Here is a 57,671-nt window from a genome sequence, read left to right on the forward strand (position 1 = left end):
CGATATATAAATAGTATAGATTAGTAGAATTTGGAATGGGGGACCTTTCGTACGTAAAATCTCTACAAATACACGTATACTTCGCATATTTCCTAGCGAAACGTGAAGTTTCCGGGGAAATTACGTCACGTTTCTTAAAAAGAAAACATAATGTACGTTCATTCGCACATGTGATCTTCCCCTTGTACAGTAGAGATACCGGCGGAATACAGCAAAAACGCGTTTTTGAAAAAGGAATGCCACATGCAAAAAAGCTCGTTTGATCAAATCGCTTCATCTTTTCATCCATTAATTGTATCGATGATTAAAAAATTTCATATTTACAAAGACTACGACGAATATTATCAAATTGCGTTGATTGGTTTATGGAGAGCGTATCAAAAATTTGACGAAAGCAAAGGATCTTTTTCTGCTTATGCCTACACAACCGTGCGTGGTACGATCCTTTCTCATTTAAAAGGCACCATTTTATACGAAGAACGTGAAACACCGGCTGAGCAGAACCTGCTTTCACTAAATGAATATCCCGCTCTTCCCGTTCCGCTAGAAAGTGAAATCATTAAGCAGCATATCGAACATTTAACGGGAAGAGAAAAAATCTATGTAATCGAACATCTACTAGAAGGCTACTCGTATAAAGATATTGCCTGTAAATACGGAGTCTCCACGGGAGCCGTTAAAAACTGGGGAAAAGCAGCTCGCAAAAAGCTAAAGGCCTCACTTCTTCAGGAGTAAGAAAAGGAGGAAGCTTATCATAAGCTTCCTCCTTCCGTTCATATGTGTAGTCCAAACGATTGTTCATATGTAGGACAAGTTTATTCGATAAATCGAACGCATTATGCCAAGACAAGCGGACTTTCTAAACAGTAATTACGAATAACAGCCGCTCTGGCCAGCTTTTTTTCTAAACTATAATAAGAAAGCTTCACTGGGATGAACGTTCCGTCTTTGAAGTGAATCAGCATAGAGGGTGAATGAACTGTAGCAAGCGTATGTGAAGTATGAACATGAGAGGAGAAAATCCAAGCGCAGCTGTAGTCATTGGGCGAAGATGTAGGAAACGCAATAATCGCTTGTGAACGACTAATGACAAGAGGTGTAAGCTGTTTATAGGGAAATAGTTTTCGAACAGCGGCAATGGATCCTTTAAATGTACTTAACTCTCGAATACACGCCTCTTCTAATAATTGCTTACATGTCTTTCTTAGCATGTATTCTCCTGCTGCATCCAGCACCTTTGTGCGGTGAATAGGGTCATTCACTGGAATCAATGCTTTTGTCGTCAAACCAATTTGATAATTTTCAACATTTGTCATACATCTACCCCCTTTTGCTACTTTATAACTATTCTATACTATCGAAAAGGGGAAAATCTAGTCTTTTTTCTCATTATTTGAAATATTTTGAATTTATTTTATATCCAAAGAAAAAAGCGCTGAAGCCAGCGCTTTTCTTTTAAATAAAAATGTCTAAAATAAGAACCATTGCAAACGCTGCAAATGATAGAATCGTTTCCATCACTGTCCACGTTTTTAACGTTTGAGCCACTGACATATTGAAGAATTCTTTGATTAACCAGAAGCCAGAATCATTTACGTGCGATAGCATCACAGAACCTGCGCCTGTTGCTAGTACTAACAGCTCCGGGCTTACGTTTGGCATTGTTGCTGCAATTGGTGCTACAATACCTGCTGCTGTTGTCATTGCTACTGTTGCTGAACCAACTGCTGCACGAATTAACCCGGCAATCACAAATGCAAGCACGATAGGAGAAAGGTGTGCATCTTGAGCAAATCCTGCAATTGCGTCACCTACACCGCTTGCTGTTAAAATTTTATTAAAACCGCCGCCTGCACCGATGATTAAAATGATTGAAGCAACGGGTCCAAGACATTCGTTTGTAAATTTTAACAAATCATCTTTGTTGTACCCTCTTGCAAAACCGAACGAATAAAAAGCAAACACTAGCGAAATCAATAGCGCAACGATTGGACTTCCGATAAAGTTTGTTACGTAGCGAATCGTACTTGTTTCTGGATAAACAAACCCAGTAATTGTTGCTAAAAGCATTAATAGTACCGGTAGTAAAATAGTGAATAACGTAATTCCGAAGCCAGGAAGATCTTTATGCTTCGACTCTGTGAACTGCTCCATAATTTCACCCGTTGGCTCTACGTGAACACGGCGTGAAATGAACGATCCGTAAATAGGACCTGCCACCGCTGCAGCTGGGAATGCCACAACTAATGAATACAAAATCGTTTTACCTAAATCTGCTTTAAAGATATCTACCGCTAGCATCGCTGCTGGATGTGGAGGTACTAAACTGTGAACAACGGCTAAGCCGGCAATTAATGATAAACCAATTTTAATAAGTGACGTACCCGTATGCTTGGCAATTACAAATACAAGCGGAATTAATAGTACAACACCAACTTGGAAAAAGACTGGGATACCGCAAATAACGGCTACAACCATCATTGCCCAATGTACGTTCTTTTCACCGAATACTTTAATTAACGTGCGGGCAATACGCTCGGCTCCGCCTGACTCTGCCATCATTTTACCTAACATCGTTCCAAGACCAAGAACAATCGCGATAAATCCTAAGACGCTCGCTACTCCTTCTTGGAAAGCCGTTACGATATCAGGCAGCTTCATTCCTGAAATAAGACCCATAAACAAAGCCGCGACAATTAGCGCTACGAACGGATTTGTTTTAAACTTAGCAATTAAAAAGATAAGTCCAACAATCGATACAATTGCATACAGCAAAAGACTTGCTTCATGACTTAATCCGAATACTGAATTCATATGTTCATCCCCTTAGTGTGACCATTTTTCATGTACGTACATCCAAATAATGTATACGCTTTCAAATATTTTCTAAAGTGAACGCACCTCGTACGTTCACTTCTTTCTATTTACTTAGTAATTCAACCGTTTCACGAAGCGTTGTTTTGGCTCCGACGTTTCCAGGGAAAATGATGTACGCAATGCCTGGAAACTTGCTTTCCTCTCCCGTTACCCATACCGGAATGCCGGGTTTGATTTGTCCAGCAACCGTCGCGCGCTTTACCGATAAGCCGTTTACGCCAATATCACTTGACGTAATGCCGCCTTTTGCGACGATAAAGTTTGGACGAACGTTTAAGCGGCGAACAATGCTTGTAACCGCGTCTGAAATTTTTACCGATAATTTAAGCTCTTCTTCTTTTTTGCCTTCACCAAGATCTAAGCGCTCGCGTCTTGTATACACAGCTACCGTTTGACCTTTGGAAATAAGCTTTTCTGCTTCAGTGATAATACGGTTCACTTCTGCTTCAAACTTTTCAGGTTCTAAGACAAGATGACAATCAAATTCAATAAATTCAATGAAGCTGCATTTCTTTAATTCTTCCAGCTGCTCTGTTGTTTTTTTAACATGCGAGCCAACCATAATTAATCCGCCGTTTGACGACTTTTCTTTGATGAGCTCTTCTTTTGTTAAAAGGTCTTTGTCGCTCACGCCGCCCATTACTTTTGTTAAAGCCGCAGCGCTTCGATACATAAAGTGCTTTCCAAGCTTCATCGCGCGAAGAAGTGCAATCGTCACAACTTTTACGTCCACATAATCCACTGCGTTCACAACTACTTTGTTAAAGTCTTTCACTTCCATTAACTGATTTGTGATCGTCACTAAATCAAGTGCACGGATGCTTCCGAGCGAAATATATGTCGTATGACTTGCTTTAAATTTTCCTTCTGACTTTTCTTCCACCCACTCGCCTAAATGAGACTTACTGTAGCCAAACGTACGATCTTTTGCAAACTCCGTTTCTCCTGCCGGCACTAAGTAGTCTTCATCTTGCACATAGTGAATGTTATCAACTGTGAATCGTCCGCCTTCTTTAAAGAAAGGAAAGATCACTTCACCGTCAAGCACTTGATTTGAGTGCTGTTCAACGGTTTTCTTTAATACTTCTGTTTCTAACGGATAGTGACCGCGAAGAGTTGAATCACCTCTGCTGATAATTAAAAACTCTTTATTTACTTCAGCCGCTACCTCTGTAATAACGGCGGCAATGTCCGCGTGCGCTTTTTCCGTTTCAGAAGCGGTAAATCCGCGTGAATTCGTTAGAATAAAAAACATGGAGTTTTCTTCTGAAAATCCTTGCTTAATGCTGTCTTTGCTCCAGTCTGTATAAACGGAAATGCCGTTAACGGTTTGAACACCCGTTGGATCATCATCCAGTACGATGATTTTTTGATTAAACGTCAGCAGCTCATCATCGAGCATTTTTTGTACAAGTGCCTCATCGACCGCTGGAATGTTTTTAAACACATCGCTTACAAGTCGTTTTTCATCTTGTTTAATCATGCTTCCACCTTCTTTTTCACTTCAACGTTTGCTAACTTTTCATAGTACTGTACAATTCCGCCGTGATCATCGCTTGCTTTTCCGTCTACTTTTAACGCATGGAAAATTTCCACAAGCTGACTTGAAAGCGGAAGCGGTACGCCGATGTCATGAGCCGTTTCCATCACGTTTGTCATATCTTTTAAGTTAATATCAATGCGTCCGCCTGCTACAAAGTTGCGGTCTAAAATAAGCGGTACTTTTGCATCTAATACAGCGCTTCCTGCTAATCCGCCGCGAATCGCTTGATACATTTTTTCAACGTCAATGCCTGCTTTGGCTGCTAGTACAAGTGCTTCAGACATCGCTGCGATATTTAAATTTACAATCACTTGGTTTGCAAGCTTCGCCGTTACGCCGCTTCCGTTGTCTCCAACAAGCGTTATTTCTGCTCCCATCGCATGAAGAATAGGTGAAACGCTTTCAAAGATGTGCTCATTTCCCCCGACCATAATCGCAAGCGTGCCGTCAATTGCTTTTGGCTCTCCGCCGCTAACCGGAGCGTCTAGCATGTGAATTCCTTTTTGTGCAAGTTCGGCCGCAATTTCTTTTGATGCTACCGGTGAAATGGAACTCATATCGATGATAACGCTTCCTTCTTTTGCGCTATGAATCAACCCTTCTTCTCCAAGAACTACGCTTTTTACATGATGTGAAGCCGGAAGCATCGTGATCATCACGTCGCTGTTCACTGCAACTTCAGCAAGGCTTTCTGCTCCAAATCCTCCTGCTGCTTTCACTTCTTCTACTGCTGCTTTATTAATATCGTAAACCGCTACCTCAAAACCTGCTTTTAATAAATTGAGTGTCATCGGTTTTCCCATAATTCCAAGTCCAATAAATCCAACGCGTTTTGTCATTTTCGTTTCCTCCCCTTGTTGTATACGTTTTCAAATATGTTTTAAAAAATAATGTATACGTTAAAATATTTTTTGTATACATTTCTGATGATTTTGTATACACTCATCATATTCGCATTTTATTTATTTGTCTAGCCTTTTTTTAAATGAAATTTATTTCTAAAAGCGAAACTTTCAGTCCCACCTTTTCACAAGTTATAGTATGATTTGGGTATACGCGTACAAAATGATAAAAAATAAAGAGAGAAAGAGACGAGATTTCCTCGTGTCGAATGCTAGAGGTGAAGTAGAGTATGTTAAGAAATCAAGGTTCTCGTTCGTCTCATCACCCTTCTTATGAGATGATTCGAGACAAAATTTTAAACGGTGAGCTTGAAGGCGGTACAAAAATTGTCGAAGAAAAATTAGCGAGCGAGCTTGGATTCAGCCGAACGCCGATTCGTGACTCCATTAGACGCTTAGAATACGAAGGACTGATTGTTCGAAAAAAAGTCGTGTCGCCGACAGAAAAAGACTTACGCAACTTGTTTGAAGTGCGAATGCTGCTAGAAGGCTCAGCTTCTAAAGCTGCCGCAACTTTTTTGTCTGATAACGAATTAGAAGAATTAAAGGAATGCGTAGACATTGGAAGAAACGGCTCATTTGAAGACATTATGAGCGCGAATGAGCGTTTTCACGCCATCATTGTGAACGCAAGCAACAATGACGTCATGATTAACATCATCGACCGCATGCAGTCGATCATTTACTTGTTCCGTCATACCGTGGTTTTTTACAACCGCCCATTTTTAATTGACGAACACGAAGACATTTATAACGCGATTAAAGAACGCAATGCTGAAAAAGCGGAAGCATTAATGCAAGAGCACCTTCAAAAAGACTTAGAGTTTTGCCTGCATTTGCTTCAAAGAAGACAATAAAAAAGCTGCCGATTGGCAGCTTTTTATACATACATCTTTTTTTTTACAGAAATATCAGCTAACTGTCCGCTGCTGTTTTTGAACACCACGTGTTTCTTTGAAAACTTCGTTGGCGAATCAATACCGGCTGCTGCGGCTAAATTAAACAACCCTTCACGTAATGACAGCACGTAGTTGCACACGCGGTATGACTTTTCTTCAATAATAAGCGCTTTTTGCAGCTTTGGATCCGTTGTCGCTACTCCTACCGGACAACGGTTATTGTGACAAACCTGCGCTTGAATACAGCCAACAGAAAACATAAAGCCTCTTGCAATATTTACGCAGTCGGCACCCAGTGATAAAGCCGTCGCAATTTTATCTGCCGTTAACAGCTTGCCCGATGCAAAGAGCTTTACTTCATCACGAACGCCATACTTTTTAAGCAGTTCATCCACAAAAGGAAGTCCTGAAAACAGAGGTACGCCCGCTCCGTCCGCTAATTCCTGAAACGATGCGCCTGTTCCGCCTTCTGCTCCGTCGATCGTAATAAAATCAGGACCGCTTCCCGTCTCTTTCATATACGCCGCCATTTCTTCAAGATCATTTGTGTTTCCGACAACCATTTTAATGCCTACCGGCTTGCCGCCTACGTCTCGAAGTTTTTCAATAAACTGAAACATTTCAGGATACGACGCGAACTCTTTAAAGCGGTTTGGGCTGTCTACCGATTCTCCTGGCTTTAAGTTGCGGATTTCAGCGATTTCTTCCGTTACTTTTGAACCGTCTACGTGACCGCCTCGCGTTTTAGCTCCTTGGGCCAGCTTAATTTCAAACGCTTTAATTTGCTTCATTTCACTTTTCTTTTTAAATTCTTCCCATGAAAATTCGCCTTCTTTTGTCCGAACGCCAAAAAGCCCTGGACCAATTTGAAAAATGATATCCACGTTTCCTTTTAAATGATAGGGTGACAGTCCGCCTTCTCCCGTGTTCATCCACGTGCCGCCTGCTCGTCCTAAACCTAGTGACAAAGCCGTAATCGCGTGGTCACCAAGCGCTCCAAAGCTCATACCTGATTGACCGATTAATCCTTTTACAACAAACGGCTTTTTGCATGAAGGACCTATAACGACCGCCTCTTCATCCCGCAAATAAAACGGATCCGCTTCTTTTTCTTCTCGGTGCTCTCTTCGGCTGAATAAGTTATCGGCGTCCATTTTATATACTTTCGTTTTAATTTTTTGCGTATTATCCGCTTTCATTTCGTCGCGCTGCTTTGGAAATACCGCATTACGAATGTAGTAGCCCGGTTCGTTAAAATCACGCTCTGAGCCAAATCCCATCATTCGGTTGAGGTATTTACCCGACTTAACGGTTTGCTCGTATTGATTTCTAGAAAACGGCTTGCCTTCGTTATTATTTAAAAATAAATACTGACGCAGTTCAGGCCCCATTTTCTCAAAAATATAGCGCATTTTCCCGAGCAGCGGATAGTTTCTCAAAACCGAATGCTCTTCTTGTTTTTCATCTTTCGTCCAAAGAATAATAGCCATAATAACAGGCACTATAATCACAAGCATCATGACCGCACCAAAAACAAGTAAAATGATTTCAAACACTCCCATGATATCCCTCCTAAAAAGACTCTCCTATACGGAGAGTCACTGATTAAAGCATTCTGCTTAGTCCTTTTCGAAGCGGCGGCATTTCGAGCTCATGTTCTTTGAAGAACTTTTTCATAATATGCTTCGAATAATTGGCTGCTTGTCCGAATGAAATTTTGCCTGGAAGCGGCGGTTCATCTGCGACAACGACATCAATCACTACAGGAACATTCGCAAGCGCTGCTTGTTCAAACGCTGTTTCGAGCTCCTCGTGTTTTTCAACGCGGTAGCCAATTCCTCCGCACGATTCAGCGAACTTCGCAAAGTTCATTTCACCAAGCTGCGTTTGGTAATCCAAGTGACCTTGAATGGCTTGTTCATATTTAATCATCCCGATTTCACTGTTATTAAGGACGACTACAACAATTGGCAGCTTGTACTTCACAGCCGTCACAAAGTCTTGCATGACCATCGTAAAGCCTCCGTCACCGCACACGGCTACCGATTGTTTTTCAGGATGAGCAAGCTTTCCTGCAATCGCAGCCGGAAGTCCGCAGCCCATTGTTGCCAGCCAGCTTGAAATCACAAATTTTTGATTCGTCATACGGAAATGTCTTGCCATCCATACCGTCACGTTCCCAACATCAACAGATACAATCGCATCATCATCAACGATTTTTTGCAGCTTAGGAATGACTTGCTGCGGCTTGATTGGCGTACTCACTTCGTTTTCTTCTTTTTCTACGTGTTTCCACCAGTTTTCCATATTAACTTGACACTCTTCTAAGAAACGGCGGTTTTCTTGGTAATCTAAATTATGCGCAAGCTGTGACAGCGTCGTTTTAGAGTCTCCGACTAATCCGATAGATACAGGATAGCGTCTGCCGATTTGTGTGGCGTCAGAATCCAGCTGTATTGCTTCGACTCCATCTGGTAAAAACTCACGATATGGAAACGAAGTTCCAATCATAATCAGCAAATCGGTTTCTTCCATCGCTTCATACGCCGGCTTTGTCCCAATTTGACCGAGCTGACCTAGATTATAAGGGTGATGATCAGGCAGTATTCCTTTACCCGGAAGCGTAAAGATAATCGGCGCCGCTATTTTCTCTGCAAACTGCGCTAATTCAAGCTTGGCGTGCTTGGCACCTGTTCCTGCTAAAATAACCGGTTTTTTTGCATATTTAATCGCTAGAAGCGCTTTAGCTACATCTTCTGGATCACTGTGAGAAATGGTTTTTGATACATTCGCAACTGGCGTTTTTTCATCAATTTTAATCGTTGAAGACGGAATATCATCTGGAATAACTAAGACCGCGACGCCTTTTTTCGCATAAGCCGTTCGAATCGCTTGCTGAAGCAGATGCGGAAACGATTCCGGCGAATCTACTCGGTGATTAAACACCGACACATCGTCAAAAACACGTTCTAAGTTCACTTCTTGAAACGATTCATTACCAAGCTTCGCGCGAGGCACCTGTCCAGCTAGCACTAGCACCGGTGCACCGTCTGCTTTGGCATCATATAAGCCGTTTAATAAGTGAATTGCACCCGGCCCTCCAATCGACAGACATACGCCGATTTTGCCTGTAATCTTAGCGTAAGAAGATGCCGCAAGTGCTCCTACTTCCTCATGACGGACTTGAATAAACTCAATTTCATCTTTTTCACTTCGCAGATTGTCCATAAAATGATTGATTGAATCTCCCGGCATACCGAAAATGTGATCAATATTCCATTCTTTTAATACCGACATAGCTGCTTTTCCAGCTGTAGTTTTTATCATATTCAGCCTTCCTTTCTTTAACTTTGTTTCTATTCCATACCACAATGAAAGAAAGACAAAACAAGGAACTTTCCCATTTTTATGGAAAAGTCCCTTGTTTTCAGCTAAATAATTTAAATAAACTAAATTTTTTCATCGGCTCAGGGTCTAATTGATGCACCGGACGACCGTCGATAATCGCTTCTGCATTTTCGATAAAAAAATAAAGTTCTGACGCACCGTACATATCGGAAATATAATCATACGCTTTTGAAAGTGAATAGTCGTGGTAATTGCGAGCATGAACGCCAGAGGCAATCACGTGGGCTAAGCGGTACTTAATAAACGTACACGCCGCTTTTCTTTCTTTTTTTCCGTTTAAACCAAGAATACTAGCGGCGCTTAGCTGAATGAGCACACCTTTTTTAACAAGCTCATACAAACGCTCGGGGTGATCGCGGAAAATCGGATGACATTCTGGTGAACGAAGAATCGGCACAACGCCTTTTGTAAGAAGATTAGACAGTATCTTTTCAAAATAAGGTGAGACATCATAGTCAGGCAGTGAAAGAAACAAATATTTATCGGTGTGATTAAGCGTAAGAAGCTGATTTCGCTCATAGTTTCGCAGAAGTTGAGGTGATAAAGGGACAAGCTGACCTGGTAATACTTGAAGAGGAATACATGAATTCGTGAGCCATTCATTAGCTGCGTTCACATAGAGAAATAAATGGTGTTTCATAAACTCTTGATCGCTATCATAAAGCGGCGTCGCCACGACGGACTGAACGCCTTGGTCCGCTAAGGAGCGTGCCATCTTCAAAAAGCCGTCTACTTCCTCAGGTCCGCTATCGATATTGGGCAATATGTACGTATGAATATCAATCACTTTATTTCCCTCCCTGCGCTTTGTATAGCTCTATTCTACGACGATTTCTAGTGTGAAACTATGTATTCTTCTCGACATTTACCACCATGAACCCCGGAAAACCGCGTACTTTCCTGTCATCTACTTAACTAACAATATTTTACTATTACTCTTTGTGAAAACGCAAACAAAATTTGTAAAATAACTCCAAATAATGATGAGAAAAGAAGGGACTGGAATAGGTCTTTGTATGCAAATACCCTGATTAAACAGAAGTTAATCAGGGTACAAAGGGAAAATTTAAAAGATTCCTAGGAATTTTGTTTTTTTGATGCGTTCAGGCTCTTGTTTATAAACAGCCTTCCCGCTCGCAATAGCCTCTGCATTTTCCATAAAATGATAAAGCTTGCTGTTGCCGTATTTTTTGGACACGGCAGAATAAGCTTTTTGCAGACCGTACTGCTGGTAATTTTCACGATTCACGCCTGATGCAATAACGTGTGCTAATCCGTGATCAATGAACTGATAAGCTGCTTTTTTAGCTTTACTGCCGTTGCCTCCAAGCACACTTTGTGCAGACAGCTGAACGACTGCTCCATTTTTTACGAGCTTGTACAAATGCGGAGGATTCTCCACAAATAATGAATGGCACTCAGGCTCATTTAAAACCGGTACAATACCTTTTAGCTGAAGCTCGTAAGCAATATTTTCTAACACTTCAATTTCCACGTCTTGTGGAATGTGTAAAAACATATATTTTTCATTTTCATTTATTGTCATCGTGTAATACTCTTCATTTGATACAATCATATTGGTAGAGGCAATTACTTTTTGACCTGGTAAAACGCTTAACGAAATAGAAGATTTTCTTAACCATTCATTTGCAAGATCAACACTTTCTCTACAGCTGGAATCTTTTCCGTCATAAAGAGGTGCTGCTACGACTTCTGTTACTCCTTGTTTCACTAATACATTTGCCATTTCTAAAAATTCTTCTACACTTTTGGGACCACTGTTCACATTTGGCAAGATATTGGTATATATATCTATCATTTTTTTCTCCTCTTTCTATGCCTCAGATCATGGATAGTATTCCATGAGTTATATTATAGCACACTACTTTTTTTCTTTCTTCCAATATAAGTATAAATCTTCCTTTATGCTTTGTTTAAGTAGCGATAGACCTTTGTTTTGTACTGAAATGTCTCAGGTAATTTTTTGTTCTCGATTAAGGGAGTAAATAACAATGATTTTCCACGCTTTCATTCTAGTAAAAAGGAAATAGAGGAATGAAAATATACCTATTTTACATTGACATCTTTATCCTTATTCGTATATATTTTTTATATGTGTTTAAAAATAGGACAGATTTACACTGAATAGGAGCTGTTAATTGATTTGAATAAAAAGATAGATATTCTAGGAAGCTGTGTTTCTAGAGATCCGTTTGCTATGTTTGATCATGAATATGAAATAAATAGTTATTTTGCTAGAACCAATATTATATCTCTAGCATCAAATTCCATGAACATATCCATACATCGCATTTCTCTAGAGTCAAACTTTCAAAAAAGATGTGTGTATAACGATTTAAATAAATTGTTTTTTAAAAACGTAAGAGAAACCGAAGCACAAGTCTTAATCATCGACTTGCTATCTGAACGTTTAAGAATTATGAAACGCGGAGAAAGTTATTTTACTTATTCTGACGAATTTACTAGATCAAATTTAGTAACAGACTTAAAAGGAAAACAATTTGCAGATAAAACAGATGAACTGTGGAAAAGCTCAGCTGACAGATTTATCGAAGAAATTAACAACAGTAGCATCGAACAAGTTATTATACATAAAGCTCTATGGCAAGAAAAATATGTGGATAAAGACGGCATCATTCAATCTTTTGATAATATTGAAGAAATTCATTCTAATAATGAAAAGCTTGAATACATGTATTCTTATTTAGCTGATAACATTCATAATGCTTGTTATTTAGAAATTAAAGGTGAAGTGTTGGCTGATGAAAATCATAAGTGGGGTTTATCTCCTAGACATTATGAATCTTCCTATTACCAAAAGTTTCTTCATGAACTAAATAACCTTACTCAAAAAGACAAGATCTTTTCATAAAAGATCTTGTTTTTTCATTACTTGTATTTAATTATTGGTAAAGTAATGGATTAAAAAGCCTGCCCATACTTGTTCACCTTTTTCATTAGGCTGACCTGGTACATCGGTTAAGTATTCTGTAATTTCCTTTGAATTGTAATCCGGCCAAGATTTCCAATGGTTAATAAATTCGTACCCGTTTTCTTTTGAAAAATCCTCTAGAGCTTTTACATCATTGGGGTAATTTTTTGCCTGATAAACTGGTGCTGAAGGCTGAAAAATCGTTACTAAGTTTTTGTTTCCAGCTTCAATGTGCTTCATAACAACATCTAAATTCTCAAGCGTGTTGTCGATTCCTACTACTCCATTATCATTTAATAAAAATGGTTCAAAGAGCAAGATATCAGGCTTTGCTTTTGTAATATCTTCATACTTTTTTGATTTCACAAATTGTAATGTATTCATTTGTTTGTATTCATACAACTCTACATTTATTAAATCCGTCCCATATGTATCTTCTACTTTATCTTTCAATAAAGTTCCCCACGTCTTGACGTCTTTCTCAGGAGCGGACCCGACAATTACAAGTTTTACGGGATTTCCTGTTTTCTTTGCATTCTCTAATTTTTTTACAATTGATTCCGGCAGATTCTTAGTCTCGGTTTGTAGATCCTTTTTTGTTTCTGCTGCGCTTACTCTCGTAGGCTTTGTTTCGAACTGTTTGTCCAATTGATGATTCCAATACATCTTTCCTGCTACCAAAGATGAGATAAAGATGAGAATAGCAAATACGTTAATTAAAATTTTCATAAAATGTCTCCCTTACTATATCTTTCTTTTTTTCTTTTATTATAATATAATTTTAAAGTACATGAAGATTTTTGATTAAATTTGTCATTTTTTTAATCATTTTGACGTGTTTCTTAATGAAAAAGATAAGAATAATGGCTTACATAGAAGACATTTATTTTATCAATATACAAAGAAAAGAAAGAGAGGCCCCACATGGAAGAACAAGTACAATCTTCAAATGCGCGCAGACGCAAACGAAAAAAACCGAAAAAGAAACGCGCGTTTAAAATTATTCTTGGTATTATTTTAGTATTAATTCTAGGTGTAGCAGGCTATGCATATAGCATATGGCATTCCGTTGAAAAGACATTTACACAAACTCACGAACCGTTAAAACGTGATGTATCTGAAAAACGTTCAAGCAAAGTGAGCCTGGCAAATGGAGATCCTATTTCTATTTTACTATTAGGAGTAGATCAGCGTGCGGGTGACCGAGGACGTTCAGATTCTACTATTTTAATGACGGTAAACCCAAAGACACAGTCTATGAAAATGGTGAGTATTCCACGTGATACGCGAACTGAAATTGTAGGAAAAGGAACACAAGATAAAATCAACCATGCTTATGCTTTTGGAGGCGTAGACATGTCCGTAAACACGGTAGAAAAATTCTTAGACGTTCCTGTAGACTACTACGTTCAAGTGAATATGGAAAGCTTTAAAGACATTGTAGACGCTGTTGGCGGCGTAACTGTAAACAATAACCTTGCATTTAATTACGACGGCTACAGCTTCCAAAAAGGGCCTTTAAAATTAGATGGTAAAGAAGCATTGGCTTTCACACGTATGCGTAAACAAGATCCTCGTGGTGACTTCGGACGTCAGCAGCGTCAGCGTCAAGTGATTGAAGGCGTTATTGACGAAGGAGCTAGCGTTCAGTCTTTAACAAACTACGGTACGATTTTAGATGCGATTGGTCAAAATGTAAAAACAAACCTTACGTTTGATGATATGAAACAGATTCAATCAAACTATAAAGACGCACGTAAAAATTCAGAGCAGCTTCAAATAGATGGAAAAGGCGAAAAAATTAATGGTATCTACTATTATGCCGTGTCTGATGACACTCGCAATCAGCTGTCTACTGAATTAAAAGAAAGTTTAAATCTAAAATAAATAAAAAAGTGTAGCAAAAGCTACACTTTTTTTATTTACTTATCTTTTTTATCTTTATCATCTACTACTACATTAACAGAATTCGTACTTTTAACTACTTTTTTATCGTCAGAGCCTTTTGCAAATACACGTACCTTGTAACGACCAGACTCTTTTAAAGGATACTTCAAAGAACTGTCTTTAGAGTAGGAAATCTTTTTAAATAACTTATTATCTTTATGAATATAATAAGCATATTTTACATCAGTTCCCTTAGCTTTTGTTGTTACCTCTAAACGTTTATTACCGAAGTTTTTAAGTGAAACCGCTGTAAGCTCTGTTTTAACTTCTGATTGTTCTGATGCTTTCTTAGGAGATGAAGCTTCTTCTTTATTGCTGCAACCTGCAAATAATAACATACCCGCTACAACAGGAATAAATAACTTTGCTTTCATTTTTAGTCACCTCGTATTTTTTAGTGAAACTTACACACTTCCCTGTTTTATAACGCTTTTATAAAAACATAAAAACAGCTAGTAAAACAGAAAGGGTACATAATAAACTTAGCTGAATCCTTAATTGAATTCTTCTCTTCTTATGCATTTTTTGATTCTGATGTCTTTGAAAACGCTGATCAGCAGTCGTCAAAATAGGTTCTCTATGTTCTTTCACATGAAAAATTGCAGCTTGCTGCTGATTTAGCATTTTCGTTTTGTATAACTTTTTATCTTCATCACTCAGCTTATTAAACCATTCTATAAATTTCTTATAGCTGGCAAGCACAGCTCTTGTACGGCCAAATTTTCGTAATTGACCAAAATGCATCCAAATTACTTTATCACAAATATTTCTAATTTGAGATACGGAATGACTAATGAAAAAAATAGTTTTTCCATCTTCTTTAAATTCATTAATTTTTGTTAAACATTTATCATAAAATGTTTGATCTCCAACGGACAAGGCCTCATCAACTACTAAAATATCAGGGTTTGTATGAACGGATATTGCAAAGCCCAGTCTGGATTTCATTCCACTAGAATAATTTTTAACAGGCTGATTAATAAATTTACCTATATCCGCAAATTCAATAATTTTCGGGGTAATCTGCTTGATTTCTTCTTTGGTTAAGCCGTGCATCAAGCATTTTAATTCTATATTTTCATAGCCGCTTAAATTATTGTTGAGACCTGCAGATATGGCAATTAATGAAGTTTCACCATTAATCGTTAATTCTCCAGAAGTAGGAGGAACCACTTGAGATAGGATATTAGAAAGGGTTGATTTTCCTGAACCATTTACCCCAACAATTCCAATTACTTCTCCCTCATAGACAGAAAATGAAACATCTCTTAATGCATAAAAGCTTTCATTCTGCTTCTTTGGAAAAAACACTTCTCGTATTTTATCAGATCGCTTTTGATAAAGTACGTACTTTTTACTTACATTTTCAAATTGAACCTTTAGCTTCATAAATTTAAGCTCCTAGATTACAAGTAATCGATAAACTTTTTCCTGAATTTTATATGTAGAACGGATCCTACTAACAGTATTAATAATGTAACAACCCAAAAATACAGTGTATATATCCAATCATCATAGAACCAAGCATATCCTAGAAAACTATTACGAAACCCTTCTATTAAATAATAGATAGGATTTAGCTTCAACACAGTTTGGAATACGTGTGGAAGTCTAGATTGATCCCAGAGGATAGGTAATAAATACACCATCATTCTCATAATGGCTTGTAAGGCTTGTTGAAAATCTCTTACAATTGTTGAAATTGTAGAACCTAACAACGTAACGGCAAACAAGAAAACAAATAATGACACCAAATAATAAGGCAGTTGCAAGATATGTAGTCCAGGATTAATTCCATATACTATAAAAATAAACGCTAATACAACTAACATGACAATTAATTGAAAAGAGTTACTAATGATAGTTACTGTAGGTAAAATACTTACCGGGAACTTCATTTTGGATACGAGACTTACTCTTGCATATACACTGTTAGAACCTTGAAGAATTGATGGACTAATAAAAAACCAAGGAATTAGCCCTACCATTAACCATGCAAAAAATGGTACACCGTGAACAGGTGCTCCTCCTCGAATGCCAATTCCAAACACCAACCAATATAGAAGAACCTGTATAACAGGAGTTAAAAACTGCCATACAGCTCCTAAATAATGCAATTGGTATTTGCCTTTCATATCGTAACGAGCTAGCCTTAAAATCAAATGAAAATTCGAGGATTGTTCTTTCAAAATCCTCCCTACAAGATTCATGCCATTACTTCTTCCTTCTTAAGGAATGCATGTAGGTTGCCATAGTTAATGTAGCTGAAATCGTCAGAACGGTTAGCTACTACGTTTTTCGTATCGAAAATACGTTTTGTTGTCATACCTTCTAATTCGCTCCAGTTTAATTCTTTGAATTCATTATGATCTGTTAACACAAGAACTAGGTCAGAGTTGCGTACAGCTTCCTTGATATCTTGTTCAACCCAATCTTGTTCCACGTGAGGATCAAATGCGCGAATTTCGTATTTGCCTTCTGCTTTTAATAAATCATAGATTTCCATTGCTGGACTTTCACGGATATCGTCTACGTTTCCTTTATACGTTAAACCGAATACTGTCACAACCCGGCCGTCTACTTTTTCCATTAGAGCATTTGTGTTGTCTACTACGTATTGAGGCATAGACGTGTTAATTGTTCTTGCTAGATTAATAAGCTGAGCTGTTTTAGGCGCTTTCGCAACGATGAAATACGGGTCTACAGCCAAGCAGTGTCCGCCTACACCCGGTCCTGGTGTATGAAGGTTTACACGCGGATGCTTATTAGCCATTTGAACAACTTCTAATGCATCGATTTCTAATTCATTACATACTTTTGTTAATTCGTTTGCTAACGCGATGTTTACGTCACGGAATGTGTTTTCCATTAGTTTTGACATTTCTGCTGTTTTTGCATCTGTTTTAATGATTTCACCTTGTACAAATGTGCTGTATACCATTGCACCAGCTTCTGTACAGTTTGGCGTAAGTCCTCCAACAATACGGTTGTTGTGAATTAGTTCGTGAAGAATTTGTCCTGGAAGTACACGTTCTGGACAATGTACTAAGAACACGTCTTTTCCAACTTCAAAGCCAGCTGCTTCTACTAACGGTTTTACATGGTCATCCATGCTGCGCGGTGCGATTGTAGATTCTACGATTAATACGTTTCCTTTTTCTAAGTAAGGAATGACGTTACTTACAGCGCTTAATACATATGATAGATCACAAGATTTGTGTTGGTCATCATGGTTTGGTGTTGGTACAGCTACGATGAATGCATCTGCTTTTTCCGGCTGTAATGCTGCGCGGAATGTACCTTTTTCAATTACTTCATTCAACGCTTCCTGTAAACCAGGCTCTTCTAAATGGATTTTTCCATTATTCAATGATTCAATTACGCGTTGACTTACGTCGACACCTACAACGTCCACATCATGTTTTGCAAACATAATAGATGTTGGTAACCCAATATATCCTAATCCTACTGTACAAAGTTTCATTTTATATCCTCCCGATTGCTACTGAAAATTTCTTATATAAACATTAATACTATCTATTCTATAGTACTTGAATGTATATAACTAGTTAATTGGAGCTGTAATTAATTGTTGCCATTCTTTTGTTGCTCTTTCCACTCCAAAGTAATGTGTAACATACTCTTTTAAGCGCTGGGGCTTATACTGCGGCTCTGATGACGAATTAATAGTAATCACTTTGTTCACTATTTCCTCAACTGATGAAAGTAAAAATTCTTTTGGATAAATGGTGTCGCTGCCATCCCACTTCAAGATAAGCGGATAAGCACCTGAGGCCATTCCTTCGCTTGGTGATAAGTGAAAACTTTCGAAATCACTTGTTGAAAGGACAAATCCGATTTTAGAAAGCCATTCATCAATGTCTGATCCGAATCCATCAAATATAACAGATTCTTTCCAAGGAGCTGTCTCAATACGCTGGAATAATTCTTCATAGTAATTTTTTTCTTCTTCTCTCCCCCAAAGCCACGTATACTCCTGAGGAAGCTTACCTTTTACATACAATTTATAACGAGAATCCTGTTCCCATAGTTTTTCAAAAGCATCTATTGCTAAGTCTAACCTTTTCATTTTTGGACAAATACCGATAATGCCAAGGTTAAACTGTGCATTTTTCATTTTAGGTTTATTTAGACGCTCGGTATCTACTAAGTTATAAATCATTTTCATTTTCTCACGCGGAAAACGGAAAACGCGATAAAACTCTTCATACACATACGGTGAAATAGCAATGATATGATCAATGTTATCCAGTTCAAATTGAAATGGATATTCTGTTTCAATTTCTTGTCGATGCATTCGAACGATTAAGCGCTGATGCGGTTTCTTATGCTTTGAGTACCAGACTGCATTTCCTAATCCCCATTCACATACAATAACATCTGCCCACTCTAAGCATTCATAGCTTGCGTCTTCATTGTGTAAATTATGGCCTGTCCATTCATCTGTTCGAAGCTCATAGATACCTTGATTCTTTAAACTGTTCATAATAATTTGAGCAAATTTCAAGTCATGACCTGCAAATAATATCTTTGTTTTTTTCATTTTTAAAACCTCATAGCTCTACTTTTTTTAGGATAGAATCCAATTTTGCTTCTGCACAATCTTTTACGTAAACATAGTTAAACTTATCGCTGCTGAAAAACTGCTTTCCAAATCTCGCATAGAAAGAAAGGTCTTTTTCTTCTTCAAACATTAAAAATACTTCTTCAAGAGAGATATTGCTGTAAGCATTTGTCTTAGCAATCGTTCGCTCTGGACTTAAAAATGGATTAAATTCATATTCATGCCCTTGATGCTGCTGCTTTAATTCCTCGCCAACTGCTGTAAAATATGAACTTTTACCAATAAAATCACTATCTGTAAAAGTGGTGCTAAGCATTAAATCAAGCAAATAATTTTCGCCATATAAACTATTTGGTCCAAAATATGTGACAAACGGTGTTTCAATCCAATCACGAATATTTAAGTAGTTGTGCATATAACTGCGTACAAATGTTTGAACAGTTGACGTATTATATTTATTATAAAGATCCAAATAACCATCAAATGTATCTATTAATACATATAATTTTTTATTTTCATATTTTTGAGAGTTAAATTGAGAAACAACTCTTTCAAACTCTTCTTTATTACGTGCAAAAGCTACTACCGTGACATCTGGCAATTGAGTTGCAAAGTTTAGACCTACTTTATCAATAATATCCGCCAAACGATGCGTATACGTGTGTTTTGTTAACACATCTCGAATTCCTGTCAGTGCTTTTTCTTCGTAATACTGTTCATTTTCTAATAACGTTTTGAACTCTTGGTAGAGATCTTCAGGCTTTTCAGACATATAAACTAATTCTGGAAAGATTTTTTCAATCCCTTGAGCGTAAGTACTGATGACAGGCGTTCCACATGCTAACCCTTCATATACACGGCGAGAGAACATTGTCGGAGACTCTTTTACGGTATTTACATTAATCATTACCTTATAACCTTTATAGGCTTTGTCAATTTCATAGTATTTCAAGTTTCCTTTTATAAAAGGTTGAAAACGATCTGGGAACTGATGATTTGGCATAAGGCCTTTTAAATTCTTCAAGTAGTTTCGGTCATAAATATCCAACCCTACTTTAGCAGCCGCATCTAATAGACGGTCCATATCTATACAGCGCTCTTCATGATGACGATAATAAGAACCGGCAAAACAAGCTTTATTTTCTCGTTCTTCTACAATCTTAATCGGGTTATGGATAGATGGCTGTGCAGCGAACGGTAGCGCAAACACGTTCTCATGACCAGCTCTTTCCTGATAATATGGAACCATGTTTTCGTCAGTAGTAAAGATATAATCAAAACGACGAGCCGTCTCAATAAAACGATTAAAATGCACAGGATCTTCTTTGTTCCAAAAAACAGTAGGCACGTTATGTTCTTTACACCATTGTAATAATCCGAATAACGCCTTCATATTTTCTTCACCGTAATATCCTACACGTCTATTCCAAGTTCCTTCATTTCCACGCCAAGCAGACTCTACCATTAAGAGATCCGGATGTTCTTTTGTCATGACTTCACGCCAATTGTCCGGGGTCATTTTAATGAGATGACATTCATCTTCATAAGATGCCGTCGTAAATTCATCAAATATAACAGCCATTTTTAATTCTTTGATTGGCTTTGGCGGCAAAATACTAAATGCATCGATCTCTGATTTACTCAGATATTCAACAGTAGATGTAGCCTCAAGACTTTGCATCTCGTTGACAATGATATCAGTCACTTCAATATTACCTTTGCCTGCTACTCGCAAGGCAAATCTAAATTGAGTTACGTCTTCATGAGGCTTTACTTTCGTAATGGAGTTGAACTTCAGCTGTAATACTTGAACTTTGTCATCTCCAGAATAACCGATGAACATTGGAATTACAGTTGCATCATCAGCAGCTATCCCTTTTACTAAGAATTCATACTCATGATCTGGCAGCATCGTCATTAAATGATGAGTAGGAAGCATTTTAAAACTATTATTTGTTTCTTTATAAGACATATAGATATTTTTTCCGTCTTCAATATCTACATGCGCTTTCAAATAGTTTGCTCCATCAACAAATTGAACAGACTTATTATTTCCCTTGAACCAGTTTGAATTTTCTAGCTCCAATGCAAGACTGTTAGTAATTTCAACTGGTTTTTCATCTACATTCACTTGTAAGCTTTTGAAAAAACCTTCTCCGCTTACTCGCACTAAAAATTCTACTCGTTCCGTTTCTGCACCAAATCTAAGCTCTAGTGATTCATTCACATTAACCTGATGTACTTCGGTTTGAGTGTTACGCTGAAATCCTAAAATAAATAGCGTTATTTGAACATCCCCGTAGAGGTCACTTGACGGAGTAATTGTATAAAGGTGCTTTTCCTTAGTATTAATAGCGTAGGGCTGCTTCTTTTTTAGATCATCACAGCCTAAATGAATAAATTCTTGACCTACTAAGGCAGATTCAAAGAATTGATTCCATGGATGATAAACAATCTTTCCATCCGTTTGTTCCCAACCATTTAGAGATTGTTTCGTCAATGATAATTTAACGTCTGGATTCACCGATACTTTATGTTGAGTTAACGAGGCATTCTCGTTCCACCAATAGCCGATATTATTAAGAACAATATTGTTAATAGTGAATTGTCCTTTTCCAGCAACTCTAATCGCTAACCTTACGTATTTAGCTCCTTCTGGTACTGTAATAAGTCGCTTATTGTTTACCTGCACTTCCTCAGCGGAAATCTTTTTAAGATCTTCATAAAAGATTACCACTAGCCTTAAATCGATAGCTGCTTCTTTTTCACCGTTAAAATCAATTCGGAGCTTGTCCGAGTTAATAATAATTGGGTTAGCAGGAGCAACAGCGAAATTTGAATTACTTGCTCTGTGAGCGATATGCGCAAATTGTTTCTGATCGAAATTGGCATGAAATGCACGTGTAAATGGATCATAATATAACTTTGTTGATTTAGGCATAAACCATTGATTCTGCTCTAAAGCTACGAAGTTTCCTTCAATTGATAAAGATTTTTGAGCCCAATACGCTTGTTCACCTATTAGCAATTTATCAATTCTGAACGATCCCTTTCCCTTGACGCGAAGGGCTAAGCGAATTTTTTCAGTATCTGAAGAGAATGAAATAGTCTGTTCACTATTCAGCTCAACTCTGTGCATGCCGTTTTTCGAGCCGCTAACATACTCAATAATGAATAGCTCTACTGAAAGGTCTTTAGCTTCACCTCTAAAGTTCACAATTTCCTTGTAAGAATCACTAATGGTAATTAACTCTTCTTGAGGCTCTTTTTGAAAGTCTAAATTTTGCTCACGATAGGTCAAATAAGTATATTCAGTAGAACTTAAATCTGTAGTAAAAGCTCTTGACTGAGTATCAAAAGAAATAGCTGCGTCACTTTTCTTAAACCAACCGCTGTTGAATTCAACTTCTGCAAATTCTAAATTTTGAACACGCGGAGCGGTTACCCATTTTCTCTTTTGATTAATCAATTTCATCCGTTCTTGAACATCGATTATCATTTAGCATTCCCCTTTGATACGTTTTTATTGCTCAGTTTTCTTCGTAGTCTCCAATACTTTAACGTTACTTTCCCTAAAAAAGATCGAGTAATCGCAGCATAACGTTTCTCTAACATTACGTAACGCTTTTGCAAGTCATTATATTCTTTGAGCTCTTTTTCTCTCATATTTAGTTGTGAAATCAGCTCTTTTTTGACTAAAGCCAATTCTTTTTCTAATACATCTGCAGATACATGATTTTTTAACTCTACGGCCATGCCTTCAAATAACTCCTTTCTACTTTATATTGCTTGATAGACTTTCAGAAATTGAAGCTGTTCATTTTCCCAATTATATTTAAATTTAGCTGTTTTACAGTTGTTACTCATGGTTGCACGCAGAACAGGATCTCTTAACAACTGATTGACAGCACTAGCAATCTCTTCGTAATCATGCGAGTCCACGCAAAGTCCTATATGCTCGCCTTCTACTACTTTTTTAATCTCTGGAAAATCGCATGCTACCACCGGCACATCGCTCATGATATATTCAAATAATTTATTTGAAGAAGCGGAGTAATGATTGAAACAAACATTATTTAATACTTGGAAACCTAAATACGCATTTTTTGTATACTTCGGTAAGTCTTGCAGCGGCACTTTCGGAATGAATTTTACTTTATCTTCCAAATCCATTTCCGCTACCATACGCTCTAGCTCTGGCTTGATACGTCCATCTCCAATAAAGACTAACGTTCCTTCTTTAAATAACGGCGCTGCTTGAACGAGCTTTTCAAGGCCTCTTCCCGTTTGAATACCGCCTTGATACAACAGAATCTTTTCATTTTCAGGAAGCCCTAAACGTTCATGTAAATCAATTGTTTCTTGATGACGCTTTTTGGGTTGAAATGGATAGTTATAGACGACGTTCGGATAGAAACCATATAAATCTTCATTGTATTTAGCACGTGTATGATTTTCTACAATCATGGAGTCAATCTTATTAATAAAGAAAGCTTCCATTTTTGCGTATACGCCGCTGTCATAACCCGTTCGGCTCGTTTGTACCTCATGAGAATCATACACAAGGCACTTACGCTTAAAGCGAAGCTTTGAACAGATAAATCCTTGAGGAAGCGTATTTAAATCATTCGAATGATAAATATCGTACTTCTTCTTCCTGCCTTTTAAAATCATCCTTAAGATAATGCTTCCTCTTACCCAGACCACTTGCAGCTTCGTTTTTAATAACAGAGCAGCTACAATTGTAACAGGAAGGACTACGTAAGGAGCTACGTATGCTGCTCCTAACCACAGCAAAAAAGCGATCAGAGCGAGCACTTTATATTTTAGAAGTGCACGATACGCTTTTTTCATAAAGAGTAGGGAAGAAGGATAGCGCTTCACGCGATGAACATGAAAATGTTCATTTACTTCTTCATACTGTTTTAAATCTGAATTTTTCGGATCATGAATACAGATTAAATCAACGGAGTAGCCATTTTTGGATAGCGCAGTGCACTCACGCAGTACGCGCGCATCATTTGTAAAGTGATTCCATACAAACATACAGACATTTTTTCTCATAATACTTCAACCTTATCAACTGATTCTGACTGTTCTACTTGCAGAGGTTCAGAACCTTTATTCTCAATCAACTGTAATAACACTTGTATATTTTTCTCCCAATAGAAATGCTTTTTTACATAATTCAAGCTGTTGCGAGACATCTTACTGCGCTTAGAAGGATGCTGATACAAATGTAAAATATGTCTTAGCATTTCATCTGCTGTATTTGTATCCGACACAATTCCAGCTTCATGTGACAAGATCATCTCTTTTGCATAACCAGAAACAGATGCAACAATTGGAATTCCACATGTCATATAATCAATAATCTTACCAGGCAGCACTGTTTCAAATACTTGCTTTCCGTTTAATGTAACAAGACCAATATGGTGCTCTGAAATAATATGTAAACATTTTTGACGAGTTGTAGGCTTAATAAATCGAACATTCGTTAATTTATGCTCTTTCGCAAACTGAACAAATTCTTTCTTTTTAAACCCATATCCCATAACCGTCAATTCAATATTATACTCATGCAATTCTTTTGCAAGATCCATTAGAACTGTTACATCTTGCGCTAACCCAATATTACCTGCATACATCACTTTAAACGTATCGCTTCCAGATTCAACCATAGAAATTTCAGTTCCGTTGGCAGCATTGGGCATAAAATGAATTTTGCTTGATGGAATTGAATATTTCTCTGTCATAAAGTGGATAAATCCTTGGCTGTTTACAATAATATGATTGGCTTTTACATACAGTACTTTCTCAAGCCAGCTGAAAACAGAAATGACAATGGGATAGTTGAACACACCTACGCCTTTTAATGACTCCGGCCACAGATCCCGAATGTCCAATATAAGAGGTCTCCGATAGCGATACTTTGCAAGCAATCCAACTACTGCAATAAAGATAGGCGGAGACGTAACGAAAATCACATCATACTTTTTTCGGTCAGTTAAAATGAAGAACATCATTTTAAAAGCAATCTCTAAATAATACATCAAACGATTAATAATACTTCTGGAATACTTGCGATTTTTCACACCGATGCGCGTTACATCATTTTCTTCATCAATTGAATGATCATCCCAAAACTGTTCATCATCATATATCTTTTTATTTGGATATGTAGGCTCAGTGGTCAGTACATTTACGTCATAATTTTCATCTTTTAAGAGTTTATATATATTTTTTATACGATTTCCTGCACTACCGATTTCAGGATAAAAATGTTGAGAAATCACAAGTACCCTTTTTGTCAAAACAACTTCACTCCAATACAATTTCACTAGTTCACCAAGCGAACTAGTGAAATATCAATTAAGCTTTTACGTTTTCTCTTTGTAATAGCTCATTCATAAATGTAAGTAAACCTTCACGTAAGTCTTCGTGCTGCAGAGCAAATTCTAACGACGTTTGAATAAACCCTAGCTTTTCACCCACATCGTAGCGTTTTCCTTCAAAATCGTAGGCAAACACACGCTGAATTTCGTTAAGCTTTTGAATTGCATCCGTTAATTGAATCTCTCCACCTGCTCCTACTTCCTGCTGTTCTAAAAATTTAAAGATTTCAGGCGTAAAAATATAGCGGCCCATAATCGCTAGATTAGAAGGAGCTGTTCCTAATGCTGGCTTTTCGACAAAGGTATCAACCTGATAGCGGCGTCCTTTATTAGAAATAGGATCTACAATTCCATAACGATTCGTTTCGTTTTCTGGAACCGTCTGCACACCTATGACTGATGATAACGTTTCGTCATACTGATTCATCAGCTGACGCAGGCAAGGCGTGTCTGCTTGAACAATGTCGTCTCCTAGCAGTACAGCAAACGGCTCATCTCCAATAAATTTACGTGCGCACCAAACCGCATGCCCTAATCCTTTTGGTTCTTTTTGACGGATGTAATGAATTTCTACATTCGCGGATTGACGCACTTTTTCCAAAAGCTCGAACTTTTCCTTTTCTACTAGGTTTTGTTCTAATTCCGGTGCGTTGTCAAAATGATCTTCAATGGCACGTTTTCCTTTACCCGTTACGATAATAATGTCTTCAATACCAGACTCAATTGCTTCTTCGATAATGTATTGAATGGTCGGTTTGTCTACAATCGGCAGCATTTCTTTTGGCATTGCTTTTGTTGCCGGTAAGAAACGTGTACCTAGTCCAGCAGCTGGAATAATTGCTTTTTTTACTTTTGACATCGCCTAAATCCCCTATCTAAAAATTAGTTATTTTCAGCAGTAAAGTATTCACTAATTGCATCAGCAATACGTTTTGAAGCAAAGCCGTCACCGTACGGGTTAGATGCTTTAGACATACGGGCATATTCTTCTTCATTTGTTAAAAGCTCTTTAGCAAGTGAATAAATGGTTTCTTCTTCTACACCTGCAAGCTTTAACGTTCCAGCTTCAATGCCTTCAGGACGTTCTGTTGTATCACGCAGCACTAATACAGGTACACCTAATGAAGGAGCCTCTTCTTGCACGCCGCCTGAATCCGTTAAAATGATATGAGCACGCGAAGCGAAATTATGGAAGTCCACTACTTCTAGAGGTTCAATTAATTGAATGCGAGGATCATTTCCTAACACTTCATCTGCTAATTCACGAACAACAGGATTTAAATGTACAGGGTAGACTACTTGTACGTCATCATGTTCCTCTACAATTCGTTTGATTGCACGGAACATATTGCGCATTGGTTCACCAAGATTTTCACGGCGGTGAGCTGTTAACAGAATTAGACGGTCATCGCCTACACGATCTAATACCGGATGAGAATACTCTTCTAATACAGTTGTTTTAAGTGCATCAATTGCCGTGTTTCCTGTAATAAATAACGTTTCTTCTTTTTTATTTTCTTGTAACAAGTTATGTGCAGATTTTGTAGTAGGAGCAAAATGAAGGTCCGCTAATACACCTGTTAATTGGCGGTTCATTTCTTCCGGATACGGAGAATATTTATTCCATGTACGAAGTCCCGCTTCTACATGACCTACCTTGATTTGGTTATAAAAAGCCGCAAGACCTGCGATGAAGGTTGTTGTTGTATCGCCGTGAACAAGTACGATATCAGGCTGAACTTCTTTCATGACTTGATCTAGTCCTTGAAGTCCGCGTGTTGTTACATCCATAAGCGTTTGACGGTCTTTCATAATGTTTAAGTCGTGATCTGGTGTGATATCAAACACACGCAGCACTTGGTCTAGCATTTCACGGTGCTGAGCTGTTACGGTCACGATAGATTCAAATTCTTCTGAACGTTTGTTTAATTCTAATACAAGAGGAGCCATTTTAATAGCCTCTGGACGTGTTCCAAAAATCGTCATTACTTTAATACGGTTTTTCATAGAGTCACCTGATTTCATGTAAGTATGTATAAGAAATACTAGCTTCTAGTTTACTAGAAGCTTAGTTATTTCGTTTATAAAATTCCTGCTCTTTTTTATCTATTGCTTCCATCAAATACCTTTTTAAGACAAGAAGCTGATCATAAGAAGCGTCTTGACTAATGTACCGGACAGTTTTTTTTACTGTTTTAGGTAATGTATCAAAAGTTTTCATTTCTCTCACCTATCTGACTTCTAAAAAATCCCTAAAATTTTTTTCCTCTTTACTCTTTCTGGAGGTTCTTTAAAACACATTTGCCCTTTTATTACGTACTCAGCATTTTCTAAAAAAGCGTAAATCATTTCTCTTCCATTTTCTTTTTCAATGCTCTCCAAAGCTTCCTGCATATGAAAAGAACGTCCATCAAGATTATGCGCATCCGACGAAACAAAATGAACAAGGTTAGCGTCTATTAACTGATGAGAAAATTTCTTTATTTTTTTTCCGAATCGTCCCGTTACACTAGAAGCCGTTACTTGAGCCAATGCACCTTTACTGATTAAATTATAAAGAAGCTCTGGCTCTTCTATCAATCGACTGTTTCGTTCAGGATGAACAATGATGGGAACAATCCCTTTAGACTGAATATCAAATAAAAGTCGCTCGGTGTAATAAGGGACTTGGCTAGAAGGAAATTCTATAAATATATATTTGCCAGTATCATTTAAAGTTAATATTTTAGAATTCTGATAATCTTCCAAAATTTCGCCATAAATTCTATTTTCCTGACCTGGTAATACGGTTAAAGGGACATCTTCTCTAACGAGTAATTCATTTAGGGCGTTCACTTTTTTAACAATAAGGTCTTTCTCATTTACATATCGGCCGTTTTGATGATGGGGTGTGGCCACAATTTGGGTGATTCCTTCTGAAACAGCTTTTCTAGCCATAGCTACGCTCATTTCATCACTTCGAGAACCATCATCAATATTAGCTAAAATATGACAATGTAAGTCAATCATTAACTTTCACCCTATCCTTCTTAAGACCTAATAAAAGCAATACTTATGTTAGCATATTATGACATGTATTTCTATGTCTTTTTTTGTCGAATTTTCCTCTTCAGAGTCTATTGTCATTTTTTTAGAATATTATAAACAAATCTATCTATTTCAATCTACCCACTGTTTGAGGCTTAAAAAGCGCTTTTTAAGCCTAGTTAAACTACATTTTAAAGACAAATTTAAGATTAACTCTTTTATTCAACGTTTTAATTTACCATAAAATACTTATGTCTTTTTGCATATTTTCACCTGAGAAACTATATCTTTTCTCCTTGTTATCAATATATCTTATAGTACTTATTTACATATCTTATTCAACTGTTCAATGAATGCTTTATAATATTTTTCCTCGTAATGAAATGGAGAAAGCCCCCACTTGTTAGATTCATCAGCATGATACTGATCATTTAAATCGATTACGTGTATGCCTGGAAAATTCTCTTGGAAGAATTCATAGTAACCATCTATTTTGTCGTTGTTCCGCTTGATCCAGTAATGCTCTTTAAACGTTTGCTCTTCTCCATTTTTGTCAATGTAAGAATATCGCCAGAGAGCTTTGTGCAGTATGATTTGTTTAGGATTAAATCTGCCTTTTAAATCTTCAATCAGCTGCAAAGCACTTTTTTTCCACAGTTCGTTAATTTCTTCTTTGTTTAACGCACTTGCCTCATATTGAATTTGTTCATTCACATTTGAATGAACAAATTCATTTGAACGTGTAATATAGCTGCCGTTTCTTTCAAGCACTTCCATTCTTTCATCAATAAAATCAATAAGAAGATAGTTTGCTTCAGTTTCTTTTATGTAACGTGGAAAATATTTCGTAAGATCGTAGTACACCATCTCTTTTTGAAAATCTGAAGCTAATTGAATGTCTTCTCTTTTAATATCAATTTTCGGTGAATAGAGACTAATGAGAGAAGAACGGGCAAAATACGTCTCCAGCGTATACTGGCTTTCTTCTGTGAACTCTAAAGCATCTCTTGTCACACAGCTTCCTAAAATATCAAGTTTCTTCATTATTTACTCCCTCTCTATCAACCCAGAATTTCAGTTAATTCTTGATCAATAATTTTATGAATACTGCACTGCTCTCTCATACGCTGAGCTGCATTTTCTGACTTTCTCGTAAACTCTTTTGGGTGATGATAAAGATAATCAATGCTCTCAGCAAGTCCTTCAGCGTCTTCTCGTGCTGCTAAGAATCCACAATCGTCGTTCACAAACTCAGGGATTGCAGTTACACCGTTCGTTATAGGAATTAATCCACTTGACATCGATTCACACATAGAAACACCTTGCGCATCCAAACGAGTTGGACATAGAAATAAACCATGTTCTTTATGAATATTTGCTATTTCTCCTTGAGGAAGAAAATGGTTATGAATATGAACATTGCTAAAAGAACGAATAGGTTCCAAAATTTCGTCAAACAATGCTCCTTGACCGTAAATATTAAACTCTAACTCATTAAAATAAGGTTTTGTAGATAAGCTTAAAATAGCCTTCACTGAAAGGTCGTTTGCATACTTATGAGATGCAAATGGTCGAATACTCAATATTTTTTTACGCTGCTCAGGATCTTTTTTCACATAGTTAAACAGCTGATCATCTACTACGTTATGAATAATAGAGTAGTTTTTAACAAATGAATTTGTATCACTTTCTGCAACCGCTTCTTTAAACCACCTTGAAACAAAGATGAATTTAATATTTAACGCTGTGCTCTCATAGATAGATTTCATAAAATCTGTTCGTTTTTTATTCTCTTTAATAGAAGCAAGTGCTTTTTCCAGACTGCTTGAATCAGTGGTAAAGTTAAACCATCTTCTATACCACTTCTCAGTTTCTACCCCATGAATCCAGACAAGAATCGGCGTCTGTTTTACGCTGCTGGCTTCAATTGCTTCCATCATATGCTGATCAACAAAATGAATTAAAATCTTCTTGTATCTTTTTCCATTTAGTACATTAGTCAATTCTTTCTGACCACCTGTTAAGACAGAGATATTCTCAAAATGATAATATCCCAATGCTTTTTCTTTTACGTTTAATCTGAATACATCCACGTTCAAATTGTGCTGTTCATATAATTCCGCTCTTCTATGAACAAACATATTTCGATAGAGGTTATTTTTTTCAGGATAAACGTTTGTTAAAACAAGATATTCTGCTTCTTGATTGTTACGATAAATAGCTTGCTCCACTTCCACTAGCTCTTCTGAGAAAGCAGACAGGCTGATTTCTCTAATTTTTGCTTGTCCGCTCCCGCTTACGCGTAATTTTACTTTTGCTTTTTCCGCACCTTCAGGGAACCTAATCGTTTTACTAATATCCAATCCAATTTGCTCAGTTAGTACACTTTTTCCATTGACTAGGCCTGATACAATAAGCTGAACATCCAAACTATCTGACGTATCTCCTTGAATAGTAGCGATATACGTATTGTCAGCACGAACGTCCACTTCTACATCTTCACCGTAAGAAATAAATGTATGACTAGCCTCTTCCTTTACTTTTTGCACATCAATAATCAACTCTTGCGCTATACGTTTTGAATCAAACGTATAGCTAGTTTGTTTACCGTACACCCAGTGATCTTCAAATTTCAGAACCTCGGTAGGTGTTAAAGAAAATGTCTTCATTGTATAACTCCCGTCTTAAATATTCACCAAGTCATTTAATTGCTTTTTAGCCTGTTTAGGAATTTTTTTGAGATTTCGAACAAAGTTATAACTATCTATAGAAAAAAGTCGGTATCCTTTTACAAATAGAAAATCAACTGAACCTTTCAAACGGAAAATCTCTACTAATTCATTCATACTTACTTCACGTAAAACCTCTGATTTTAGCATACAAGCGTCAATGTTTAACTCATTTGTATAGACATGTCTCTTATCAGCGCATGATAATGCAAACTGCTGATTTTCATACGTATAATAGCTGCCTTTTCCAATTGCTTCACTCGTTGTATATTTTGTAGCTAATGCTAAATCCATTAAATAATGCTTTCCGTAAAAGTTAGATGAATCAAAGTAAGCAACATGGCCTGACTGCTCTTGAAGCGATAACTGCTTAAATTCATCTTCTGTTACACATACAGCATTTATTTTCTCCAGATCCGCTTTCAGCTGTTCGTAAGTGAAAGGCTTTGTTTGAATAAACGTTAGCTTTTTGTGATCATATGACTGCTCGTTAAACATATCCAATACACGTTTCATCTCACTGCTATTTTCTATCAAACTATATACATGAATCTTGACAGACGTCGCTTCTAAGTCAAAACCAGCTTGGTTGAACACATACTCTAAGCGATTCTCATAAGTATGGTGCTGCAGTACGTTTCGTAAACCTTGATGCGCTCGGCGTCTGTAATAAGCCTCATCATGTAACAGCTTGTCAAATTCTTTTTTAAACTCCTGCTCCGTCGTTCCCATAAACACGATATCATTAAAAATATTTTCAATTCCCGTTGAATAGGTACTTACAACTGGCGTATTTGAGGCTAAGCATTCAAATACACGTCGTGAAAACATTGTTGGTGAATCTACAACACTATTTACATTCAAAGCAACTTTATAGCCTTTATACGCTTTGTCAATTTCAGATGGCTTTAAGCTGTTTGTTGTATACTGTCGCAAGTGCTCTGGAAAATAAAATTCAATTAAATTCTTCCCGTAATTTCGATCATAAATTGTTAAGTTATAATGTGCAGCCGATTCTAACAGCATATTCATATCTCTTTGACGCTCGAGATATTTAACAGCATAATAAGACCCCGCAAAGCTAATTCCATTCTCGCGTTTATATAGCTCCACTGGATTATGGATAGAAGGCTGAGCCGCAAACGGAAGAGCAGCTACATTCTTATGGTTAGCTCTTTTTTGATAATTCTCCACTGAATTTTGATCCGTTGTAAAAATATAATCAAAATGCTTTGCGATATCTACAAATGCATTAAAATGAACAGGGTCTTCTTTATTCCAGAAAATTGTTGGAATTTCGTTTTCTTTGCACCAGTTAATGAGTTCAAAAAGATCTAAATTACTTTTACCGTTCCCTTTGGCTACTTTCCTCGTCCATCTTCCTCCGTTACCGTGCCATGCAGATTCTACAAAAAGAGCGTGAGGTCGGGTAATCGTAAACTGTGCTTTCCAATCATCTGGCCCAAATGTAATCAAGTCGCATTCCGGCTTCAAGCACTGCATCGTGAAATCATCACAAATCACGGCTAATTTCACATCTTTTAATTTCTTAGGGACATCAAACCCTAGCTGGCGTAGATGTGTATGAGACAAGAAGTTATTTTCTCGTTTTCTCTTAATCTCAATTTCTTCAATCTCTGTAAACCCTTTGCCAAAAAATTTAACCGCAAGACGACAAGACACAACCGAAGAATCAAGTTGAATCGACTTTGTTTCATTTAAATTTACTACTTCAACTTGCTCTTTCGTTCCCTTTTCCGAATAGAAAATAAGGAAAAAGTGAACGCCTGCTGTATCTTGTTTATTTCCTTTTACCGTCGCTTCATATCGGTATTCAGAATCAACTTCCAATGGAAACTTCATTGATTTTTGGCCGAAGTTAATATTTTGTTCTCTGTAAGAAATATACTGATACTCATTTTCTTCAAAATCGAAATCCGCATGAATACAGTTAGCAGAAACCGTAACCTTTGCTGTATTTTTTGCTTCAGGAACAAACCACTTCTCATTGAACATTTCATTAGAAGTAATAACATGCTGCCATTTGTATTCTTCTAAATTAATCGGTTGCTTTTTCGGCTGCACAGAAGGTGAAACCGTCTCTAAAATTGTATTTAATTCAACAAATTGAACTTGTTGAATCACAGAACTTCCTTTTCCGATAAAACGAATGGCTATCCGAAATGAATCAGCGTCTTTTTCTGTTTCAATCGTTTGACTGCGATTCAAATGAACCGACTGGATATTCACTTTCTTTTGATTTTTATACGAAATCACAAATAAATCTATTTTTACATGCTCATCTGTGAGACCGTTAAAATTAACAAGGTATTTTTGATCAGGCTCTAATTGACAGTCATACATTGGACCTGTACTAAAGTTAGTATTCTCTTCTAAATACGCAATATAAAACGAATCTCTCTTACTCATCGTATGATCTACATACAGTGAGTTCGCTTCATTCGCTACTGTTACATTTTCCGTATGTATGCTCCAATTTTCTTTATTCAAACTAAGGATATCTTTTGGATAGCTGTGTTTGGCTTTTAATAAGAAGTCCAAACTTTTCATTTCTACTCTATACTGGTTATATAAAGGCAAAAAACGATTACTCATGTGTTCCTCCACTCATACTCATTAAATAGACTTTGCTATTCATTCGTTTTTACTTATTTCTCATTTTCCAATATGAAACCGTAATTTTTCCTAACTTCGAGTTTTCTAAACTATATACGCGCTGCTCTAATTTTTCTTTTTCATCTTGAAGCTCAGCTACTTGATTATTTATTTGTTCTTTTTCTTTCTTCATTTCGCTGATTTGTGCGTTAGCATTCGTCAACTGCTTTCTTAACGACTCTAACTCACTTTCCATATTCTTATTAGCAGCTTCTAACGTAAGAACTTCTGTCTTCAAACGCTCTTTTTCTTTTTTCATCACTTTCATTTCTTCATTTTGCTGTTGAATCTCTTTTGCTAGTGCTTCATTTTGCTTCAAAGCTTCTTGCTCCGCTTGTTTTAACGACGTCACTTCTTTAGTGAGTGCTGTTCGTTCATTTACTGCCTTTTCATTTTCAGCTGTTAGTGCTGTCACTTCTTTCATCACGTTCTGTTTCTCTTCATTAACTGAAGCAAGCTTATGATTTAGTTGCTGCGTTTCTTCACTAACTGCTGCTAACTTATGGTTCATTTGCTGATTTTCTTTTTGTAATTGCACCGCTCGCTGCTGTTCTTTTTTCTCATTTTCTTTTAACACCGTGATCAGTTTATCCGTTTCTTTTTTCATCGCATGCAAATGCTTTAAATCAGCTGTTGCTTTTTCATATTTCTGTTTGTACAGAGAATCATGATTTAAGTGCATCAATAATCCTTTGTTTTTTTCAGAGAATAAGTCTTCTTGGTTTTTCATATCGTTCAAAATAAATTCAAGGATTTCTGTGAATTCCTGCTCTAATGCTTCTTTTTCGTTAATTAATTTTTGAATAATAAGATCTTTTTCTTCATCCCTATGTAAATAAGCTGCTGAATGGTCAGCTTCTTTTGCTTTATTCATTGTCTTGGTGGACATGTTGAATAACTCCTCCTCTATTAGCCAGTAATCATCATAGAAAATAATAGTTTTTCTTCTAATTATCTACAAATATACTACGTAAATTCTATCATGAAACGTGAATGCTATAAATATATTTTACTAATAAACCTTTTGTTTGTGGTTCAAAACACCTACACTTTATAAAAATAAACGCAAAAAAAGCGCCTCTCTAGTTCGAACTAGAGAGGCGCTGGTTACTAACTAGTTTTGACCATAGTAGTAATAATAATTACCTTCTTCGACTTTGCGGTTATTTAACACAACTCCAAGTAGTTTGCCTTGCGCATTGCTTAACAACTCTTTCGATTTTAACGCAGCGTCTTTCTCTGTTTTACCGCTGCTGACTACTAAAATCGTGCCATCTACTTGATTGGCTAAGATCTGCGCATCGGCCACAGCCAAAATCGGCGGCGTATCAAAAATAATCATATCAAACTGTTTCTTCATTTCTTTTAACAACTCGGTCATCTGAGCAGATGCTAACAGTTCAGATGGATTTGGCGGAATCGGACCGCTTGTTAGAACAGAAAGATGAGGAATTTCTGATTCTTGAACCGCTTGCGCTAACGTAGATTGACGAGTTAATACATTCGTAAGACCAATGTGGTTTTCTAAACGGAATGTGTAGTGACCCGTTGGTTTACGTAAATCAGCATCAATAAGTAATACGTTTAAACCTTGCTGCGCGTAAACCGTTGCTAGATTAGAAGAGGTCGTAGACTTCCCTTCTTCCGCTCCGCTTGACGTTAAGACAATCGTCTTAATATCTTGATCAACGTTTGAGAACTGAATATTGGTACGAATCGTACGGTACTGTTCTGCTACCGGATCTTTTGGACTGTTATGAGCGAGCAAACGTCTTTTTAACGTCAGCATTTTATCATTTTTTTGAGCTTTGTTTTTACGAGCCATACGTTTCACCTCTTTGCGTTACGCGAGCAGCTACATCTGGGCGCGATACGTTTGTTGGCTTAGGCACATCTTTAATATTCGTCACGACTCCAATTACAGGAAGGTCTAGAATATTTTCAATATCTTGCTCCGTTTTTAACGTGTTGTCTAAGTACTCAAGTAAGAATGATAGCCCAATACCTACCATTAAGCCAACTACTACTGCGATCGCAATATTTAAAAGCGGCTGAGGTTTAACAGGACTTGCACTTTCACCAACCGTTGCTTTTGACAGCACTTTAACATTGTCTACATTCATAAGCTTAGGCACTTGTTTTTGGAAAACAGAAGCCGTTGTATTCGCAATTTGAGCTGCACGTTTTGCACTTGTATCTTGTACGACAATCTGTGCTACCTGCGAGTCCTGCGCGCTTGTTACTTGAATTTGACCGCTTAGGGATTGAGCAGACTTATCCATTTTTAACTCTTTGACCACTTTATCTAAGATAGCCGGACTTGTAATAATGTCATTGTACGTGTTAATAAGCTGTACGTTTGTTTGAACGGTTTGCGTATTGTACAATTGCTGATCATTTTTCGCTTGATTGACTAAAATTTGTGTCTTTGATTCATACACAGGCGTTAGCACAAAAAAGCTGATTACTCCACTTACGGTTGCAGCGATAATTGTAATCAGTACAATAAGCCAAAGACGCTTACGAAGCACTGCAAACAACTCTCGCAAACTAATTGTCTCTTCCATAGTTGACCTCCGAACTTAGTAACTTCTAAAAATTCAATATACTGTTCATTATAGTTGACAAAAGATTCTTTTACTATATTCTTTTGTAAATTAAATGAAATATTGACAGTTCTTATTTTTTCTTTCTATCTTTATATCGACACAACATGTAAAATATTTATACGTTCTATGATAAATGGCCTATTATGTTTTTTACAGGGTTCGTTAGATTTTCGCCATATCTCCAGCAACATTTGCAGCTTCGTACATACGCTGACTCTTCTCATTTGGATGAGAAGCAATAACTTCGAGCTGGCCTGTTAAAGTAAATGCTTCAATCGAACTTGGCAAAATAAAATGATCTCCTTTTTGCAGCGGAAACTCTCCTTCTTCTGTCCAAAGCATTCCGTTTCCTTCAATCACACTTCCTAATGTAAAATGGTGAGTTTGAACTAACTCAAGCGAAGACTGTATATCCCATTTATAGACAGAAAAATAATCTTCTTCTAAAAAAGTAGTGATGGTGCCGCCTTTTTCTTGAATACTAATAGGCTCTATATGTGATTCAGTATGAGGAATGGTTGTCACATCAATTGCTTTTTCTAAGTGAAGTTCTCGCAGCTTTCCTTCTTGTCCGAGGCGATTATAGTCATACACACGATACGTTGTATCTGAACTTTGCTGCGTTTCAAGAACTAGAGTTCCTTCACAAAGAGCATGCAGCGTACCGCTTGGAACATAGAAAAAATCACCGGGCTTGATTTTTACACGCTGCAATAAATCATTCCAGTGACCTTCGTTTACTAACTGCATAAATTCTTCTTTACTTTGTGCACGGTGACCAAAAATCATCGTCGCATCTTCTTTACAGTCTAGGATATACCAACATTCTGTTTTCCCGAGCTCACCATTTTCGAACTCCTGTGCATACTCATCACCTGGATGCACTTGAATGGATAAATCGTCATTAGCATCTAAAATTTTTGTTAAAAGCGGAAAGCAAGGGCTGTTAAAATGCCCAAATATCTCTGGATGCTCATCCCAAAGCTCACCTAGCGTTTTGCCGGCATAATGACCTTCTCGAACTGTATTTGGACCGTTTGGATGAGCAGAAATGGCCCAGCACTCGCCTGTTTGAGCAGAAGGTATACTATACCCGTACTGACTCTCCAACTCGGTTCCACCCCAGATACGTTCTTGAAATAGAGGCGCTAAAAAAATAGGTGCTTTTTTCATCGTTTTGAATGAACTCCTTACTTACTGTTTATTTTTTTATTAATTTCTTCGGCGATATGTACCGCTTGGTTTTTATAGCGATTGATTTGCTGCCGCCTGCATGTCTCAATGAGCGAAGGAGTCACTACTAAGCTTTCTAACTCTTTCCACTCTATTAAGTCGCATAGCTGGTGACGAACTAAATAATCAATCGTATGACGATCTTCTTTCATGCTGCTGCGATTTGTAATCAACAGCGGCACCCCAGCGCAAACCGCTTCACTGATCGTACCCCAGCCTGCTTTTGTTAAAGCAAGATCAGCCGCTGCTACATAGTGCTGCGTTTCTGTTTCATCTTGAGGAATTTTATAAATATTGGGATGAGTAACATTGACATTCGATGAAACGATAAACTTGCAGTTAGGACTTTGCCAAATAGGCAAGTCAGACAACGTTCCAATATCTACTTTCATCCCTAGACCGAAGTAGATGATGTGACTCTCACCTTCAGGATCGATCTCTCTGCGAATACGCTGTACTTCATAATCTTCTATTTCTCTTGAATAAAAACCAAAGCTCTGATTTTCTTTTATACCCCAATGTGGCTCATCACTGCATGCCAGCGAAAACTGATATGTCATCTGCTTGTATCGATCCTCTAAAAATTTCAGCGATAGGCCACCAATTAATCCTTCGTATGCTGTGAACCACGTAAAATTTGATATTCCCAGAGAAGGCAATTTTAATAGATAGGCACCTGCGATTCCTAACGGAGAAATATCCGAAACCACAAATGAAACATTGGCTACTTTCATAAAGCTCTTTTCATACATAAGCTTCGTATGAAAGCTTGATACATAAGAAGCAACTTGATGATTTAACAAATCAGCGTCTGGTTCTAGTGAATTTTCTTTTAGCACGTAGCCGACATCCGTTAAAATCTCTCGAAACCTCACGCGCTGTTCATATTTAAAAGATTGTCTAAGAAACTCAATCGCAAATGAATGACAAATAATAATTTCTATTTTTTCATTTTGCTTTAATAATTCACGAATAATGGCCGTGCTTCTAGTCGCATGGCCATATCCGTAGTCTGAAATATAATAGGCAATTGTTTTCAACCAGAAGCACCTCCTCATTAGTTACATAAAAAATAGAAGCTTTGACTTTATCTAAGCTTCTATCTTTTACAAAATCACCTGCGGTCTTGACGATTGGAATTGCTTGATTACATCGTTCCAATCATACACAAGGCGAATTACATCTTCATTTGAAATGACTTTCCCCGTTTGGACTTCAATAAATTCAAGGTCAGTTAACGCATGAATTCCGTGCTTTTTACCAGCTGGCAAGTGAATAATATCTCCTGCTTTTACGCGGCGAATGTAATCATCAAGGGCAAGCTCCCCCTCTCCACGTACAATCGTCCATACCTCGTCACGTAAATTATGATAATGATACGTCGAGTTCTTTCCTTTTGAAATATGAATACGTTTTGTTACCATTTCAGTTTCTTCATCATACTTCGCATAATCTAACACGCGTGACCAGCCCCACAGACGCTCTTCATACATTGGAGGATAGTTCCAGTTACCAATAATCTCTTTAATCTTAGGACTAGATGCTTTATCCGCAACTAAGATTCCGTCTGGACTAGCCGCAACAACTACATCTTTCACCCCTAGCACCGTAACCGGAATATCTAACTCATTTACTAAATGCGTATTAGTTGAATCATCCGTTAATACACCTTTTCCAATTTGAGATGTCGCCATTTCTTCCGTTAACGTATTCCAAGTACCAAGATCTTTCCAATAACCATCATATGGAAGAGCGACAATATGGCTGGCTTTCTCTACTACTTCATAATCAAAACTAATTTTGGGCAACGTTGTATATTCTTTGTGCAGCGTGTCAAATTGAAGCGGGAGGTTTTTCTCTTGTAAAATTTGAAGCAAATAACCTAAGCGAAACGCGAAAACGCCGCAGTTCCAAAGCGCACGCTGATTAATTAATCCAACAGCTGCTTCTTCACTCGGCTTTTCTGTAAAACAATTCACTGTAAAATAACTGTCTCCTTGTACCTTTCCTTCCGGCACGATATATCCGTACTTAGATGAAGGATACGTAGGTGTAACACCCATTAACGCTAAATCAGCTTTTGAATCACGAAGCACACTTTCTAAAACTTTTACACGTTCAAAAAAACCGTCTTCCACGTACGGATCAACTGGCAGTACGACAACAATTTCATCTTCAGATGCTTGCTCCTCGGAATGAAGGTATGAAGCTGCTAAAGCAATGGCCGGAAACGTATCACGGCGTTCAGGTTCAATAATCAACGGAATATCCGTTCCGACTTGGCTTGTAATCATATCACGCTGAAGCTTAGAAGTAGCTATAACCGTTGACTCATTTAACCCAACCGCTTCAATTTGATTCCAGACGCGCTGAACCATCGATTCTTTCTGTCCATCTCGTCCTTCTAGTACCCTTAAAAACTGCTTCGAACGCGTATCGTTTGATAATGGCCACAGACGCTTACCAGACCCACCTGATAACAACACAAGTTTCATTTATTTCCCTCCAATAAAAAAAGACCTGCTTCTTTGCAGCTCTTACACGTAATTTATTTTAAATTAACTTTATTTTAAACTTATACCATTAAATTAATGAAACTTCTAAGTTATGAATCGTCTCTCTTCCAATAGAATCATACACCATAGTTGCATCTTTTACACTTTCTAGGTCGTAGCAGTTTCTACCGTCAATAACAATTGGATTCTTCATTAATTTGCTGTAATTTGCTAAATCAAAGTGCTTTACTTGATCCCACTCTGTAAAGATAAAGCAAACATCTGCATCTTTAAGCGTTTCTTCAATTGAATAACAATATGTCACATCTTCCGGATGTACTTTCTTAAAATTATCAATGCCAATCGGATCCCAAGCCTTAACATTTGCTCCATCTTCTAACATAAGCGGAATATTTACAAGCGTAGGTGCTTCTCGTAAATCATCTGTTCCCGGCTTGAAGGTCAAACCAAGCACAGCTACATTTAATCCTTTTAAACTATCAAAATATTTTCTGGATTTTTTAATAAGCTTAAGCTTTTGATTTTCATTTACATCAATCGCAGCCTTAACCGTTTTTAACTCATAATCATGGAAATTCGCCAGCCAGTGTAATGCTTTGGTATCTTTCGGGAAACAAGATCCCCCGTAACCAATTCCTGCATTTAAAAACTTATTTCCAATACGACCGTCATAACCCATACCAAGCGCCACATCTTCAATATCTGCGCCAATGATCTCACATAGATTTGCAATCTCATTAATAAATGATATCTTTAACGCTAAGAAATCATTAGATGCATATTTAATCATTTCAGCACTTTTTCTATTCGTTACGACAATAGGGGCATCAAAGTTTTTATATACTTCTTTTAATGTCTCACCAGCAGCTTCTTCTTCTACTCCAATTACAATTCGAGAAGTATACAACGTATCTCTTACAGCGGTTCCTTGTGATAAAAACTCTGGATTCGAAGCAACATATACATTCACGTCATGTTTCAACTGAGATTTAATCAGACTCTCAATTTTATCATTCGTACCAATTGGCACTGTGGATTTCACTACTACTACGCAGTCTTTTTCAATGCTAGAAGCAATTTGCTCCGCTACGCCGTACACGTAACTCAAATTTGCTGAGCCATCGGATTTTTCTGGAGTACCAACACCTATAAAAATAACGTCTGCATCTTTATAAGCCGACTGATAGTCTGTTGTAAAATGCAAACGTTCCATATTATTATTCATTAGTTCTTCAAGACCTGGTTCATAAATAGGGGAAATTCCTGTTTTCATTAACGCCACTTTTTTATCGTCTATGTCTACACAAGTAACAGCATGGCCATTTTCTGCTAAACAAACACCCGTTACTAGACCAACATAGCCTGTACCAGCCACTGCAATTTTCATTTTTCAAGCACCCTTTCACATATCACTTAAGATTGTAAAACATTATGTAATGTTTCACGATATTTATTAATCGAAATTTCACGCTTCAGATGCTGATCTAAATAGTCCCGTCCATTAAAACCTAAATTTAATAATTTTTCTTTTTCTAATTTATAGAGATACTCTATTTGCTCAGTAATTCCTTGATAATCTTGCGGTTCCACTACAACACCACATTTGCCTTTTGCAATTAACATTTGAGCCTCACTACCTTGCTCTAATACACCTAAAATTGGTTTTCCAGCCGCCATAACACCATAAATCTTACTAGGCACAGATACACCTTTGATTCCTTTTTGATTCACAACTAAATGAACATCAGCAGCATTTAACGAATACTTAATAAATTCCTTTGGTTGATACGGTAAGAAATGCACGTTGCTAATTTCTTTTTCGTCTACAAATGATTGCATTTTTTGCTTAACGGCACCTTCTCCGATAAAAACAAATGCAAGGTCTTCATACCTCTTAAAGTGCTCAGTCACCCTTATGATATTTTCCAAATCATAATAAAGACCAATATTTCCAGAATACATAATAATGAATTTATTTTGTAAATCATTCTCTTCAAGAAATTGTTGGATGTGAACATCTTTTTTATCAAAAGGAATAATCTCATCTTCATTGGTCCAGTTGTTAATGACTACATGATTAGGAACCTTCTTATTATCAAAACGTTTTTTTAATGTTTCACTCATATCATTTCCAACTACAATAACACAGTCCGAATAACTACAGCTCAACATATCAACTTTTTTAGCTAATTTAAAAATAGATTGTTTATTAGTATAGCTCACAGCTGCCGCTTGCTCTGGATTAAAATCTTGAATGTTGTAAATATGCTTTGAACGCTTCAGGAATTTCCCTATAGTACCAATTAAGCCGCCTAATACAGGAGGCTGAGAAATAGTATAAATAGCATCCACACCTTTTTCTTTCCACAGAGCAAGGTTTGCTAACATAAAATAAGAGAATATATATTTCATTCGGCTTACTTTGGAAGTCTTATCAACTTTCGGCAAGCGAATACGAATGACTTTTATATTCTCTAAGTAATCTTCTTCAAATAGTTTAGTTGTTTTAGTTTGCTCCCCTGCATAACCCGGCTGAGCAGCTATAACTGTGATTTCAAAGTCCTCTTGAAGATCTAAGCATAGTTCTGTAAGTAACTGACCCGTAGATGCAAAGTCAGGATAAAAATAATTAATAACGAAGGCAATTTTTTTCTTTTTCACAGTAATTCATCTTCCTCAAAGCGTTTTTTAACATACTTTGCAGGCGAACCTGCGTGTACTTCGTTGGCCGGTATGTCTTTTATGACCGTACTTCGAGCTGCTACCACAGCCATTTCATTAATTGTGACACCTGGATAAATAAACACATCGCTAGCTACCCATGAACCATCTTTTATAACAATTGGTTTTGTAATTAAACCAAAATGAGGATCTTTAATATTATGACTTCCAGTACATAAATAACTTTCCTGAGACACAACACAGTTAGATCCAATATGAATTTCATCTAGACTGTAAAACTGAACATTATCCCCAATCCACGAATAATCACCAATGCTTACTTTCCATGGATAAGTAAATTTTGCATTAGAACGAATTCTAACACCTTTGCCTATGTTAGCACCAAACAAGCGTATTAAAAAATTCCGCCAATTATACATGTTATGTAAAGAAAACCGGAACATTGTAGCTTGAACAAACCACCATATCATTACTATAAGGCCGTTTCTACCCCGAGAGTACCAATCTTGATTATACCTCTCTAACTTTATATTATTTTTCATTTTTTCACCCAATGCTTTTAAATAATTATTACTTTAAGTCTCCATCTGTTTTTGCAATTTTACCCAATTGTTGTGACTCATAAATTTTTGAGTCTACTAAAAATCGATACCAGTATCCTTGTAAAAAATGAAATACTAAACCTTCTTTACCATCTAAAAAACCTAAGCGTATTATATACCTATAGAAGAAATACCATTTCGGGCGTTGAAATAAGGGAATCTTGTAGTAAAGGAAATTTTTGATCCACCTTTTTCTTTCAGCTTGTCCTCTAAATAAACTAGGCTTAACTTCTTGTTGTTGAGTCATTAATTTCTGTGTATTATAGTATTCTTCTACCTCTTTATTAGAATACCAATTATGCTTATTAGTCCACCAGTCCAAATCTTTAGTATTATTATCTATTAGATCACTTTTGAAAGTTATTGACTCTCCACTCAAGAGTATAATATGCTCATCCATTACTTTTTGCTCGCAAACTGCAGTTCTATTTCTAAATATACGAAGAAGACATTGAGGATAGACTCCGCCTCGTTTAATCCATTTTCCCATAAAATATACTCTACGCTTTAAAATAATACCATTTATATTTGAAGGTAATATTTTTAAGCGATTTTCTATTTCCAAAGATAATTCTGGAGTAAGTTCCTCATCCGCATCCATTCTCATAACCCACTCTGTGTTTATATTGGTATTTTCTAAGGCCCAGTTAAATTGAGAAGCATGGTTATCAAATTTCCGTTCATAGAAATCTAAATCTAATCCCTCGCATATTTCCTTAGTACGATCTGTACTGTAACTGTCAACAATAACAAACCTTTTAACTATTCCATTAAAAGAATCAATACATTTTTTTATATTTGCCTCTTCATTTTTAGTAAGAATAATAACAGTTAAATCTACCAAGAATACTCCCCCAAAACCATCTCATATATTTATTTACACATTTACAATTGACTTATAATTTTTTTCAAGCGACTTACCTACTTCAGACCACTGATAATATTCTTTAACCATTTTTTCTCCATTACTAGCTAATCTTTGAGCATATGTGGTATCATCTAATAATTTTAAGATACTTCTAGTAAGCTCTTCACTATTACAATTTACTACTTCTCCTGCATCACACTTAAGTAATTCACGATATATATTCACTTTATTCGATATGATAACAGGTAATCCCATAATCATAGCTTCTATAACTGAAATCCCGAAATTTTCAGAGTATGATGGAAGCACAAACATTTCTGCTACTGATAAAGCTTGTAATTTTTCATCACCCGAAAGCATTCCTGTAAATGTTACCTTATTATCAATATTATTTTCTTTTATCCACTCTTTAACCTGTACCCCATACCCTTCATTATCTGGCCCTACAATCATCAAGTGTACATCCTCTTTTTGTTTTGCGACTTGAGTGAAAGAATCAATTAATAAATCTAAACCTTTTTTAAAATTTAATCGACTAAAAAACAATACCACTTTTTTACCTTTAATTTCTGGATATTTATCATAAAAGTCATCTAGGGATTTGGGACTGTAATAATTCTCTAGGTTAATACCATTTGGAACAACAAAACCATTTGGATTGTTAATAAATTCTTTAGCTAATTCCCATTCTTCTTCCGTAGTATAATGTAAAGCTGCAGCCTGACTTAAATTTTTATTTTCAAATAAAAACTCTAAAATAGCCTTTCTTCTCCTATGTCTTTTATATAAAAATGGATCTAGCGTCCCATGAGGTCTTACAATGTAAGGAACGTCATACTTTCTACAATAATGAGCTGCCATAGCTCCATGGAATAAATATAATGAATGTATATGCACTATATCAAAATTTTTTATTTCTTTTTTTAAAGCATTAGCTAAAGGGAACGATGTACCAAAAAAACGCGGATTTTGAATAGGAAAGTATTTGATTTTCACACCGTCCTTTACTATAAATTGATTAATAGGTACATTCAATGTATCCCTTCCATCTTGATTCGTAGTAAAAATAGTTACGTCGTGCCCAGATTCCGCCAAACTCTTAGTCATCCCCAGGATAGCCTGAGAGGGTCCTCCATACCGAGGTGCCAAATTAGAAATTACATGTAAAATTTTCATTTTATAAAACACTCCATAAAAGTTAAATGTCTTTCTGGTTAGTAAAATATATACTTCTTTTTCTATTTATGTAATTAAAAAAGAGAAAATATATTCCCATAAAAACCAAGAACATAGATACAATATAAATTAGTAACTGAAAGTTACTATTTAAAATAATAACTTTTTGTAAATTAAGATTCACAAAATATAATGTCAAGATGGAAATTAAAGAACTAAAAAAAACTTTACATAAATTCACAATTAAGTTTCTCCATTTTAAACTCCCAATAAATTTATGTACACTGTGAAATAAGAAGATGGTAGTAACTGCTATAGCCAGACTCGTACCAAGAGCAATTCCGTTAATCCCCAAATATTTGATAAAACTTAAACTCATAGCAACATTTAATACAACTGTTAAAACCCCACTAATTAAGGGTACCTTAATATTTTCAACTGCATAAAATACCCTAACTAATATATCTCTATAGCTAAAAAATATCATACCTAAAGTATAGTAAAACAGAATCCCCGAAGTAACAAAAATATCTGATTCTGTAAAACTACCTCTCCCAAATAATACTTTTACAATTTCATTATTAAATAATAAAGTAAACATTATTAAAGGAATTAGTAATATATTAGTTGTTTTTATAGAGTTTTCTAATAAATTGACTTGATCACTGCTTTTTGCATTCATCTTAGCCATTAAAGGGAAAACAACCGTAACTATAGCGTACGAAATAATACCAAATATAAAGCCATTTAGCTTTCCTGCATAATTTAAAGCTGCTATACCACCTTCTCCAACACTTGAGGCTAATAACCTATCCACTATCGTTACAATTTGTTGAACTCCTATTCCCACGGTAACTGGAACTAATAATGTGTATAGGGACTTAAGATTAGGGTGCCTAAAATCTAATTGAAAATAATAACGATAACCATATCTTCTAGCCAATGCATATAAAATTCCTAACTGAATTATACTTCCGATAAAAACCATTAATGTTATAACGTATATTCCAAAGATAGGAGCTATGAAAAAGCTTATTATAACCAAAACATAATTAGGAAAGCTTGCTAATAAGGCTTGCTTAAAAGCCTCATGACATTGTAAAAAGCTTGTTAGAACTACAGAAACACTCGAAAAAACCAAAGAAGGTATCACAAAATATGTTAATTTAGTTGTTAAGCTTAGAGATTCTGTACTAAGTTCTCCACCTAACATACTCATGACATGCTTATTAAACACTAACAAAACTAGCATTATTAATAAACTAACTAAACTTAGAATTGTAATTAAATTGTTAGTAAATTGAGTAGCATCTTGTTTTTTTTGTTTTTTCAATTTAGAAAAAATCGGCACGTATGAGGTACCGATTGCTGATTGAAATGCTGCAAAAATAATTGTAGGAAGTGTTAAAGATAATATAATAGCATCTGCTTTATAAGTTGTTCCATAGTAGTATCCTATTAATAGTTCTCTAAAAAAACCTAAAAATTTAATCATAAAGGATAAAATTCCTACATACAAAGTTGTTTTAGCTAAAAAACTAATTGGTTTTTTACTCAAAAAATATCCCCTCAACTACCTAGTTTATTTATTTCTTCTGCTATTGAACGACTTATAACTTCGTAACCTTGGGAATTGGGATGAAAATGATCATGTAAGAAAACTTCGTCAAATTCATAATGACTTAATTGATTATATATATTAATATATGATAGGTTTTTTTCTAACGCTATCTTTTCAATGACTTTATTATATTTTTGGAATTCATTAGTACAGTAAGGGAAATAATGATCATTAATATTGACAGTTGATAATAAAATTACGTATTTTATATTCTTACTGACGCTTTCAATAAATTTCATATATAATTCTTCAAACTCTTCTATACCTACCCATTGAACATATCCTAAATTACGAATTAACAATTTCTTGAAATTATATCTTATATTTGAGTCGAATTTTTGAACTAACTTCTTTAATGACTTGCTTGTATATAAAGCTCTAGGGTCCATCATTCCTAGTCTTTTATATCTACTAGGTGCTAATCTATAAGCGATTGTATTATCTTTAGGTCTTGTTAAAGCTTCTACTTGACCATAACAAACAATTAACACTTCAGGATTATAATGTAATATATTGTCTTTTTGTTGTAAAGCATATTTAATAGTAGTCCCCGTTAAAGAAAAGTTTTTGAATTGAAAATCCTTAAACTGACTCTCTAATATTTTACAATAATTTATTTTCTTACTCCCAATTCCTTCGGAAATACTATCTCCAATAATAGCTATCTTCAATTTTATCACCTTTACATTAAAGTATTGTAAAATTCACTCCATTTTTTTGAATACCTTTTCCAAGTATATTTTTGAGAATTATTGTAAGCATTTATAGACATCCTCTTAAGTTCATCTGGGTTTTCTAAGAAATATTCTAGAGAATTTATAATTTCTTCTGAATTTTGAGGATTAACAATAAATCCATCCATATTATCGGTTACTACTCCTTGACAATATTTATTTACAATACAAGGCAAACCATAAGTCATGGCCTCTAATGTAACCATCCCAAATCCTTCCATCAAAGCTGGGAATATAAAAATATCATTTTCCTTATAAATAGCACCAATCTTAGAATTAGGAACACTTTTTAAATACTTTACGTTTTCTAACTCCTCTATTCTTTTAATTAACTTCTGATCTTCTTGTAAGCGAGGAGTTCCAATAATAGTAAACTCTATTGGAGCATTCTCCATTTTCTGTATGGCTTCTAAAAGATATGGTATTCCTTTGATTAAACTAATACTACCAATATATAGAACTTTGATCTTTCTTTTTTCTATTTCCTTATTTTCTATTTCTTCTAAAGAAACTGTGGCTCCTAACATATTAGGATTCACTCCATACGGCCACAGTGATATTTTGCCTGAATTATCTTCACCTACTATTTCTAATGCAGTTTGATAAGATAATTCAGACGCAGTATGTATATGAGTAGCCATCTTCATATTATCTATGTGTTGTTGTATCTTTCCTTCTGGGAAAAAGTTGTCAACATATTGTAATGAAAAGTTGTTATTTTTAATTTCGTCTAACAAAGTAAACCTTTGAGTATAACTAATTGGTTGTATCTGTTCATATACAATTTTTTTGTCGTTGTTGTAAGCATACTTAATTACTTGACTACAATAATCTTGTAGAACATGAACAGTTTCACTCTTCTTAATTGTTCTTATAGAGGATCGATCAAAAAAATTCACATAATTATCATGTAAGCTTTTATATTTTTGAAAAGCTAAAAAATATAAATTAAGGTGTAAATTAGTCTGTACCACCTCGTCTATCTCTTCTAATCTATATCCTTTAAATTTATTTTTGTACTTGGTGTTTTTCAAAATATTACTAATCATGTTCTGCTTGTCATACATTCCTAATAGAGCATTAGTTTGATGAGAAGATTTTTTAATCCCATTAATACTATGAAAAACATGATGTTTTAACGGATGAACTATACTAACTTTCATTTGTAACACCTACACTCTTTTCTTCTTTTATATATACTAAATAAATAGTAAAGATTGTTAATACAAGATATCCATAATGCTCAATAATATTTCCTACGAATGAGATGAGAAAGAACACTAATACGAAAGTTAACACAAAGACAATATTATTTCTATAAAGATGGATTAAATAAATAATTAGCGTAAATAAGAGACACAAAACTATACACAGCCCTATAAAACCGAACTGTGTGATAATTGTATTATAAGTTCCGTCTACAATTACCGAGTAAACATCTTGAATATTATATTGGCTACCTAAACTTAAAGCTGTATTTGTTCCATAACCTATACCTCTTCCAAATAATACTTCTTTAAAAGTTGCACCAGATAAATATTCAAAAATGTAAGTGAACCTTCCATTTTCAAGATTAGTTTTGAGCGCATCCCCTCGGCCTGCTACTAAATTCGTAAGATTTAAAATGAGTGGTATTGATACGACGATAGCAATAAAAAAGATGTAATCTAGCAACCCGCGAGAAGACCTATTTGTAACTAACATATAAATGGAACAAAATATCAAAAATAGGGTTAATAACATTACAATGCGTGTTCCTGTTTGAACGGTTACGAATAATGTAACTAGTTGCAACAAGATATAGACTTTATTAGTTATGAAATTGTAATTAAATTTCAAAACAAATAATAAAACTGCGTAAGCTAAAGCGAACGTAGCTAAATTCCCCGACCCTTCAAAGGCTCCCACAAGCCTATGATTCCCTATGGCCCATCCATAATAATCTTTAATAACAATGCCTTGAAATATTGTAATTATAAGATTACATAGTAGAGCTGAAGTTGCTATTAAGAAAAGCCCTTTTTTAGAAATAACTCTGCCATATATAACTGCTGCCATTAAAGGGATAAAAATAAAAACGAGAATTCTCATGCCCGCTATAATCATATTAGTTGAAAAATACTTTGTAAATAATAGTGAGGAAATACCAAAACTTAGCGTAATAACCATTGAAATAAAAATAATACTTGCTTTTTTCACGTTATCCTTTGACTGCCCTCTCATAAAATCTAGGAATATAAGAGAACCTAAAAGTAAAACCATTAATTCTTTAATGAATCTAAAATCGTTTATTAACCCATTAATTCTCACATCGGGAGAATATGAAAAGGAACCCATAACAGGTACATCTTGGATGATACCCATTATAGCATTCGGAAAATACGGTAGCGATACAAATAATACAAGTAGCATAAAGTTGGCATTTATAATTCTAATCAACTTTGTATATAATCCTCTCTTATTTTTAGTTTTTATAAGTTAAGATAAAACATTTATCTCAGTTCATACTAACACACTCTTTATCCTAACTAACTAATTCTAAAATCAATCAAACATTACCTTAATCTTCTCTTCATTTTCAACCTTTTTCATATCCTCTTCAACCATAATACGAACCAACTCTTCAAATGAAGTCTTCGTTGGATTCCAGTTTAATAGTGTCTTCGCTTTAGTCGGATCTCCTAACAGTTGATCCACTTCTGCTGGACGGAAGAACTTAGGATCGATTTCTACAATTACTTCACCCGTTGCTTTATTTGTTCCTTTTTCTTCTAAGCCTTCACCGCTCCATTCAATTTCAATACCTGTGTGTTTGAATGCAAGCTGTACAAACTCACGTACTGAGTGCATTTCACCTGTTGCAATAACAAAATCTTCCGGCTTGTCATGCTGAAGAATTAACCACATGCATTCTACGTAGTCTTTTGCGTAACCCCAGTCGCGTAAAGAATCTAAATTTCCTAGCGTTAATTTTTGTTGTTTTCCTTGCGCGATACGTGAAGCTGCAAGCGTAATTTTCCGCGTTACGAACGTTTCACCGCGGCGCTCTGACTCATGGTTAAATAAAATACCGTTTACTGCAAACATATTGTAAGATTCACGGTAGTTTTTTGTAATCCAGAATCCGTAAATTTTTGCTACACCGTATGGAGAACGTGGATAGAAAGGCGTTGTTTCTTTTTGCGGAACTTCTTGAACTTTTCCGTACAGTTCAGATGTAGAAGCTTGGTACACGCGCGTTTTATCTGTTAATCCTAAAATACGTACAGCTTCAAGAATATTTAACGTACCTTTTGCATCAACATCTAATGTGTATCCAGGCATGTCAAAAGACACACGTACATGTGATTGTGCAGCCAGGTTATAAATTTCATCTGGCTGAATGTCACCAATGATACGCGTAACGTTTAGTGCGTCTGTTACGTCACCATAATGAAGGTGAAAGTTTGAATTATTTAATAATGCGCTTGCTGCTGCTTCTGTTAAAAGATCTTCCAGACGTTCTTGATTGTAAGAAGAGCTGCGGCGAATTAGTCCGTGCACTTCATAGCCTTTTTCTAGTAAAAGTTCTGCTAAGTATGATCCATCTTGTCCTGTTACACCTGTAATTAATGCTGTTTTCATCGTATCCTCCATATATATCAACTGTTATTTTATAATTTAGTTTAAGTGAAAGTATTTACTTATTTTGCTGCAGCTAGTTCGTTATCTAAGAACCATTGATACGCTTTTTGAAGACCGTCTTCTAAAGCAGTTTCTGCTTTCCAGCCAAGAGCGTTTAGTTTTGTTACGTCTACTAGTTTACGAGGCGTTCCGTCTGGTTTTGATGTATCAAATTGAATGTCTCCTTCATAACCAACAACTGCTTTTACTTTTTCGCCAAGTTCTTTAATTGTAATATCTTCTCCCACACCGATATTTACAATTTCATTACCTTCGTATGTATTCATTAAGAACACACACGCATCTGCTAGGTCATCTGAATATAGAAATTCACGTTTTGGTGTGCCTGTTCCCCACATTTCAACAAACGGTGCATTGCTTTCTTTCGCTTCGTGGAACTTGCGAAGAAGTGCAGGAAGAACGTGTGAGGTATGAAGGTCAAAGTTATCGTTTGGACCGTAAAGGTTAGTTGGCATTGCTGAGATGTATTTTGTGCCGTACTGGCGGTTATACGATTCACACATTTTGATTCCAGCAATTTTCGCAATTGCATATGGTTCATTTGTTGGTTCAAGCGCACCTGTTAGTAAGTATTCTTCTTTTAATGGCTGAGGCGCTAATTTTGGATAAATACATGTGCTTCCTAAAAATAATAGTTTCTCTACATCATTGCGATATGCTGCATCAATAATATTTGATTGAATCAATAAATTATCGTGAATAAATTCTGCCGGATATTCATTGTTCGCTACAATACCGCCTACTTTAGCGGCTGCTAAAAAAACAAATTCTGGCTTTTCCTCAGCAAAAAATGCGTCTACTTGCGGCTTGTCTCGTAAATCTAGTTCAGCGCTTGTTCGATACACTAGATTGCTATAGCCTTTTTCTTGCAGTTTTCGCACGATAGCTGAACCGACAAGTCCTCTGTGGCCAGCTACATAAATTTTTGAATTTTTGTTCATTTTAAGACACCAGCTTTCCTTGGTTTAGTAAGCATTTTTTGAGCCAAACATCATAAAAATAGTTCGGCATATAATTTTAATATCGGCCGTGAGGGAACGTGTTGTTATGTATGTTAAATCTAATTCGACCATTTCTTCAAATCCAACATTACTTCTTCCGCTTACTTGCCATAGTCCTGTACAGCCCGGAGTGACAAGCAATCTTTGCAGTTGGTATTCTGTATATTCGTTTACTTCTCTTACAAGCGGTGGTCTGGGTCCTACTAGACTCATATCGCCTTTTAAAACGTTAATTAATTGAGGCAGTTCATCAATACTTGTTTTCCGGATGAATCTCCCTATCTTCGTGATACGCGGATCATTTTTCATTTTAAACATCGCGCCCGTAGCTTCATTTTGTTCAAGTAATTCAGCTAATTTTGCTTCTGCATCTGAAACCATGGAACGAAATTTATACATATTAAATTCTTCACCATTTTTCCCCACTCTTTTTTGAGAGAAGAAAATTGAACCTTTAGGGTCTTCGAGCTTTATTAAAAGACCAACAATAAGAAAAACAACAAACAAAACAAGTAAACCAACGATTGCTCCTGCTATATCTATACATCTCTTAGCCAAAAGGTACCCGGCTTGATTATTAGGCTGAACTTTCTTTTGTACAACTTGTGTTTGTTGAATAGAAGTTTCCGTTTTAGGTTCAGCAACTGATGGCAACGCAACTCACTCCTTCTATTCTACTCTATTTCTACCGGTTTCTTTGTTTCTTTTTTCAATAAATCTTCCATAATTGTTAATAAATTATCACGTAAATCAGCATGTTGCAGAGCAAATTCAATGGTTGTCTGAATAAATCCTAGCTTCTCTCCTACATCATAGCGCTTACCTTCAAAGTCATACGCAAATACACGCTGAATTTCGTTTAGCTTTTGAATAGCATCTGTTAATTGAATTTCACCGCCAGCTCCGACTTCTTGTTCTTCTAAAAATTTAAAGATTTCAGGAGTGAAGACGTAGCGCCCCATAATTGCTAGATTTGAAGGAGCTGTACCTGCCGCTGGTTTTTCTACAAATGTATTTACTTGATGACGACGGCCGTCGTTTGAAATTGGATCTACGATGCCGTAGCGGTGCGTTTGATTGTCAGGAACCGTTTGCACGCCTATTACGGACGAAAGCGTTTGTTCATATTCGTTCATCAACTGACGAAGACAAGGTGTTTCTGCTTGGACAATATCATCGCCTAACAACACGGCAAATGGCTCATCGCCGATAAAGTTACGCGCACACCATACGGCGTGACCTAACCCTTTTGGTTCTTTCTGACGAATGTAGTGAATATCTACGTTTGAAGATTGACGTACTTTTTCTAAAATATCGTACTTTTCTTTTTCAACTAAATTATTTTCAAGTTCTGGAGCATAATCAAAATGATCTTCAATCGCACGTTTTCCTTTGCCTGTTACAATGATAATGTCTTCAATACCTGATTGAACTGCTTCTTCGACGATATATTGAATAGTTGGTTTATCAACGATTGGAAGCATTTCTTTTGGCATTGCTTTCGTTGCGGGTAAAAACCGCGTGCCCAGTCCAGCAGCTGGAATAATAGCTTTTTTAATTTTTTTCACCGTCATTCACTCCTTGTTTCTTCCTATTTATATATATTTTTTTGTAAGCACTTACGAATGCGCTGCAGCTGTAGCTGCAGCGCATTCGTTAATGCTTATAAATTAATAGGGGCATTTAACCCCACCTCACACCACACTCCTGACAACAAACGTGTCTAAGGTAGTTTTCTACCCACAGTGCGGCCGAGTGCCTCCTTTGATAGTGGCTGAGGAGACATCACCATACATATTGCGCTTTATATGACTTTTCTTGAATATTCATCCTTCACTAGATAAAAATTAAAAACTTGTCTTTAATTTCAACAAGTTTCTAAGGCTTCGATACATTTATCTACGATGATTTTCTATAGTTCATTTATCTTATCTATTCTCAATTATTTCTATAAGATTTTATTAACAGTCATTAGACCTATAACTTATGAAGCAATCGCAAAATTAATGTTATCACAAAAATAGGAAAAGAGGGATGAATTTTTTTGTCGAAATTTGCGATATAACAACTTTCTTGAATGAAATGATAATATTTTCACTTCAAAAGACCTTTTCATGTCGTTAAATGCTGATAGTCTCATTTTTTTCTAAATTTAGTAATGTGTTAGAACTTCTGACACCCATACTTGAAATAATTGATATTTCTATATGAAAATATTTTAGGAGAGGATTTATATATAGAGAGACACATGAATATTTCTTGCATTTTCACTACTTTTCTCTTACGATATGAAGATAAATCTAAAAACAAAAGGAATTTTTTGTATGATACTAAAAAGAATTTGTGTTGTTGCGATGATACTTGCTATTTCTCATTTTTCCCATACTCCTCACCTTCAAGTGACGGATCCGCACTCATGGAGTAATGCTTCAGTCTGGAATCATAATACCACTCTTTGGTCTGTGCTACATCCTGGCAGTCAATTTTATACTTCATATTCTTATGGGCTGGAGCTAGAGTTTTTCCTACGTAAACTTGCTCATATTTGTTTTTTCGGCTTATTAGCACTATTAATTTACTGGAATTTTAAAAAAAGTTCTTGGAGATATGTAAAAGCGTGGGTTTTACTCGCTTGTTTTGCTTTTTTAGATGAACTGCACCAAGCTTTTATTATTGGACGTGACGGGCGAATTATGGATGTGGCTATCGATTCATTTGGTGGGGCACTGTTTTTATTTTTATTTTACAGATACAAAAAGATCTCTAAAATTTAGAGATCTTTTTTATGTAATAAACTGTTTACTAGTGACCAAATAAAAAGCTTAGCTTTCCTCTATTCATTACCATTTCATAAACGTCGTATAGGCACTCAAATTCTTCATCAATAAGCTATCTTCACCTTTTCTATACTGTTCTCCATGTATACCCCTGACTTCTTTTTTAAAGTTTTTGAAACTAGCAAAAGTTCTCTCTCTTCCCACTTCCTTTACAGACCTTAATACTTATACGAAATCCATAAATATAGACCTTTTGTCACAAAATGTCGAACAAAACAAATTGCTATGCTCTTTTAGGTCAATTAAAATATTTAAATGGTAAAATATTTTAATTTAAGGAGACTTTAGTATGAAAACAAAAAAATGGTTAGGGTTCATTGCACTATTTGCACTGTTTATGAACTTAGCTCTTCCTCATCAGGCAAATGCAGCCAGTTCAAGTCCTTTCTTAACATCCTTAGATCCTTCCGATTCTACTGGTTATTATACCGATTGGAACGATGAAGCTTTTAAAGATAGCGCTGGAAAAAATGTGTCAAACGGATTTGGGTTAAAAACTTATAGTGCTGGTGATGAGTCGTATGTTTCGTACGATATAGAAGGCCAGAATTACACTCATATTCAAGGGAAAGTAACGTTAGACAGCCGCTACTTGCAAGGCGATTATGGAAAAACAGCTGTAGGTTTCTATGCAGATGATCGCTTAGTTTATGAGAAGCAAATGAACCGAACAAGTTCGTCACAGAGCTACAACGTAGCGTTACCAAAAAACACAAAAACATTTTCTATTGTGATTATGCAGTTAGATGGCAGCAAAGGTACTCATTTAGTTGTTATTCAAGATGCAAAATTCATCAAAACAGGTTCTTTCTTAAACGTAGGTGACACGCAATATCATTCGGCTTTAAGTATTGGATCTTCTGACAGCGAGTACTACTACATAACAGGCGACACTAAAACGTTCCGAGACATTAATGGAAATATTATTACAAAAGGCTTCCAGCTGCACAGTTACGACAGTGGAAGTGCTTATGCAACCTACAATGTAAATGATACAGGCTATAATGTGTTCGAAACTTCAGTATCGCTTGACTCGAATAATGTCACTGGAGATTATGGCAAAACAGTTGTTGGCATTTATGCTGATTCTTATCTTCTGTATGAAAAAGAATTGTCGTCTAAGACTCCTATTCAGCAAGTGAAAGTCAATATTCCTAAGAATACTTCACAAATTAAAATTGTTGCTCAGCAATTAAAAGGAGCAAAAGGAACTCACTCTGTTACCTTTAACCAACCTGTGTTTAAAACCGTTGGCTCTTCGTTTGTTTCGGTACCATACACAACGTCTCCTCAAAGTATTGGAGCAGACGACTCATACATGCTGCTTGAAGATGAACCCACTTCTTCAGATTATGTAACGCATTATGCAAACGGATCTTTGGGAAGCAGCAGTATTCTGTTAAAAGGCATAACCTATGATCCGTCTTATGCTCAATATAATATTAGTGATACAGACGTAAATGTGTTCAAGGCCAAGTTATCTCTTGACTACGAGTCCGTACAAGGTGATCACGGTTCATCCGTAGTAAAAATCTTCGCAGACAATAAGCAAATATTTGCGAAAACAATTAAAAAGTCAACAAACATTGAAAATTTAGCATTACAAATCCCGGCTCGCACCAAATATTTTAAGATTACTGTAGATTCAAAAGCAGGAGCAAAAGGAACTCAAAATATTCTATTCGGTAATCCAGTGTTTCAAAAACTTCCTGCCTCTGGCAAACTGTCTTCATCACGTATTTCTGTTGAAAACAATTACAATAAAGATGATATTGTAACCGTGCGTTCGATCACAAAAGGTGACGTTATTAAAGTGTACAATTCAAAAGGCACTTTGCTTGCTACTTCTAAACCTGCAACAACGAATTATACAAAAGTAGCTGTTAAACAGCTTGGTACAGGGAAAGGTACGATTTTAGTATCTCGCATCAGTCCTAATAAAGCAGAAAGCGCTACGGTATCAGCTTCTTTTGCAGCTGAACCAGCTGTGTCGTCTTCTGTTTCAGCTCAGCAAACAACCATTGTAAATAACAAAGGAAAAAACGATACAATCACAGTTAAATCACTTACTAAAGGCGACAAAGTAAAAGTATATGACGTAAAAGGAACGCTTATTGCTACGTCAGGTGCTGCCGCAAAAGATTCTGTTGTGATTTCTGTTAAACAG

Annotated in this window: 49 protein-coding genes and 1 pseudogene (1 of these 50 cut by a window edge); 6 read left to right on the plus strand and 44 right to left on the minus strand. The window is 36.1% G+C overall.

The window, feature by feature from the left end:
• Window positions 1-243: 243 nt before the first annotated feature.
• Complete coding sequence (locus tag AC2YJL_RS18140) at window positions 244-735, plus strand: sigma-70 family RNA polymerase sigma factor (protein ID WP_487374837.1); 492 nt, start codon at window positions 244-246, stop codon at window positions 733-735.
• Window positions 736-836: 101 nt separating this feature from the next.
• On the opposite strand, the gene AC2YJL_RS18145 is transcribed toward AC2YJL_RS18140, so the two are convergent.
• From AC2YJL_RS18145 to garR, 4 genes are all read right to left on the minus strand, one after another.
• Window positions 837-1,316, minus strand: a complete 480-nt coding sequence (locus tag AC2YJL_RS18145; RefSeq protein WP_487374838.1) for a competence protein ComK — start codon at window positions 1,314-1,316, stop codon at window positions 837-839.
• A gap of 139 nt (window positions 1,317-1,455) precedes the next feature.
• A complete protein-coding gene (locus AC2YJL_RS18150) occupies window positions 1,456-2,814 on the minus strand; it encodes a GntT/GntP/DsdX family permease (protein WP_013055857.1) in 1,359 nt (452 codons plus the stop codon).
• Between the two features lie 106 nt (window positions 2,815-2,920).
• A complete protein-coding gene (locus tag AC2YJL_RS18155; protein WP_487374839.1) occupies window positions 2,921-4,360 on the minus strand; it encodes a four-carbon acid sugar kinase family protein in 1,440 nt (479 codons plus the stop codon).
• Window positions 4,357-5,259, minus strand: coding sequence for a 2-hydroxy-3-oxopropionate reductase (gene garR, locus AC2YJL_RS18160; protein ID WP_057241655.1), 903 nt, complete (start codon window positions 5,257-5,259; stop codon window positions 4,357-4,359). The genes AC2YJL_RS18155 and garR overlap by 4 nt, the downstream gene beginning before the upstream one ends.
• 293 nt (window positions 5,260-5,552) lie before the next feature.
• Here garR and AC2YJL_RS18165 point away from each other — a divergent pair, with 293 nt between their 5' ends.
• Window positions 5,553-6,179 (plus strand): GntR family transcriptional regulator, encoded by a 627-nt coding sequence (locus AC2YJL_RS18165; protein ID WP_095379802.1) that lies wholly within the window; start codon window positions 5,553-5,555, stop codon window positions 6,177-6,179.
• Window positions 6,180-6,202: 23 nt separating this feature from the next.
• Here AC2YJL_RS18165 and AC2YJL_RS18170 read toward each other — a convergent pair whose 3' ends face one another.
• The 4 genes from AC2YJL_RS18170 to AC2YJL_RS18185 form a co-directional block, all read right to left on the minus strand.
• On the minus strand, window positions 6,203-7,741 hold the full coding sequence (locus AC2YJL_RS18170; RefSeq protein WP_487374879.1) for an FMN-binding glutamate synthase family protein: 1,539 nt from the start codon (window positions 7,739-7,741) through the stop codon (window positions 6,203-6,205).
• An 85-nt stretch (window positions 7,742-7,826) separates the two neighbouring features.
• Entirely contained in the window at window positions 7,827-9,548 is a 1,722-nt protein-coding gene (locus AC2YJL_RS18175) for a pyruvate oxidase (protein ID WP_487374840.1), read from the minus strand.
• Window positions 9,549-9,648: 100 nt separating this feature from the next.
• Window positions 9,649-10,416, minus strand: a complete 768-nt coding sequence (locus tag AC2YJL_RS18180; RefSeq protein WP_487374841.1) for a tyrosine-protein phosphatase — start codon at window positions 10,414-10,416, stop codon at window positions 9,649-9,651.
• A gap of 279 nt (window positions 10,417-10,695) precedes the next feature.
• On the minus strand, window positions 10,696-11,448 hold the full coding sequence (locus AC2YJL_RS18185; RefSeq protein WP_098332213.1) for a CpsB/CapC family capsule biosynthesis tyrosine phosphatase: 753 nt from the start codon (window positions 11,446-11,448) through the stop codon (window positions 10,696-10,698).
• Window positions 11,449-11,793: 345 nt separating this feature from the next.
• Between AC2YJL_RS18185 and AC2YJL_RS18190 the strand changes: the two genes are divergently transcribed.
• Complete coding sequence (locus tag AC2YJL_RS18190; RefSeq protein ID WP_487374842.1) at window positions 11,794-12,522, plus strand: DUF6270 domain-containing protein; 729 nt, start codon at window positions 11,794-11,796, stop codon at window positions 12,520-12,522.
• Window positions 12,523-12,549: 27 nt separating this feature from the next.
• On the opposite strand, the gene AC2YJL_RS18195 is transcribed toward AC2YJL_RS18190, so the two are convergent.
• Window positions 12,550-13,311: an SGNH/GDSL hydrolase family protein gene (locus AC2YJL_RS18195; protein ID WP_253352399.1), complete on the minus strand. Its 762-nt coding sequence runs from the start codon at window positions 13,309-13,311 to the stop codon at window positions 12,550-12,552.
• A 195-nt stretch (window positions 13,312-13,506) separates the two neighbouring features.
• Between AC2YJL_RS18195 and tagU the strand changes: the two genes are divergently transcribed.
• Window positions 13,507-14,469: a polyisoprenyl-teichoic acid--peptidoglycan teichoic acid transferase TagU gene (tagU, locus tag AC2YJL_RS18200; protein ID WP_098332210.1), complete on the plus strand. Its 963-nt coding sequence runs from the start codon at window positions 13,507-13,509 to the stop codon at window positions 14,467-14,469.
• A 35-nt stretch (window positions 14,470-14,504) separates the two neighbouring features.
• Here the strand turns inward: tagU and AC2YJL_RS18205 are convergent, their stop codons facing one another.
• The 35 genes and pseudogenes from AC2YJL_RS18205 to galU (AC2YJL_RS18375) all read right to left on the minus strand — a co-directional run bounded on the left by AC2YJL_RS18205 (window position 14,505) and on the right by galU (AC2YJL_RS18375) (window position 54,235).
• Window positions 14,505-14,903, minus strand: coding sequence for a triple tyrosine motif-containing protein (locus tag AC2YJL_RS18205; RefSeq protein WP_098332209.1), 399 nt, complete (start codon window positions 14,901-14,903; stop codon window positions 14,505-14,507).
• Between the two features lie 64 nt (window positions 14,904-14,967).
• Window positions 14,968-15,918 (minus strand): annotated as a pseudogene (tagH, locus tag AC2YJL_RS18210) (teichoic acids export ABC transporter ATP-binding subunit TagH); the annotation flags it as partial.
• A 17-nt stretch (window positions 15,919-15,935) separates the two neighbouring features.
• On the minus strand, window positions 15,936-16,739 hold the full coding sequence (locus tag AC2YJL_RS18215) for an ABC transporter permease (protein WP_064471427.1): 804 nt from the start codon (window positions 16,737-16,739) through the stop codon (window positions 15,936-15,938).
• Window positions 16,736-18,013, minus strand: coding sequence for a nucleotide sugar dehydrogenase (locus AC2YJL_RS18220; protein ID WP_057241645.1), 1,278 nt, complete (start codon window positions 18,011-18,013; stop codon window positions 16,736-16,738). Before AC2YJL_RS18220 ends, AC2YJL_RS18215 begins: the two co-directional genes overlap by 4 nt.
• Window positions 18,014-18,094: 81 nt before the next feature.
• Window positions 18,095-19,093, minus strand: a complete 999-nt coding sequence (locus tag AC2YJL_RS18225) for a glycosyltransferase family 4 protein (protein WP_487374843.1) — start codon at window positions 19,091-19,093, stop codon at window positions 18,095-18,097.
• Window positions 19,094-19,103: 10 nt separating this feature from the next.
• Window positions 19,104-22,613, minus strand: a complete 3,510-nt coding sequence (locus AC2YJL_RS18230; RefSeq protein ID WP_487374844.1) for a CgeB family protein — start codon at window positions 22,611-22,613, stop codon at window positions 19,104-19,106.
• Window positions 22,610-22,870 carry a hypothetical protein gene (locus AC2YJL_RS18235; protein ID WP_098332204.1) on the minus strand — a complete coding sequence of 87 codons (261 nt, stop codon included), beginning with the start codon at window positions 22,868-22,870 and terminating at the stop codon, window positions 22,610-22,612. The genes AC2YJL_RS18230 and AC2YJL_RS18235 overlap by 4 nt, the downstream gene beginning before the upstream one ends.
• A gap of 24 nt (window positions 22,871-22,894) precedes the next feature.
• Window positions 22,895-24,181: a glycosyltransferase gene (locus AC2YJL_RS18240; protein WP_487374880.1), complete on the minus strand. Its 1,287-nt coding sequence runs from the start codon at window positions 24,179-24,181 to the stop codon at window positions 22,895-22,897.
• Entirely contained in the window at window positions 24,175-25,428 is a 1,254-nt protein-coding gene (locus AC2YJL_RS18245; protein WP_487374845.1) for a glycosyltransferase family 4 protein, read from the minus strand. The genes AC2YJL_RS18240 and AC2YJL_RS18245 overlap by 7 nt, the downstream gene beginning before the upstream one ends.
• Window positions 25,429-25,486: 58 nt before the next feature.
• Window positions 25,487-26,368 (minus strand): UTP--glucose-1-phosphate uridylyltransferase GalU, encoded by an 882-nt coding sequence (gene galU / locus AC2YJL_RS18250; RefSeq protein ID WP_095379786.1) that lies wholly within the window; start codon window positions 26,366-26,368, stop codon window positions 25,487-25,489.
• Window positions 26,369-26,391: 23 nt separating this feature from the next.
• Window positions 26,392-27,516, minus strand: coding sequence for a non-hydrolyzing UDP-N-acetylglucosamine 2-epimerase (wecB, locus tag AC2YJL_RS18255; RefSeq protein ID WP_098332201.1), 1,125 nt, complete (start codon window positions 27,514-27,516; stop codon window positions 26,392-26,394).
• Between the two features lie 61 nt (window positions 27,517-27,577).
• The gene (locus AC2YJL_RS18260; protein WP_170943804.1) at window positions 27,578-27,730 is read right to left on the minus strand and encodes a hypothetical protein; all 153 of its coding nucleotides are present in this window, start codon (window positions 27,728-27,730) and stop codon (window positions 27,578-27,580) included.
• Window positions 27,731-27,750: 20 nt separating this feature from the next.
• Window positions 27,751-28,518: a tyrosine-protein phosphatase gene (locus tag AC2YJL_RS18265; protein ID WP_487374846.1), complete on the minus strand. Its 768-nt coding sequence runs from the start codon at window positions 28,516-28,518 to the stop codon at window positions 27,751-27,753.
• A gap of 339 nt (window positions 28,519-28,857) precedes the next feature.
• On the minus strand, window positions 28,858-29,580 hold the full coding sequence (locus AC2YJL_RS18270) for a DUF6270 domain-containing protein (protein ID WP_487374847.1): 723 nt from the start codon (window positions 29,578-29,580) through the stop codon (window positions 28,858-28,860).
• 17 nt (window positions 29,581-29,597) lie between these two features.
• Window positions 29,598-31,205, minus strand: a complete 1,608-nt coding sequence (locus AC2YJL_RS18275) for a glycosyltransferase family 4 protein (protein WP_487374848.1) — start codon at window positions 31,203-31,205, stop codon at window positions 29,598-29,600.
• A 15-nt stretch (window positions 31,206-31,220) separates the two neighbouring features.
• Entirely contained in the window at window positions 31,221-33,881 is a 2,661-nt protein-coding gene (locus tag AC2YJL_RS18280) for a CgeB family protein (RefSeq protein ID WP_487374849.1), read from the minus strand.
• A gap of 49 nt (window positions 33,882-33,930) precedes the next feature.
• Entirely contained in the window at window positions 33,931-34,830 is a 900-nt protein-coding gene (locus AC2YJL_RS18285; protein WP_487374850.1) for a hypothetical protein, read from the minus strand.
• Between the two features lie 225 nt (window positions 34,831-35,055).
• Window positions 35,056-35,766, minus strand: coding sequence for a CpsD/CapB family tyrosine-protein kinase (locus tag AC2YJL_RS18290; protein WP_487374851.1), 711 nt, complete (start codon window positions 35,764-35,766; stop codon window positions 35,056-35,058).
• Window positions 35,756-36,508 carry a YveK family protein gene (locus tag AC2YJL_RS18295; RefSeq protein ID WP_251468730.1) on the minus strand — a complete coding sequence of 251 codons (753 nt, stop codon included), beginning with the start codon at window positions 36,506-36,508 and terminating at the stop codon, window positions 35,756-35,758. The genes AC2YJL_RS18290 and AC2YJL_RS18295 overlap by 11 nt, the downstream gene beginning before the upstream one ends.
• Before the next feature lie 204 nt (window positions 36,509-36,712).
• Window positions 36,713-37,723: a mannose-6-phosphate isomerase, class I gene (manA, locus tag AC2YJL_RS18300; RefSeq protein ID WP_487374852.1), complete on the minus strand. Its 1,011-nt coding sequence runs from the start codon at window positions 37,721-37,723 to the stop codon at window positions 36,713-36,715.
• A gap of 17 nt (window positions 37,724-37,740) precedes the next feature.
• Window positions 37,741-38,823: a glycosyltransferase gene (locus AC2YJL_RS18305; protein ID WP_487374853.1), complete on the minus strand. Its 1,083-nt coding sequence runs from the start codon at window positions 38,821-38,823 to the stop codon at window positions 37,741-37,743.
• Between the two features lie 66 nt (window positions 38,824-38,889).
• Window positions 38,890-40,278: a sugar phosphate nucleotidyltransferase gene (locus tag AC2YJL_RS18310; protein ID WP_487374854.1), complete on the minus strand. Its 1,389-nt coding sequence runs from the start codon at window positions 40,276-40,278 to the stop codon at window positions 38,890-38,892.
• 88 nt (window positions 40,279-40,366) lie between these two features.
• Window positions 40,367-41,686, minus strand: a complete 1,320-nt coding sequence (locus AC2YJL_RS18315) for a UDP-glucose dehydrogenase family protein (protein WP_487374855.1) — start codon at window positions 41,684-41,686, stop codon at window positions 40,367-40,369.
• A 26-nt stretch (window positions 41,687-41,712) separates the two neighbouring features.
• Entirely contained in the window at window positions 41,713-42,960 is a 1,248-nt protein-coding gene (locus tag AC2YJL_RS18320) for a glycosyltransferase family 4 protein (protein WP_487374856.1), read from the minus strand.
• Window positions 42,957-43,523, minus strand: coding sequence for a WcaF family extracellular polysaccharide biosynthesis acetyltransferase (locus AC2YJL_RS18325; RefSeq protein ID WP_487374857.1), 567 nt, complete (start codon window positions 43,521-43,523; stop codon window positions 42,957-42,959). The genes AC2YJL_RS18320 and AC2YJL_RS18325 overlap by 4 nt, the downstream gene beginning before the upstream one ends.
• 28 nt (window positions 43,524-43,551) lie before the next feature.
• Complete coding sequence (locus tag AC2YJL_RS18330; protein ID WP_487374858.1) at window positions 43,552-44,427, minus strand: glycosyltransferase family 2 protein; 876 nt, start codon at window positions 44,425-44,427, stop codon at window positions 43,552-43,554.
• 33 nt (window positions 44,428-44,460) lie between these two features.
• The gene (locus tag AC2YJL_RS18335) at window positions 44,461-45,627 is read right to left on the minus strand and encodes a glycosyltransferase (protein WP_487374859.1); all 1,167 of its coding nucleotides are present in this window, start codon (window positions 45,625-45,627) and stop codon (window positions 44,461-44,463) included.
• A gap of 22 nt (window positions 45,628-45,649) precedes the next feature.
• A complete protein-coding gene (gene murJ, locus AC2YJL_RS18340; RefSeq protein ID WP_487374860.1) occupies window positions 45,650-47,185 on the minus strand; it encodes a murein biosynthesis integral membrane protein MurJ in 1,536 nt (511 codons plus the stop codon).
• An 11-nt stretch (window positions 47,186-47,196) separates the two neighbouring features.
• Window positions 47,197-47,919 (minus strand): SGNH/GDSL hydrolase family protein, encoded by a 723-nt coding sequence (locus AC2YJL_RS18345; RefSeq protein WP_487374861.1) that lies wholly within the window; start codon window positions 47,917-47,919, stop codon window positions 47,197-47,199.
• A gap of 11 nt (window positions 47,920-47,930) precedes the next feature.
• Window positions 47,931-49,145, minus strand: a complete 1,215-nt coding sequence (locus tag AC2YJL_RS18350) for a glycosyltransferase family 4 protein (RefSeq protein ID WP_487374862.1) — start codon at window positions 49,143-49,145, stop codon at window positions 47,931-47,933.
• Window positions 49,135-50,421 carry a hypothetical protein gene (locus tag AC2YJL_RS18355; protein ID WP_487374863.1) on the minus strand — a complete coding sequence of 429 codons (1,287 nt, stop codon included), beginning with the start codon at window positions 50,419-50,421 and terminating at the stop codon, window positions 49,135-49,137. Before AC2YJL_RS18355 ends, AC2YJL_RS18350 begins: the two co-directional genes overlap by 11 nt.
• 105 nt (window positions 50,422-50,526) lie before the next feature.
• Window positions 50,527-51,606: a GDP-mannose 4,6-dehydratase gene (gene gmd / locus AC2YJL_RS18360; protein ID WP_487374864.1), complete on the minus strand. Its 1,080-nt coding sequence runs from the start codon at window positions 51,604-51,606 to the stop codon at window positions 50,527-50,529.
• 59 nt (window positions 51,607-51,665) lie between these two features.
• Window positions 51,666-52,607 (minus strand): GDP-L-fucose synthase, encoded by a 942-nt coding sequence (gene fcl / locus AC2YJL_RS18365; RefSeq protein ID WP_487374865.1) that lies wholly within the window; start codon window positions 52,605-52,607, stop codon window positions 51,666-51,668.
• Between the two features lie 24 nt (window positions 52,608-52,631).
• Window positions 52,632-53,285 (minus strand): sugar transferase, encoded by a 654-nt coding sequence (locus AC2YJL_RS18370; protein WP_487374881.1) that lies wholly within the window; start codon window positions 53,283-53,285, stop codon window positions 52,632-52,634.
• Window positions 53,286-53,341: 56 nt separating this feature from the next.
• The gene (gene galU / locus AC2YJL_RS18375) at window positions 53,342-54,235 is read right to left on the minus strand and encodes a UTP--glucose-1-phosphate uridylyltransferase GalU (protein ID WP_487374866.1); all 894 of its coding nucleotides are present in this window, start codon (window positions 54,233-54,235) and stop codon (window positions 53,342-53,344) included.
• Between the two features lie 756 nt (window positions 54,236-54,991).
• Here galU (AC2YJL_RS18375) and AC2YJL_RS18380 point away from each other — a divergent pair.
• Window positions 54,992-55,441: a VanZ family protein gene (locus AC2YJL_RS18380; protein ID WP_487374867.1), complete on the plus strand. Its 450-nt coding sequence runs from the start codon at window positions 54,992-54,994 to the stop codon at window positions 55,439-55,441.
• 352 nt (window positions 55,442-55,793) lie between these two features.
• A protein-coding gene (locus AC2YJL_RS18385) for an NPCBM/NEW2 domain-containing protein (RefSeq protein WP_487374868.1) crosses the window boundary here: on the plus strand, window positions 55,794-57,671 show its 5' portion. It continues 369 nt past the right edge of the window; the window shows 1,878 of its 2,247 coding nt (coding positions 1-1,878); its start codon is at window positions 55,794-55,796; its stop codon lies beyond the right edge, outside the window.

It is taken from the genome of Priestia sp. SRI_019, assembly GCF_057586255.1.

Excerpts from the sequence above, each read along its gene's own strand:
- AC2YJL_RS18140 (WP_487374837.1), top strand. The coding sequence starts at position 244 with ATGCAAAAAAGCTCGTTTGATCAAATCGCTTCATCTTTTCATCCATTA.
- AC2YJL_RS18145 (WP_487374838.1), bottom strand. The coding sequence starts at position 1,316 with ATGACAAATGTTGAAAATTATCAAATTGGTTTGACGACAAAAGCATTG.
- AC2YJL_RS18150 (WP_013055857.1), bottom strand. The coding sequence starts at position 2,814 with ATGAATTCAGTATTCGGATTAAGTCATGAAGCAAGTCTTTTGCTGTAT.
- AC2YJL_RS18155 (WP_487374839.1), bottom strand. The coding sequence starts at position 4,360 with ATGATTAAACAAGATGAAAAACGACTTGTAAGCGATGTGTTTAAAAAC.
- garR (WP_057241655.1), bottom strand. The coding sequence starts at position 5,259 with ATGACAAAACGCGTTGGATTTATTGGACTTGGAATTATGGGAAAACCG.
- AC2YJL_RS18165 (WP_095379802.1), top strand. The coding sequence starts at position 5,553 with ATGTTAAGAAATCAAGGTTCTCGTTCGTCTCATCACCCTTCTTATGAG.
- AC2YJL_RS18170 (WP_487374879.1), bottom strand. The coding sequence starts at position 7,741 with ATGATGCTTGTGATTATAGTGCCTGTTATTATGGCTATTATTCTTTGG.
- AC2YJL_RS18175 (WP_487374840.1), bottom strand. The coding sequence starts at position 9,548 with ATGATAAAAACTACAGCTGGAAAAGCAGCTATGTCGGTATTAAAAGAA.
- AC2YJL_RS18185 (WP_098332213.1), bottom strand. The coding sequence starts at position 11,448 with ATGATAGATATATATACCAATATCTTGCCAAATGTGAACAGTGGTCCC.
- AC2YJL_RS18195 (WP_253352399.1), bottom strand. The coding sequence starts at position 13,311 with ATGAAAATTTTAATTAACGTATTTGCTATTCTCATCTTTATCTCATCT.
- tagU (WP_098332210.1), top strand. The coding sequence starts at position 13,507 with ATGGAAGAACAAGTACAATCTTCAAATGCGCGCAGACGCAAACGAAAA.
- AC2YJL_RS18205 (WP_098332209.1), bottom strand. The coding sequence starts at position 14,903 with ATGAAAGCAAAGTTATTTATTCCTGTTGTAGCGGGTATGTTATTATTT.
- AC2YJL_RS18215 (WP_064471427.1), bottom strand. The coding sequence starts at position 16,739 with ATGAATCTTGTAGGGAGGATTTTGAAAGAACAATCCTCGAATTTTCAT.
- AC2YJL_RS18220 (WP_057241645.1), bottom strand. The coding sequence starts at position 18,013 with ATGAAACTTTGTACAGTAGGATTAGGATATATTGGGTTACCAACATCT.
- AC2YJL_RS18225 (WP_487374843.1), bottom strand. The coding sequence starts at position 19,093 with ATGAAAAAAACAAAGATATTATTTGCAGGTCATGACTTGAAATTTGCT.
- AC2YJL_RS18230 (WP_487374844.1), bottom strand. The coding sequence starts at position 22,613 with ATGATAATCGATGTTCAAGAACGGATGAAATTGATTAATCAAAAGAGA.
- AC2YJL_RS18235 (WP_098332204.1), bottom strand. The coding sequence starts at position 22,870 with ATGGCCGTAGAGTTAAAAAATCATGTATCTGCAGATGTATTAGAAAAA.
- galU (WP_095379786.1), bottom strand. The coding sequence starts at position 26,368 with ATGTCAAAAGTAAAAAAAGCAATTATTCCAGCTGCTGGACTAGGTACA.
- wecB (WP_098332201.1), bottom strand. The coding sequence starts at position 27,516 with ATGAAAAACCGTATTAAAGTAATGACGATTTTTGGAACACGTCCAGAG.
- AC2YJL_RS18260 (WP_170943804.1), bottom strand. The coding sequence starts at position 27,730 with ATGAAAACTTTTGATACATTACCTAAAACAGTAAAAAAAACTGTCCGG.
- AC2YJL_RS18265 (WP_487374846.1), bottom strand. The coding sequence starts at position 28,518 with ATGATTGACTTACATTGTCATATTTTAGCTAATATTGATGATGGTTCT.
- AC2YJL_RS18270 (WP_487374847.1), bottom strand. The coding sequence starts at position 29,580 with ATGAAGAAACTTGATATTTTAGGAAGCTGTGTGACAAGAGATGCTTTA.
- AC2YJL_RS18275 (WP_487374848.1), bottom strand. The coding sequence starts at position 31,205 with ATGAAGACATTTTCTTTAACACCTACCGAGGTTCTGAAATTTGAAGAT.
- AC2YJL_RS18280 (WP_487374849.1), bottom strand. The coding sequence starts at position 33,881 with ATGAGTAATCGTTTTTTGCCTTTATATAACCAGTATAGAGTAGAAATG.
- AC2YJL_RS18285 (WP_487374850.1), bottom strand. The coding sequence starts at position 34,830 with ATGTCCACCAAGACAATGAATAAAGCAAAAGAAGCTGACCATTCAGCA.
- AC2YJL_RS18290 (WP_487374851.1), bottom strand. The coding sequence starts at position 35,766 with ATGGCTCGTAAAAACAAAGCTCAAAAAAATGATAAAATGCTGACGTTA.
- AC2YJL_RS18295 (WP_251468730.1), bottom strand. The coding sequence starts at position 36,508 with ATGGAAGAGACAATTAGTTTGCGAGAGTTGTTTGCAGTGCTTCGTAAG.
- manA (WP_487374852.1), bottom strand. The coding sequence starts at position 37,723 with ATGAAAAAAGCACCTATTTTTTTAGCGCCTCTATTTCAAGAACGTATC.
- AC2YJL_RS18310 (WP_487374854.1), bottom strand. The coding sequence starts at position 40,278 with ATGAAACTTGTGTTGTTATCAGGTGGGTCTGGTAAGCGTCTGTGGCCA.
- AC2YJL_RS18315 (WP_487374855.1), bottom strand. The coding sequence starts at position 41,686 with ATGAAAATTGCAGTGGCTGGTACAGGCTATGTTGGTCTAGTAACGGGT.
- AC2YJL_RS18325 (WP_487374857.1), bottom strand. The coding sequence starts at position 43,523 with ATGAAAAATAATATAAAGTTAGAGAGGTATAATCAAGATTGGTACTCT.
- AC2YJL_RS18335 (WP_487374859.1), bottom strand. The coding sequence starts at position 45,627 with ATGAAAATTTTACATGTAATTTCTAATTTGGCACCTCGGTATGGAGGA.
- AC2YJL_RS18350 (WP_487374862.1), bottom strand. The coding sequence starts at position 49,145 with ATGAAAGTTAGTATAGTTCATCCGTTAAAACATCATGTTTTTCATAGT.
- gmd (WP_487374864.1), bottom strand. The coding sequence starts at position 51,606 with ATGAAAACAGCATTAATTACAGGTGTAACAGGACAAGATGGATCATAC.
- fcl (WP_487374865.1), bottom strand. The coding sequence starts at position 52,607 with ATGAACAAAAATTCAAAAATTTATGTAGCTGGCCACAGAGGACTTGTC.
- AC2YJL_RS18380 (WP_487374867.1), top strand. The coding sequence starts at position 54,992 with ATGATACTAAAAAGAATTTGTGTTGTTGCGATGATACTTGCTATTTCT.